This window comes from Enterococcus sp. DIV1059_2, from assembly GCF_051713685.1.
Taxonomy (GTDB): domain Bacteria; phylum Bacillota; class Bacilli; order Lactobacillales; family Enterococcaceae; genus Enterococcus_D; species Enterococcus_D casseliflavus.
Genome location: NZ_JBIOQK010000002.1, coordinates 1 through 55,552, shown reverse-complemented (window position 1 = coordinate 55,552; position 55,552 = coordinate 1). Strand labels below are relative to the sequence as shown.

Genomic DNA, 55,552 nt, shown 5'->3' with positions numbered 1-55,552 from the left:
GATAGGAAGTCGACGTGCCAGAAGTAATGGAATTGAAACAAAATCTCAGTCCCTTTACGAGAAGGCAGAAATTTTGAATATTCGCAGAGAATCTATTAAGACGAATAATACACTTAAACAAAAAGCAATGATTGATAACTTACCTGTCTCTTTAAAAGGAAATGCACATAAGGAATCGATTACCTATGAAAGTACGACCCATAAACTTATTGGAGTTGTACAAAGAGTATATAACTCTGTAAATTTCAGCTATGGGGCGACCCAAATCCAATTAAAACAAGATATGGAAGAAGAAATAATGGAAATTCTAGCTGAAAGAAAAAGATTAGATTATCGCAGTTATTCTTCTAATATTCATCATTGTCTAGATTACCACCCAATAAGTAATGACATGGAAAGTTTTTTACAGTCAAAAGGAAAAACCATTAAAGGAGTTTCCAAATCTATCTACGAAGAATCATTCTTAGTAGCATTTAACTATGGCTCCTTGTTTTTGAATAGCTTGAGGTCTTTAGATGGTTTAAGTACAAGAAACGACTTTGGCTTTTTAGCTGTTATCGTTCCTGTAAATTATAAAGAAAAGCCTATTCAATGGATTCTAAGGCCAAAGATTTATGCTATCAACTAATAGCAAAGCATCAAACCTGAATTTTATATCCCAATACAAACGGGAATTTAATTAAAACACTAATGAAGGAGAGTAAAGAAATGAATGGATTACTAATGATTACAGGAAGAATTACAAAAGACATCGTTTTAAATAAGAGAGGTAATGGGGACAACCAATTTGATGTCGTCGATAATTCGATTGCTTATCGACTAAGCGGGAAAAGAAACGGTGAATCGGTATCTGATTTTTATGATTTCTCCGCAACGAACGGTCATGCACAAACATTATCTAAGTATTGCAAAAAGGGTAGCTTGGTTCAATTAATCGGGGAACCTCAAACAAGCTCTTGGGAAGATTCACAAACAAAAGAAAAACGTTCTCGAAAAATCTTGAAAGTTAATCAAGTTGTGCTACTCGAAAGTGCTAGTGGAAACAATCAAAATAATAATAGCAGCAACAATCAATCAGGGCGATTCCAGTCCTCAAATCAACAAAATCAAAATGGCAGCTACCAACAAAATAATCAGAATCAGAACAATGGTGGATTTAATCAAAACACTGGATTTGGTCAAACCCAGAATCAACAATCTAATGCAGGCTTCCCTAATAACAATCCTGGAGGTTTTGGTGGATTCGGGAATAATCTTGGGCAGCCGGACTTTTCTCGGTCAAATGATGGTTTTGGAAATTCAGTTAATATTGCCGATGATGACCTTCCATTTTAATAGAAATAGATAGAGGGGCTAGCCCCCTCTCTTTTTAGGAGAACTATTATGAAAACTAATGTCACTGTGGAGCAAGTAAAAGAAGAAGTCCACGCTTCATTAATGCAACACCTATTTCATTTCTACTATACGTTATTGCCATACACTACAAAAGATAATATTGCTGAAATGATTGTTGACGAGATGGAAAAAGCAAGAAAAACTTTCGTTAATGAAACAAACACAGAGCATTCTTCACTATTGAATGTACTAACTGCTATAAAGGAAAAAATAGAGAACACTATTCCAAAAACAGTCGACGAGGAGATTGAAACAGATGACCTGCTAAAGTCCTTGCGAACTGTAATGGACTTCATAGAAAAGGAGAATGAGAATGCCTAGTGCTAAAATGCTTCAAATTATCAAAAAAGCAAACAAGGAGTTTTCTAGGTCCCATACTGATATCGCCGAAAAAGGAATGAGACACACCGTTCATTATTCTACTGGCAGTAAAATGATTGATTTGGCTGTTTCGTCAAATAACGGTGGTATTCCTGAAGGGAAAATTATTGAAATTTATGGTCCTGAATCTGCGGGTAAGTCAACCTTTTCTATCATTGCTATTGCTACACGTCAAAGAATCGAAAGAGAACGAGCCGAACATGAAGAAGGGTACGAACCAAAGTCGTGTATTTTTGTCGATGCCGAAGGTGGGTTCGATAAAGAACTAGCTGCCCAATATGGAGTGGATTTAACAGAATTGGTTTATATTGACCCGGATACAGCAGAACACGCCATAGATATTCTTGATGGGTTAATTCGTACCGGGGATGTTGCACTAGCTGTTGTTGATTCAGTTCCAGCTTTGACGCCATCAAAGGTAGAAGAAAGTTCAATGAGCCAGCAAACAATGGGGTTAGTAGCTCGATTAATGTCTCAAGCTTGTACGAAATTAAATGGAAGTATTCGGCAATACGGAACTTCGATTATTTTTATTAATCAGATTCGTGAAAAAGTTGGTGTTATGTACGGAAATCCAGAAACAACACCTGGTGGTAGAGCTTTGAAATTTTACTCTTGGTTGAGAATTAAGATTACTCGTGGAGAAGACATCAAAAACGGTGATGAGGTTATTGGTCATCAAATGAAGGTACAGATGGTTAAGAATAAGTCTGATGCACCTAAAAAAGTTGCGACTACGGATTTATACTATACGGTTGGATATTCAGTAGAAAAAGAAATAATTGACCTGTGCAAACTTGCCGGTATTATTCAAGGGACTTCTTGGTTATCTGTTATCGACCCCGAAACTGGTGAAGTATTCAATGTAAATGGCATCGACTTGAAATTTAACGGTAAAGCCAAAATGATTGCTGCTCTTCAAGAAAATCCTGATATTTTTAACTTCTTACAAAATCTCCTGGATAACTTTACTATTGAGGCTGAAGAAGAGGAGATAAGTCCTGATGACGACTATGCTAGAGAAGAATGAACGTCATGTTGATGCTAAATTCAAACAATTGATTGCTAAGATTTTAAATGAAGGCCACTTGGACGAAAATCCTCGGACCGTGTGGGCTTCTGACAAAACCTCTGCAAATAGTATTTTTATCACTCAGGAAATAATTACTTTTGATACAGACAAAGGAGAGGTTCCAATTACCTCTCTACGTCCTATCGCATTCAAGAGTTCTAACGAAGAACTTTTATGGATATACCAAGACCAGACTTCTGACTTATCTGTACTAGAAGCCCGAGGTGTTAATTGGTGGGAGAATTGGAAGATGGCTGACGGAACTATTGGCCAACGGTATGGTGCGACTATCAATCGGTATGAAATGGTTGATAAATTATTACAAGGTTTAAAAGAGAATCCTTTTGGTAGAAGACACATTATGAATATGTGGCAAGAAAAAGACCTATCAGAACCTGGAGCTTTAAGTCCATGTGCTTACGAAACATTGTGGTCAGTTCGAAGAGAAGAAGGGGAGCTGGTTCTCGACTGCACACTTATTCAAAGAAGTTCTGATTACCTTGTAGCAGGTCACATAAATGCGCTCCAATATCATTCATTACAGTTAGCTTTTGCAAAGCACCTGTCTTATAAAGTTGGTAAATTTACTCAGTTCATACAAAATGTTCACATTTACGAACGGCATTTGGATAATGCTCAGATACTATTGGGACGTCAGGGACAACAGAGTGAACCCAGATTTTATCTGGACGTTCCAGATGGTACAGATTTTTACAAGATTCAAGCGTCGGACTTCAAGTTGGAAAACTATGAGCCCGTCAAACCAAATTTAAAATTCGAATTAGCAGAATAGGGGAAAGAATATAATTATGAAAAAAACAATGAAAACTATCGTATTAATGACATCTGGATTAATTCTGGGATTTTTATTAACAGGCTGCTCTGAAGGTGCAGAACCGGTTCAAAATAAAGTAGATTCTTCAAAAATTGAGAAAGTCTTCAAAAGTGAGAATGCAGAAAAAAGTAAGAAAAAGGGTGCAAGCTATTCATCATTTCCTCTTGCTTATTATGATATTGAATCTAAAGTGACTTCAGAAAGCAATCCGTATTTTGTAATCGGATATTTGGATGGCAAAGAGGAAAAATCTATAACAATTGAGTACCGTGATTCGGTTAACCTTTATGAACATATTTTAACTGACCCAAATGCTGAAGCCAAAATGTTAGTTAAAGAAAAAGATGATTCCTATTCCGTCCATGTATATCGCCAACCGTATGCTCGATATATTGAAGGTACAGTATCTGGAGAAGTAACTGACAAGACGACTCAAGAAGGGACTAAAGAGTAATGAGAAAGAAAGCCTTTAAATATTTCACATTATTTTTAGCGTTTTTAACTTTCACTACTGTCTTCATAGTTTCAACTGAGAGCGTGGTAGAGGCTCGGAGTTCTTCACACTCCTCCTCCCATTCTTCTTCTCGTTCTTCTTCAAGAAGCAGCTCAAAAAGCTCTGTAGGAAGTCGCTCACGTAGTTCTGTATCAAGTAGAAGCCGAAGTTCCATTACCAGTCGTTCTAGGGCTTCAACCTCTTCTAAGAGCGCTTCTAGAAATAGTATGAATTCACGAAATTCTTCAAAGAGCAGCCATTCATCTAGTAAAAATAGTCCCGCCACAAGAACTCATCCCAATAGTTCATCAACAGTAAGAAGTTCAAAGAATAGTATGTCTTCTAGAAAAACAATATCAAACAGTAACAAAGGATTTTCAAGCAGTAAAAGCCAGGTATCGAGAAAGTCTTCTTCTTACTCGTCAGCTGCTCGTTCCCTTTCTTCATATTCTAATATTTATATTTATGACAGAAGCTTATTAAATCGATATGAAAGTGTAAACCATTATTATTATAATCCTTATCTCTATCATAGTGTTTACCATTCTGTGGTTCCTGAATATATTTTCCAAAGCACCTTAACCGCAGAACAAATAGCTGCAGCTGATGACACAGAAGTCGATATTTCCGCCGTACAAAATCCAGAGGTTGATACATACTGGATTACCATCAAAATAAAAGATGAAGAAAAAAGAATTTTAGTTACAAAAAATCAATATGAAAAAATCTCTGCTCATGACAAAATCGAATTGATTAACAATAAGATTTATCTAAATGGAGATTTATTGGAGGATTAATAATGTCCGGTTTCATTCAGTACATCTTTGATTGGTTTAAAAAAGACAAAGAAGAAATTAAGCGTGATAGGAGAAAAGAATCAAAGTATGAGAACCCTTATGAAAAAGAGCTTTCAGATGTTTTAGTGAAAATGAGCGCCTATCATACTAAATATATTGAGTACGCTACAATAACTGAAGAGAATGCTTCAATTGTTGACAATATTTCGAGATTCTTTCATGTCGCAGACAAAGACTTGTCTTATGAGAAGAAGATGGATGTATATAGAGAGATGTATATCTATATTGAACAATGGGAAGACTTTTTCTCTATGCTCAAAGAAGAGGAACTCAATATTCATTACTGTGATGATGGCTACTTCTTCACTATCAACGAAGGGTTTACGCCTCTGTATATCAAGTTATTAGCCATTAGATTTGATGTAACAGAAGAAACGGTAAAAGAGGTTTCTGATGATTTCATCACACTTGATGTGGCCTACAATAAGATGCTTAACTACTCAATAAGTAATGGCTTAAAAGAATCCAATAAAGCTTCTAGTTATAGTAGTTTTTAGGAGGGGGTACCCCCATCGTGGTGGATGTATTTAAAAAGGAAGGGTGATGGCATGTTTGATATAACCATTAACTTAGATTGTTTAAATGAAGCCAGAAGTAGAAACTTCAATGCAGAAACATTCATGGATGGCGACGACATCTTAACGGGAACAATGGTTCATAAAGATTCTAATAGAAAATTTGAATTTGGTATCTATGCAAGAAGCTTTGCTTCATCTGGAGTTGACCAAAGAGCCTTGTCCTTTGAATCATACGTTTCTGAAAAAGACGATGACGGTGAAGTTTACCCTCAAAACGCATGGGATGTAAATCCGCTGGAAATGATGAATTTCTCAAATGAAGAAATCATCAGTCGACTAATCGCCACCGTGACAGATGAAATTAATGAAGCTTATGGATTTATAATTTCATAAATTTGAGTGAAAAAGCCTCCTATGGTATGCTTAATATACAATTCTAGGAGGCTTTTTTATGTCATTGATGCAGGTATTTATATTTATACTATTGATAGTTTTACTCGTTTATTTATCAATCAAAATTGCGTTTATAAGACCAGGGAAATATTATATTCCTCAACTTATCGGAGCAATATTCATGACATTAATGACTATTTTAGTTATGATAAATGAAGTCTTTATACGGTTTACAACATCATCTTTTCTAACCATATCTTTTTATATCGGTTTTGCTTTCTACGTATACGGTTTTCTTATGAGTGCAAATTATAGAAGAAAAATGTTGATTTCTATCCGATTGAGTGAATTTGAAGAAAAAAAGCTCGATTCTCAACAAATCAAGTTCCTGGAACAAACTTTTAAACAAAAAATTCGAATAGAAAGATGGAATAAATTTCTTCGAAAGAATTAATTGTCAACTCGGAAGTTTAATGAGAAGGATAAGAATTTAGATTAGATTGAGATAGAACAATTTTAGAATTTTAGGAATTGACTTACATAAATAATCCCTCAACCCGTTGGTGGTTGGGGGTTTTTCTTCGTGAGAAAAGTTTAATAATTTTCAGGCTAGACTCAGACTCTTTAACGGGTTTATCATGCTTCTCGTAGATAGACGAGGGAGAGAAAAAAATGATGAATAAAGTGAAAAGCAATCTAGTCGGAACGAAACGTGGAGCATTGTTGGTTATGAGTTTTTCTCATGAGGAAGCAGAAAAAAGTTATTGGAATTGTCGCTGCACGAAATGTAATCAAGATTTTGAGAAAGAAGAAGCCCATTTTGTTTCTGAAGGATTTGCTCAGACTTGTCCATTTTGTAATCCCGATAAATTTACAGGATTTTACGATACTCAAGTAATTGACTTAACAAAGATTGAATTTAGACCTATAGATACGGGTGGTAAACCCATGACTATATCTAAGAAAGCCCCTTATGTAAATTTGCAGGGCAAATCTTTTGGGGAAATTGAGGTTTTAAATGTTACACCGTATTCACATGCCAGAAGTCGTGTTTGGAATTGTTATTGCGGAGCCTGTAAAAGTTATGTTCAGTTAACTACTCGTCATCTTAACGGTTACAACCGTAACTGCGGATGCATCTCTTCCCATAAAATCAAAGAAGAAGTTGAAAAGCCGCAAAATAGCGGATTCGTATACGATATGAGACCAGATGTTTCTTCATTTTATGCATCTAGATATCAAAAAACAAAACAAGAACAAGCTATTGGAACATACTGCAATGGTTTCAAATTATTGGAAGCAACAAATAGAAGGTTTAGAGAAGAAATTGTTTGGCGTGTTCAAACCCCATCGGGAGGAGAAGATTTCTTAACACGCTATCAAATGAAAAAACTAGCAAAATCAATTGTTGTATAGGAGGAATTGTTATGGACAGTACCTCAGCAATTTTGGATGGACTGAATGACAAACAAAGAGAAGTTGCAACGTTTGTGGATGGCAAAGCTATTGTTTTAGCTGGTGCAGGTTCTGGGAAGACGCATACTTTGACCAGAAGAATTGCCTACTTGATTCACTTAGGTGTTCCTGCCTGGCAAATCACTGCAGTAAGTTTTACTAAGAAAGCAAGCAGGGAAATAAAAGACCGGGTGTTAGACGTTATTGGGTCCCCGGCCCTAGATGTAAAAATAGGTACATTTCATAGTTTATGTATGCGAATATTACTGTCAAATCAGCAAGTACTTTATCGTCATGGTCTTTTAAATCAGGAGACTATGACGATTTTGACTGAAGATGATTCTTCAGCAAAGATTAAAGATTTCTGCTTTATGTTTGGAATTACAGATGATGACAGTATTAAAGCTTGTCAGAGTAAGTTAAATTATTGGGCTAATAATAATATTTCTCCTGATGATTTAAAAAATTCTCCAGAAGAAAACAAGGATTATATACTGGCTTATCAAGAGTATATCATGTACAAGTACAATGCTGGATACGTCGATTATAACGATATGCTTTCTCTAACGTTGAAATTATTGAAAACCGATGAAGAAGTATTACATACGTGGTCTAGAAGAATTAAATACTTTTTAGTAGATGAATGTCAGGATTTAAATAATGTACAGTTTGAATTGATGTTTTATTTAACCAGTCATTTTGAAAACTATATGTTAATTGGCGATGATTTACAAAGCTTATATAAGTTCCGTGGAGCAAACGTCAATAATATGATTGATATAAAAAATATTGAGCCTGAGATACAAACATTGTTATTAGAACGTAATTATCGAAGCACTCAAACAATTGTGCAGGCCAGTAACTCCTTAGTATCCCATAATATTAACCAACTTGAGAAGGTCGCTTACTCTGAAAGAGAGAAAGGCCACCCGATTTATGCATATGTCTCCCCAGATGAAACTAAAGAAGCAGATTTTATATGTGAAGCCATACAAGGATTCGTTGCAAGTGGACAATACTCCTATAAAGACTTCTCTATAATCTACAGAGCTGGGTGGCTATCTCGCCAGATTGAGTTGGCCTTAACAAGTTTGGGAATACCTTTTGATGTTCAAAATGGAACTTCTTTTTATGACCGGAAGGAAGTTAAGGATATTGCTGCTTACTTGAGAATTATTCAAAACCCTACCGATGATATTGCACTAGCTAGAATTGTTAATGTACCTAAACGAGGAGTTGGTGAAGGAACACTGGATAAGATTAAGATGTATGCATTAGAAAATGAGTTATCTTTATACGCTACCATGCGGCATTTAAATGATATCAAAGGTATAAGAAAGACAACTAAGGAAGCTATTGCGAGTTTGTTGGATACTATCCAGGAATGCAGAGAATTTATTTTTGCATCGCCGAATCAATCGGTTCACTATCTTGTAAACATGATAATAAGAAAAACCAATTTCTTAGACCAATTTGACCCGAGTAAGGTAGAAGATGAGACAAGAATCGATAACCTTGCTGAGATTTCAAAAATCGCTTTGAGCTTCGACGTTGAATTGCAACGACAAATGGATTCTGACGATTTTGACAAGTTGGAATACAAAGATTCTTTAACAAGATTTATCGCTGGCACAGCTTTATTTGAGGTAGATGGCGATACTAATTCTGATGATGACTCTGAAGACAACAAAGTAAGGCTTACCACTGTTCACTCGTCTAAGGGCTTAGAGTGGCCTATAGTTTTTGTAGTTGGACTTGAAGAAGGAGTTTTTCCGTCTAGAAGGAGTGAAACAGAAGAAGATATCGAAGAAGAACGTCGAGGAATGTATGTAGCGATGACAAGAGCAAAAGATATTTTGTTTGTTTCATACAATCAGAATCGATACTTTAGCGGAAACGTACTCACTGAGCAAAAACCGAGTCGATTTCTATCAGAATTACCTAAAAGTCATTTAAAAATATTAGGGTGGAAAGCAGGGGTAGCAACGAATGAACAAAGTTCAGCAAGAACAATCCACACCAATTGAGATTCAGGAGTTTGATTTGTATTCCAGAGAACAGATGGATATCCTTCAGAAAATGGTCACTTTGTATTCACCGATGCAGATGTGTCTGGAATCATACAAAATAAATATGTTTATGATACTAGTTGGAGAAATTGCAGATAGTATCTACGCCGCTGAAGTCCAAAAAGAAGAAAACCCAGATGCATTACTTCTCGATGAAGATATTGTTTTCTATCTTGATTTATGGGCAATTATTAAAAGCAAAAATTTATCACTGGTTCAACTAATTTTTGAGAATGATATTGAGAACGACGAGAAAGCTATCTCTGAAGTACAAAAATATATTTCTATGCAAGCAAAAGCAATGGGAAAATGGATTATCGAAAAATAATTTAAATAATTTTCGAATTAGGGGTTTACTTTCCTATTGTGCGAGATTTAAGTATTAATAGAGATAAGAAGTACTTAAATGTTGGGAGCTAAAGAAATGGACTATCTATTTGCAAACAGAAGAAGTGGGAAGACAATGGAATCAATCAAGCGTTCAAATGAAACTGGCGCCAGAATTGTCTGTCAAAGTCAACCTCAAGTCAGAATGATTATGGAAACTGCACGAAGAATGGGTGTTGATATTCCTGAACCAATAATTGCTTCAAGAGTTAGAGAAGAGGCTGTAAGAGGTAGGTTAGTTGGAAGAAACGGCATGTATATTGTTGATAATCTAACTAATTTTATTGAAGACATGCTCGGCGGAGAAGTAATCTTGGCCACAGATACACCCAATACGAATGCTACTATAACTTTACAATAAAAAAGTTACAGTAACTTTAATGCAAATTAGTTCTTTCAAACCCTGCATCTAAGGGATTTCATTTCTAAACCCTTTAGTTTCGACCAAAAACTGAATTTTTTTACAACTCTTTTTTATTCTTTAGCTACCTTGATAGGCTGAAAATGTAGGGGTTTGATTCCCCTATAGCTAGTTATCATATTTTATATGATATTTACTAGGTTGTTTCTAGTGTACGCACAATCACAATTTTCATTTACTTCCGTCAAGAGAGTTTTTCTTTCTTGGCGGCCTCTCCGATGTAGTTTTTAATGAGGTTTTTTTCTCCTTAGAGAGCAGCACTCACATTTTTTTCCTCATAGGTAAAAATGAAGGTTCGATTCCTTCCTACATCATCGTCGGAAGATGCAAATGGTTAGCAGCCCCAGACAGGGTGTGAGATTCATCTGTCAGCATGCAATAAAAATCTCTAAGTGGTTCGACTCCACAATCCGGCATTGAGTCTGATGATAAAGGACTCATGACTTTACTTTCTTGCTTTGGATTCTTTCACGATAATTCAAAGAAAGGACATATGATTCTTAAGTATATTGGTAGTCTAATTGGTAAGGCGTCTCTAGGCGGTAGGTACTTATATGGCAAGACCGATGCTGAGAGGGATGAATGAAGAGTAAGTGGTTCGAAACCATTGAAAGACATCCGTTCGCTAATAGCGTTCTTGAAGGTTCGAGTCCTTCTCAATATATTAAAAACGGCGGAGTAGCTGAGTGGTTTAGCTCTATGTTCATGATAAGGATGTAGGTATGTGGGTTCAATTCCCACCTCTAGCCATTGAAATCGAGCATGAAAAATCGTTTAAGTTTTGTCTTGCTCGTTTCATTAATTTTTCCTCCTTAGCTCAGTTGGTAGTAGCGCATGACTGTTAATCATGATGTCGCAGGTTCGAGTCCTGCAGGAGGAGTTGTTGTTTTGGATGAACAACAAGCAATAGAATTATCATAAAATATGGAAATTCTCAATCGTATCATTGTGGCGGAACTTAGATAGACGCATTGGTTGGATTCATTTGAATCGGTCCAAGTAACGAAAACTAAACAGGAATGTTATATGAGTGGGGCAGTACCACTCCAATGATATTGGCTCACGGATGGCCTTAAATTCCGGTTCTTGTGGCGGAAAATGTAGACGTATAAGTAGCCAATGCTAAAAACGTAGGGTATTGGAGCTTATTTGAGGGATAGATAGGTGACGACTCGTTCCCGACTGCAAGGTGAAAATCCTTGCCAAGAACAAAATGCCTATGATGGTTCTAGATACCGAAAAAAACTAGAAAGAAACTCTACGGTGCTACGTCTGGCAATGTAGTAAGTGTGCTGTATGTGTACACCACCATGTTTCGGTCATTGTGGCGGAAGTAGAAGACGCTTGGTTGTATCAATATTGTTAGGGGCGACCAAATAAAGGAACTAGCCACTCTTTTGTGGTATTGATACGTGAGTGGGGCAGTGCCACTCCAATGACATAGACGAGGATACTATTCTTTATGAGTCCTTTTGTATGATAAAGATACATAAGATAAACTCACTGTTTTTCCAGCAGGAGAATAGATGGAATATCAGAGTCGAAAAAAACAAAACTGGATGTTCGTATAATTCAAAAACATCTTCTTAGCTCGTTGTTGGGACTTGAGAAACCCCAATAGCAAAACTCAACTTTGAATTACAATAAAGTCAGTATAGTTATAGGGGCGCTGAATGCGAAATTATAGTTATAACCCTTTTGGGTGAAGTTGATATATTTTTTAGGGTTTGAATCCCTTTTGCCTCTTATTCTCATTTTCGGAGCATAGCTCAACAGGACAGAGCATTCGCCTTCTAAGCGAACGGTTGTGGGTTCGACTCCCGCTGTTCCGGTTTTCTATTTGAAAACTAAATAATTCCAAACCTAGTGCAGAAAGACTGAACATCTTGCTAGGATGGCATGTTGTAATTCTAAATAGATGTATCGGCGTGATAATGTCGATATGTTTAGGAATCGTTCCTGGTAACAGGGAAATGTCTACTGATAAAAGTCAGTATTAGTTGTGTGCTATTGCTAAACTATCCAGAGATAAAGTGAGAGCCTTTCGGGTGAGACAATAGACGCTACTTTGAGTAGAAAAATCTTAGTTAGGATATGTCTGATAAACATATTAAACCTAAGAAACATCAACCGATTCACTTCTGACGTAAATCCTAGAAATAGGCCTATAACGAAAGAACTCTGCACGAGTAGCTTAATCGTCGGCTCAAGTAGAAGAGTATATCTACTCCAATAAAGGAAGATAAATCCTATTAAAGCTGAATGTTCAAGTGAAAGTTGTTGGTTGTAATGCCAGACCGCACGTTTATTTATGCAAGAATAAGTTACTAGGTAGCTCCTGGTGATTCAGCATTCTTGAGTGTGTGACTGAATGTCTCGCAAATAGTGGAAGCAAGGAAGAAAAGCCTGGAATTATTTAGTTTTGAGGTAGAAAAAAATTAGGAGAGATAGAATGAAAATTATTTCGCATAGTTCACATTATGAGATTTACCCAGATGATGTAAAAACATCTGATTTATTACCCCCACAAACCTATATTGTAAGATTCAACAAGATGTCAGGATTCTTTTTGGAAAAAGGAACTGATTTAAAGAATCAAGAAGAAAAAATCTATGGTCCACATTTATCAAAAGTTGATAAAGTGCTTGGAACTTACAGTATGTTTGAACGAAGTCTTGGCATCATTGCCAGCGGCGACAAAGGAATAGGTAAATCATTATTTATTCAGCTGCTTTCTGAACGTACTATCGCCCAAGGAATTCCGGTAATCATTGTTAAAACTGCTTACTTTGGCATTGCAGACTTTTTAGATTCTATTGAACAAGAAGTATTAGTATTGTTTGATGAGTTTGAGAAAGTTTTTGATGAAGATGACGATAATTGTGAAAGCCAGGGGGCATTGTTAGGATTGTTCGATGGCATGTCGCAACAAAAAAGGCTTTATGCCCTTACAGTAAACAACCTAAATAAAATGAGCGAATTCATGTTAAATCGTCCAGGTAGATTCCATTATCATTTTAGGTTTGACTATCCTGATGCTTCTGAAGTTACTGAGTATTTGGAAGATAAATTGAGTACAAAGTATCACGAAGCCATCAATGATGTAGTTATCTTTTCTTCCAAAATAGGACTAAATTATGACTGTTTACGTGCTATTGCATTTGAACTTAACTTAGGTACACCTTTCAAAGAAGCTATCAAAGATTTGAACATCATGAATTTTACCAATGAAAGATATGATGTAACATTTGAGTTAAGTGACGGAACCTTTGAACGCTTCGATGATAAAATTGTCGATTTGTTTACAGATTCTGAGGAGCTAACTTATTATTTATCACGAAATCGTGGCAGAATTTCTGTAGCTTTTAATCCTAAGAAATTGGTAGTGGACCCTATAACAGGAATCTTTAGTGCCGATTCATCCAATTTTATCTCTTCTGAATTTATCCCAGAGAGAGAATATGATGAAAATGACAATCTTATTGTTTCTAAAGAACCTGCTGTGACCCTTGATAAAATTTTTATTAAAAAAGATAAAAGCGCCTCTTTAGCATATGCAGTTTAAGCAGGCAATGTGGTATAGGTGATGAGCCTATTAAAATATGGAAGAATTTCTTCTAGTTGTTAATTGGAAATCGACGGGTATACCTTGTAACAACATTGATGTCACTAGTTTAAAAAAGAAGCTGCTTGAGCTATAGGCAAAGTAGATAGCAGCAAAAACCATTTGGGTGGTAAAAGCCTAAATTACTGCCCCCAAAAATATGAGTTTTGTATTTCTCATACAGCTAAATGTAGATGGTTCATTAGCTGAAATAAGGACCGGGTTTTCTTTACGCTAGTTAAAAGAGGACGAAGGTGGTAGGAGATTATTCTCTGAAAGGGGGTTCAAGTCCCCCCTGGTCCATTTATCCGGACCTTTAGCTCAGTTGGTCAGAGCAGACGGCTCATAACCGTCCGGTCGTAGGTTCGAGTCCTACAAGGTCCATAACTTGCAATAATTATAAGAATCGAGGCGTTTCAGATGGATAAAATTGAAAAACTAATGCTTTCTGGGTGGGACGTTTTGCTGGAATGCAAAGGTTCTACTCGTGAGTTCTCAATGAGTTATGAAGCACATGCTACTAATGTAGAAATACCTTTCACACTTCATGCTGTAGCCGATTCAATTGAGGACATTGGTTCAAAATTAACGAGTCAGCTTTCGGATTATAACAAGATTGTCTCTTGAATGATGAAGTAAAAAAAGTAACATTACCTGAAAGTTTAGACATTCTCTCTTTCTTTTTCGTTATGAACTCTGGATTTTTTTAAATTATCAGTTTTATGTAAGAGCTTAATGACATCCTAACAACATGGAGGTACAGAAATGCTAGTAAAGATAAAACAATTTTTTTGCTCTCATGATTTCGTTTCGAGCGGGATTCGAGGGAATGGACTTAATAAGTATGTTGACCATCGATGTACGAAATGTGGGCAAAATAGTAAAGAATATGTGTGAGGACAGCTTAGCTGTTCTTTTTTTTAGGAGGATAAATTATGGACTTTAATGTTGGAGATAATATAGAAGTATTTACAACACAATTATATGGAATTAAAGTATATGCTCGGATAATTAGAAAAGAAGAGTCATTTCTATATTTTTGCTTCGTAACTACATTGCCAGACTTATCAAAAGTCATTAGTAATGAAGTATATAAAATTGAGATTTCTAAATTAGAAGACCCTTCAGCTTTTATTTACCATAGAGAATCAAAGATACCTTTCAATTTGTATCCTGAAGACTATGGTCATGAGATTTCTTACAAATTACAAAAGAAGATTTCTAAAACAATAATCAGAAAAATCACTGTTAAGCTTTGGCTTATGAAATATTTCCCAAAAAGAACTTTTGTCTATGTAACTTTTAAAAATTATGGCTATCCAGAACGCTATATCAGACAGATACTAGATGAAGTGAAAGAAGCATTATCTGCCTCTCATTTTACTGTAGATTATAACGAGTCTGTAGGCTCTTTATCTATAGGGTATCTCAGAATAAGCATACACCATGATGGTTCCCCATTATCTATTCCTAGAAAACTGCAAAGAAAGTTATTGCGCTCAAATAAGAAATTAAAACATCGTATAGACAATTAACTTAATTAGGGTTTATGTAAAGAGGAAATAATACAAAGGGCGTGTTCAAATGTTAAAGTTAATAGCAGCAATGGATGAGGGTAGAGGGATTGGTCTAAACAATAAGTTATTGTATAAGAGCAAGTTGGATATGAATCGTTTCAAAACGCTGACTGAAAAAGGAATAGTCGTTTATGGATTTAATACTTTTTCCTCCCTCCCTAATGGCCCGCTTTCATCGAGACGAAACATTCTTTGGTCTGAACGAACAAACGAATTACCCTATTCTCAAGTTGAGATAATGAATACCAAAGAAATTCTTAGTTTATCAGAAAATGAAGATGTATGGGTGATAGGAGGAGAGAATACATATTTAGAATTTATCGACTTTGCTGATGAAATTGAATTAACTATTTTCGAAGGGCAAAAAAAAGCAGATACATTCTTTCCCGGTTTTGAACTATTTTTTGAAGAAACAACATCAGAGAAGTTTGAAGATGAAACGGTTAACGGAACTTTTATTAATTATAAAAAAATGGAGTTTTAGGGGTTTACATCTTATTATGTAGTGCTTATTTTATGAGTGTAGAAATACCTCGTTTCTACGCCTCCTTTCAATTTTCATTTTTATCCTTCTTAGTATTTGATATAACCTCTCTCATGTCAAACCTCCCTCTCCTTATTCTATAAACCTCCTATCTATTTTATTAATCTCATGTGCATTTCTTCTGATTCAATACTAAGACAATCAATAGCATCTAAGGGTGCTATTTTTTGTTGCTTTTTTAGAAGATGTAGTACAGAATAAATAGAGGGACTACGCCCTGAAATTGACCAAAAAACAAAGAGAGTGGGTAACATTGTATGGCAACTATTGAAGAAATGAAACAAGAAGCAAAGCTACGAATGATTCGCCTAAACTTACAACCAGCTGTATTAGAAAAATTTGAAGAAGGAACATTGTATATAACAAGTGCTCTAGGGGCAGTTAGAGAACTAAGTCCTGAATCGGATTATTCTGAACTGGTAGAAAAATTGAAAAAAGGGAATAAATTACCTTACCATCTCTTAGAAGACATCGATTCTGTATCTATTTTATTTGTATCAAATGAAAGCGCTGATTGGCCATTAGAGGAAGAGTATGCTAAGCAGCATAACTATATGGCATACGTATCTGAATTTGAGTATCCAATTTTTGCGGAATCAGGATTTATTAGTATCATTTCAGGACCAACAGGAATCAAACGTGTAGGGTAATAACCTGGACTTAATAAATAAAACAGAGCCTCTAATCTTAGAGGCTTTTTTGGAGGGAATAATGACTAACAGTTTATCGGATTTTACCTATTCAGTTTATCTGAAGCATCGTTTTAAAAAGCAATATTGTTCAGAATTTGATGATTTCGGATGTGTTGCGAAAACAACAAATGATATTGATAAAGCATGTATGCTAGAACTGGGCTCCAATGCGTTGTTCAAAATGCAAGATGCCTTTATGTTCAGCCGTTGGAAAGTTGTTGTAACTCGTCAATCATTGGCCCGATAATATTGAATACGCTTCAAATAAACATTGATTTCATCTCAGAGTTATAAGAAAATAGACAAAAGAGCTCTAGAATAATGAAGAAAAGATGTTTATGGAGGTGTATAGAATGGTAAAAAAGCAATATATTCTACGTACTGTAGATAGCGATTCTGAAAATACAGTTTTAGGTTTTTGGAAAATAGAGACTTTGTCTGATGAGGATAGTTTACAGTTAGATTCAATAAGGAAAAAGTATTTTCACCGGGATGCAAATGTCGCTTTTCAAAGAGTGGAAAGTTTGGGATTCACTATAATCTCTGATACTCTATCAATTCCAAACGGCAGTAACAATTTATACTTTATTGGAAATCCAATAAGTGAAAAAATGGAAGCGGCTATTTTTGGCCCGATTATTATTTGTAAAGACCTCATTGAGGAGAACACTATCACTGTTGAAGGCTTCAGCGATATGGAAATACAAGAACTTCTATTTGGCAAACTTTGGTCTGATGTAATCACTCCTGCTCAAGAGACTGTTCAAAATGTAATGGAGCAACAAATATTGACCGACGTGTTGAGGAATCCTCCGACAAATTTTGGTCGAGTTACTCAGGTAACAGGTAATGAATCGATAACTATCAATTATTACCCTGATTATAACGAAATGAGCAGGTATATAATGGATTTACTATCTAGCTTTAAGGGTATTGATGAGCGGGACCAATTAATCAATCATTTCAATGAATGGTTAACCAATTTTATGTGGAATACTGCAGAGGACGAAAGAAATAAAGACTTGGTATTAAGAATATTTTTCGTCCCAGAAGAAATTATTGAAGAACAATATGCTGATGAACATCTGGACGATTTTATGGTTTATGAGGTTGTAAATGGTACTCTTCGAAAAGATAATACGAAGTTTATACAAGGAAGCCTTGCAAAAAGTGGTTTCTATATTAATTCAAATAAAACTTGAAGAAGCTTAAGGGCTTCTTTTTTTTGAGGTGAAATGATGGAAAGACAAGAAATGAACGAACAAACAGAATTACTAATTCACAAAGCTGACATTTCAGCTCGTATACCATGGTTTAATACATTAACGGATGTTCCTAAAGAATTGAGCTTGAAGAATTGGAATCTAGCAACAAACTATCCAATTGACAACCATAAAACAGAGAATTACGAATGTTTTTTGCAAGGATTAACAAATGAATATGGGGTGCGATGCCATTCCCACAGAAATCCAAACAACTTACTTGATGATTATCTTCACTCGCAAATAGAATTTGACTTCAATTTGATAGTTTCTGACATGTTTTTTATATTTGAAGCAAAAGAGTATCTTCTATTAACTAGGGAGAAAAACGAATAAAAGATAGAGAATGTATCGTCATGATACGTATGCTGTCGACTGTTCGCATTCGTGTTCGTTTATAAATCTCTTTTAGACTGAAAAATTTATCTATTCTCTAAAGATATAATCAAAAAAATTTTTTACTGTTATATAATTAGTTAGAAACATTAATATTTCAATGTTTAAATTTAAAATAGAGGTTTTTTATTTTGTTTTTAACACAAATTGGCCATCTTTCTTCTTGACTAAATATGCGAACAAATGTTCTAATAAGAGTATGAATTTCGCATCTTTAGTGAGGAGGATGGTCATGAACTATGAAATGAATCCGAAATTCATTTATGATAAAGAACCTTCGCGCGATATATTATGTATCGACTGTAAATCTTTTTATGCCAGCGTAGAATGTGTTGCTAGAGGTCTAAATCCTCTAAAAGCCAAGCTAGTAGTAATGTCTTATCCGAATGACACACCCGAAGAAATGGGGAGTGGACTAATATTGGCTAGTTCCCCTGAGGCAAAAAAGGCCTATGGGATATCAAACGTTTCACGGGCCAGAGATTTACCTTTTCCATATCCGAAAGATTTAGTAATCGCTGCACCAAGAATGCAGGTATACATGGATATGAACAAGAAGATAAATAATATTTACAAAGAGTTTGCTGACGAAAGCAATCACGCAGTTTACAGTGTAGATGAAAGTTTCGTCGATGTAACTGATTGCTTGAAATTATTTGGAGCTAAAGATGCAGTGGAGATGGCTAAAATCATTCAAACTGAAGTATACAAACAAACAGGAATCTATACTACAGTTGGAATTGGTGATAACCCGTTACTTGCAAAATTAGCATTGGATAATGAGTCAAAGCACAACCGAAACATGAAGGCAGAATGGCGTTATGAAGATGTTCAGAATAAACTTTGGGCTATCGACAACTTGACTGATTTTTGGGGAATCGGAAAAAGAACAGCTATCCGCTTGAAACGAATGGGAATAGAAACTATTTATGATTTGGCTCACGCAGATTATTATAGATTGAAATCACAGTTCGGTGTATTGGGTACTCAGCTATATGCGCATGCATGGGGTATAGATAGGACGTTTATAGGACAGGCTTACACACAAAAGTCTAAGAGTATAGGCAATTCGCAAGTATTAAATAAAGATTATACCAGCAAAAAAGAGCTTGAAGTAGTAATCAAGGAGATGGGCGACCAAGTGGCCACACGTCTAAGGAGAGCTGGAGCAAAGGCTCAAGTCATTTCTTTATGGATAGGATTTTCTTTGGGATATACAGATTCTTCTGGCAAACGTGGCTTCCATCAACAATTGAGTATCCCTGCTACAAATTCTAGCAAAGAACTATCAGAGTATCTGCTTCAGATATTTGACAAACACTATAAATATCAAGATGTAAGAAACATCGGTGTTAACTGCTCTAAATTAGTATTTACAACATCGCTGCAGCTAAATCTCTTTGAAGACCCAGACGACCAACTGAAGGAAAGAAAAGTAGATTATATTGTAGATACTATCCGTCGAAAATACGGATTTAAGAGCATTGTCCATGCGCACTCGCTTATGGCCGGAGCCCGAGCTATTACCAGGAGTTCCTTGGTTGGAGGGCACGCAGGTGGGCTATCTGGAATAGAAGGTGGACCAAGTGGTTCGAAGAACTAAAAAAGAATTTTCAGAATACAACCAATACCATGACCGACCTTTTCCGCTCAAATGGGGCACTGCTTATGCGATGGACGAGCTGGTTAAAGGTATAAAAGAAAACGAGAAAAATGCTACAAAATCAATCAAATCATTCGACCAAATGACAAGAGAAGAAATTGACGATGTTCTATCAGAAGCTTTTTTAAAAAATAAAAAAGTGTCTATCCAGCTAAATACTAGGGATAACATGGGTAGGCTTTTGGAAAGTATAGAAGGTGGATTTTATGGAGAAGCCTACGAAGATTACTTTGTTTGTGAGGACAGAAAATTTAAATGGGAGGACATACGACATATACATATCTTGGACCAAGACAAATGGTTCGAGGTCAGCGTCTTTGATTTATCAACAAAAAAGCCGCTAAGCAAGAAGATTAATAAGCCTGAAGTCGAGCTAATCAAGGATGAAACCTATCAAGATTTCTATGAGGAATAAACTCTGAAATGATATATGTCGTATCAAACTATTCAAATTAATCATGTTTTAACAATACGTATGCAGGAGAAGCCGTTATAGCTTTCCTGTATACTTTTTTATTTTGTTGATATCGTTGATATACTCTTATGGTATTATTATGATTAGATGGAGAAAATGAAAGAGCGGGAGTGAAACAATGAACCAGTTTAAGGGGTTATTTAAGTTCTTTGGTTTTGCAAGGATAATTGTAATCGTATTACTCTTTGCAATATCAGTGGTTAAGGACAAAAGTGACAGGGAAGAAATGCGTTACTATAATGCTATAAATGGTTCAGTTACTGAAGAAAGCAGCAGTGATGAGCAAGTCACCGTAATAGTAACTGTAGATGAAACAGAAGAGTCTGAAGAACCACTTAGTAAAGAAGCTGCAGATGAAGTACTTAATGAGTATATTCAAAATTGGAATGACCAGGCAAATACTCTTGAAGGACCTTTGCATATGGAATTTGATAGAATTGAATTAAATACTAAATATAATACACCATCAATAAGATTTTATGCTTCGGGGCAATACTTGAATAAATTGAAGGAACTACAAAAACATTATGTTTCTAGGATAAACTCCCTTTCTAAGACGTCAGGCTCTAATTCAGAATGGCGCTCTGCTTTAATTAATGAAACCTTCTACGGTGGAAATACAACTAGTAAAGTTTATGACTACGCTCTTGAATTTGTAGATTTTGTAAATATTAATATTTCAGAGTTAGATAAAGTTGCTGAAGCCTATGGAAATTCCAGTCATTTTGATTATGAATTATTCGTTTCAGAAGAAGAAAATAGTGGAGAGTTTATAAGCGTAAACTTCTACGATGGATATAGACATCTTATCATATCAGGAGTCTCTATCTAGGTATATTTATCTAGAAATTGAATTTAGAAAGAATTCTTGATATAATGATGTTGATGAATAAAAGAAAGGGGTGAGAGATATGAGCAAACTAACGCTTGCTTTTCGAAAACTTAGATTACAGTATGCACAAGTAAAAGCTTTGAAAAACGATGCTAATTATGCACGCTATAAAGAGCAACGAGAAGTTTTGTTGCTACTATTAAAATCTCCATCTCTGCTTGTCTCTACTGAACGTAAAGACTACAGCAAAAACCGATTATATAAGTATACCAATGTCTTACTTGGATACTCACAAAACAAAGAAGACTATCAAATGCTTTTAAATGAGGTTAATCGATGAATGATAATATGAAGCTTTTCATGCGTAAAATGGAGAAGTTTAATGAGCAATTAGCGAATGAGGATATCTCTGCATCAGTTATACTAATTGGCGGCCAAGCAGGCCGCTTTTTATTAGAAGATTTTCGAATGACATATGATGTTGATTTTATGGTTCAGGCTATTAATGATGCTAGCAAAGCATCCACTTTTCGTGAGCTAATGTTTCAAAACGATATTGAGGATGTTACTGTGGTAGAAGTTCCGCCACTAGAGGAAATCGAGTTTCAAGATTCTATTGAATTTTCAAACTTAACCATCTACATCCCGACTATTGAATACTTCGCCATCACAAAACTATTCAGCAACCGTCCTAAAGATGAGTATGATTTAGTAAACATTGGTATCATCGATGCATGCGACCCAGAAAAGCTCAATGAGATGATTCATCTTTACAAAGGGGATGTGTTGAATGTAAATGACCCTAATGCAAATTTCAACACGTTAAAAGACTTTCTTAAGAGTCGTGGAATTGAATAATCTAAATTTTAATATAAACAACTAATAGACCAATATGGTCTATTTTTTTTAGGAGGAAATATTATGAAAAGAAATGGTATTAGGTTAAAAGGACATATTGGAACGTTTTATATTATTAAAGAAACGGAAGAATATGGAAGAAAAATTTATTTGCTGGAAAGTGAGATTTATGGAGACGATGCTAATCATGTTGTTGTAGACCAAGAGTGTAAAATATTGTATTCTAATGAATATAATGGTTTCTCAGATTATGAAGATGCTCTTGATAGCTTCTTATACCACCTCAAGCAAAAAGAGGGGGAGGAAGGAAAGAGAAGTGAATTCTGGGGGATTAGAAATGTTGACTGAGGTGGAATATGGGATTCAATTATAGAAAAAGTATTCGTGTTGGTAAAAAGAGCCGTATCAATTTAAGTAAATCAGGTGTAGGATTTAGTTTTGCAGCTGGATTATTACGATTAACAAAAACAGCTAAAGGCAGCAACCGTATGACGATGCACATTCCAGGCACTGGAATCAGTTATTCTAAAACTGTTGGTAAAAAGAAAAAATAAAAAAAGGAGTTTTCGTATGTTTGCAGGTATAGTAATCGTTTGGTGTTTAGGTATAGCTTATTGTTCTTCCGTTATAGGAATTAAACCAACATTTTGGGGGCAGATTAGAGGTATGCCTGGTGGAGCTGATGCCGTACCGCTAAGTATTACTAATGCTATAGTCATGTTAGTAATGAACTTTGCTGGAGCGTGGGTAATTTCAGATATTGGAGAAAGGCTATTAGCCCTTAATATTCCGGTTATCTCAACTGCTGGCGGATTCTTTTCAGCTTTGAGTTTCTTCTATTTTGGTATTCCAATGATGTATCTGCTTTTTGTCATAGTTGTTTCTTTTGTTAAAGGAAAGCTTTCATAGTATAAAGACCCAATGATAATTGACTTGGTCCCAAAATAAATACCCATATTGAATGATAATTTAAAATATTCATCTATAAAATGCTTGCAGATTCCCAAAAGGGTCTTTGCAAGTATTTTTTATTTAGAGCAGAACTATTTTAAGCTCATAAACTAGCCGAGAAAATAGTTGATATATAAGCGGTGTTATTATACTATTTATATGCTAGTAAAAAATAAATATAAGAGGAGGAATAGAGTGAAAAAGAAATTATTTACATTATTATTAGGATTTAGTTTTGTTGTATTGTTAGTTGGTTGTAATAGTAAAGATAAGACAGAGAATAAAACAGATGGCCCAGTTAACGGAGGACCAGCAAATGTCCAGTCTGATGGTGTAACTTCAAATCAGATTCCGCTATCAGAATTCATTGAAAGCTATACTTACTTCGTAAAAGTAGGCGCTATTGATAAATCATCGGAAATCGAGGAAATCTATAAATTTGAGGATGGTACAGTTGTTGCAGCAACGCCATACGATTATGAAAACCCAGTTACGCTTGGGGACTATTCTAAAATGAGTGATAAAGAAATTCAAGAATGGTTCGACAAAGTAGCAAAAGAAGATTATAAAGGAAGAATGGAAAGGAACGTCAGCCAAAAAGGCTACGATTTAGACGAGATTGAACCTGATGAAGATTTCTTCACCGCCGAAGACAAAGCAGCAGCCATTGCAGAGTATGATGCTAACATTGATAAATTGAATAAAATTGGCGGACTTAGAGAATACCCTTACACCTTTAATCTTATTACTGATTCAAGTGGTAACATGGTTGAAAATGAGGAAATCATCTATGAGGAAGATGTTCTTCAAACTTACCTTACTCTAGATAAAGAGAGAAACTCGTACCTTAAGCCAGCCATTCTAGAAACAAGAATGTTTTATGAGGAAATGCGCGACCCAACAAGTGGGGAAATATATGACTCTACCTTTAGTGGATTTGATGGTTCAAACCTGGGTTTAATTGTTACTAGAACAGAAGAACCATTATTTGTTCATTTTGATGACTTAGTTCCAGAATCAGACCTTTTTAAAATTGATGCTATTCATATCGAAGATGAAACTGACTTTTAGAAATCCGTCAATAATTATTACATGAAAAATTACTGGATAACAAAGGTTAAAATCATATCTGGGCAATAAAAAAATGTTAGACATATTAGCAATATTATGCAATACTATAAGTAATTAACACGTCGAGACAGCAGGCTGGGACTTTGTGAAATTCACAAATGCTCCCAGCCTGTTGGAGTTTAGAGAACTTTGTATAATCTATGTTATGTAAACTAGAAAAAAACCATTTAAAAGGTCGAAATACTTTGTGAAAAAAACTGAAGGGCATTTTACGACTTATTGGTACAAAGAAAGGAACGACTACACTATGAATTTAGACATTTCTAAGTTTGAAGGAATCATTGAAATCCTTCAAAGAGATGCTGGGCATAAGCTTATGGTTAGCAGCCAGTTTAACAATTTATTCGTGCGCTCAGATACAGAGATTGAATCCGATTTTATGCTGCGCCTAAGCAATAAAGAATTCCTTACAGTTGCAAGACTCAGCTTCGTAAATAAGAGACAAGGATACGGAACACAAGTATTTGAATGGTTGAAAAAGTTTGCCAAAGAAAATGAGTATGAGAACATTATATTTGAATCAGTATTAACAGCCGAGATGAAAGCATTCCTTGAAAAAAAAGGCTTTGAACGTCTATCTCCCGATAGCTATAATTGGGTTTTACCCCTAAGAAAATAGGTTCTCAGAGGGCATTTTAAAGGCCAGGTATGGATTAACGGTTTGCCAAATTTTCTAAAACGCCTTAGAATCACCCTGTATTTTCTCGGAAAATGGCCATGAGCGTTGATATATCAACGTTTTTCGCTGTTTTTAAGAAAGTAAAAACATTTTTTCTTCTATTATATAGTCTTTTTTTTGAAACTTTCACTCCCACAACCCTGCTCTCCATTTTTTTACCCCTATGTCTACTGCTCTACTCTATTCTATTTTATATCATTCTGGTATACTCTACTCTACTTGCCTATTTATACTACTCTATTATAGAAAGTTGGAACTAACATGGATAAAGAAATTTTAAAACCAATACGCTTCCCTGTTTTTGAAGGTCACTCTTATCTAGTTACCTACTCTAACGAGGATGCCGAGAAATTTGGGATGTATGTTAAGGCAATTGATGTTAATGACGCCATTAGACAAGTTGCAGTGCTAGTCCCTGGTTCAATAAAGATTATCGATGCAAAATTAGACACCCCTCCTCCTTCATTTTCTATTAACTAAGGGATTGACTCCTCTATTGAACGAATATATATATTGTTCATAAGGAGGAATGAATATGATACTAGATAATGAAATAAGAGACAGGCTACTTCGTTCTCAGTATGTTACCAGAGAACAACCAGAGACTAGGAGCACGTATTGGACTCCAGCTACTGAAGATGTTACATCAATTTCTGACCTAACGGCCGGTTTAGAAAGGCTTAATTTTGATTTCCTTACAGAAAGTCCGTTTTCTCAAGATTATTGGATGCCATCGGCCCCTGAGATTGTTAATGAGTTAGGAAATTCATCACTTACGATGACCGCTGAAGAAATCAGATTTGAGAGTACTGCACCTGGTTATATTGTTAATAACCCTAATATATATTCTTCATCAACTTCTGGACGCCCTATTAGTTGGAATCAAAATACCCTTCGTATAGACGATGAAAGTAAGATAAATATTTTTAAGAATGATGATGATAAATTCACTCTAGACATCAATGGTGGTTATGGCAATGTTCGAATAATACTTTCTGAAGAAAGTATAGAGAAAGTTGTCAAATCATACCGAAAAATAAGACCATTAAACAAGAGAATCCATAATTCAACGCTGGACCTTGTTAAGCCAGTGGTTTAGGAGGATTATATTAATGATTTTATTTAATTTTTTATTGAATTTATTATTCATATTTTTACCTATAGTTATACTTTTCTGGACCCTAATTCAAAAACACAATTTTGAAGAAATGAGGAAAGACTTTAAGCAATCATATGGAAATAAAGTATTTGGGTACGATTCATATGGTAAACCTTACACTCTTTTCCAAACAAACAGTCCTCGTATACAGACTATTAAATTTGTGTTATTACTATCACCTTGCCTTTTAGGCATGATGTATTGTACACGCATGCTGTTCTTAAATCCATCTGATGTACTTGATTTAATCTTACTTCTTTCATATTTGGGACTCAGTTTGTGCCTGTATATATTTTTTATGATAACAGACAGAGAAACTATCATTACCGCCTCCCAACGTAATATGAGAAGATTATCCGTTGTTTATGAGTTTAATATATATTTGCTATTACTCGAAACCAGCATTTTAGTTGCGGTCAACAGTGAATGGCTGTTAAAAGGAGTGTTCAAATGACCCCTATTATAAACTCATTGCTACTAATTTCTCTTTTCCTTTGGGCTGAGTTATTGGACCGTCATATCTCTAGAATAAGAAAAGAGCTAATATTTTCAAAGATTCAACGAACGACTTTGACAAAAGGAATATTTAACCTTTCAGATGGTAGGAAACAACAATGTGTTCTCAATATTAACATTTACCTGGGATTATTTGCCCTTTGTTTATATCTGGGAGTATACTTGAGTACACTATTTAGTTTTCAACCAGAAATAACTCCAGGTACTTTAATTGTCGTAGGTATATTATTGTACGTTGAGTTAGTAGCATTATTCTTTACTTGGTACTTCTTTCCTAGAATCAATATAGATAATCCTCGGTATCTATGGAAAGTTATTAAATCTATTCGAAGCTATCAAATTGCTATAGCTATACTGATGGTCTTAGACTTCATATCTGCATTCATCTAGCATTCCCCTAGCTGCGTGTTTTAAATTTAAGATATTAAATAGTTACTGTAACTTTTTTCTAGGGTAAAATTGCCCCTTGTTTTGGACGTGATTTATCGTTAATGTATGCGTGAGATAAATAACCATTCCTAATTGAAAGGACGTGCCTCACCTATTAGCCACTAAACCGTTAAGCAAGGAGATGAAATGATGTATACCCTTTTCCCCGTTCTACTTGAACTGATATTACTAATTTTAGTATTATGCGGTTCTAAAGGGCTTTTTTCGGTCTTAGCCGCCGGCTATTCATCTAGGATTAAAATGCGTACCTACTTTGTTAAAGGATTTTTCCAAAGTTTGGCCATCGTCATTATGCTAATCCCTGTTAATATACTGGTTGCTAGATTCAACGAGCCCTACTATGCTTCTGCTGAGCACTACTCTATCACTGAGGTAACATTACAGTATTAAGGCGGCCATCGAGCCGTCTTTTTTTTGTATATTCCTTTATTTTGGGACTAGACACTGCTATTAGTCGAGACTATCCTATCGAAGAAGAAAGGAGCTGGGCAATGGCAATCTATGAATTCAAAAAGAGTTTAGAATTCGGTAAAAAAGGCGAAGATTTCATTTGGATGTATCTTCAGAAGCAGACTAACGTGTGTAAGTTATGGGACGTCCGAAACAATGAATTTTATCAAAAAATAGATATAGATTTTATTTCGGAGTCTGAAAATGGTACTAAAAATTATATTGAGGTTAAGACTGATTCATATACGTCGGGAAACATTTATTATGAAGTATTATCTTCAGCAAATTCCGATGGATGTATGTATAAGACGAAGGCTGATACGCTCTATTATTATTATCCAAACATGTCTAAACTGTACATATTTGACTTGAATAAGTTTCGAGACTTTGTTGAATCTTGTCTAGATTGGTTTGACTTCAAAGGATATAAGAAGTCTGTTAAAAACTATTCAGGCAATGGAATGTCAACATATGAATCGATTGGATATGCTATACCATTGTCTCTCTTTCACATGATGGAACCAAAATGGATGGAAATAATCACTTTTTGATTTATCTATTTTTATTTATGTTTTTATTTAAAATTTTATTTAATAAATGGAGGATTCTTTTATGACAACTGAAGCAACCAAGAACAATTCAATGGCGATTACTGCACAAGGAAGACTAGGAAAAACCTTTACCCGAGTTTATCAAAATGAGGAGGTTTCTACCATTACCCTGAACAATACCATGATTAGTCGAGGGTTTGAAATTGCAAGAGGATGGGAAGATAAAGACATCAATATCCCTAAAAGAGCTACCGCAAGTTCAGCAGGATATGATTTTGAAGCAGCTGAAACAGTACTTATTCCCAATGACGGAAAATCACACTTTGTTCCAACTGGGATTAAATCTTATATGAATGGAAATGAATTTCTTATTTTAGCTAATCGTTCTTCTCAAGGTATCAAAAATAAATTATATCTACCTAATGGGATTGGAGTTATTGATAGCGACTACTACAATAATCCAGACAATGATGGACATATTATGTTTGCATTTATTAACGGAAATGACACTCCATACGAAATAAAAAAAGGAGACCGAATTGGCCAAGGAATATTTTCACACTACTTAACAACTGATAATGATGATGCTTCAGGAACAAGAACCGGAGGATTTGGTTCGAGTGGGAAATAATCAAGGAAAAAAATTTATAGTCATAGTATGGGCTTTACTAACTGCTATTTTAGTGGTTAAAACATTTTTACCACCCTCTCGCCCGCTCTTTTATGGAGACACTATCATTATTAAGGATGGGGATAGAGAAACTTCTATCCCTGTTTCTCAATCTATAAGATTTGAGATTTTAAAGGAGGAAAAAGAATGAAAATCATAGCTCTAGAAGGATTAGATAAGTCAGGTAAACATTCAATTAGTAATTATCTTTTTGATTCACTATGCAATCAAGGATTTAAAGTTGCTTTGGGAGAATTTCATAATTACAAATCCCCTACAGGAAAACTCATAAAAGAATGGCTTTATGGAGAATTTGATGCTGACCAGGCAACAATCGAGCTTGTTATGCTATCAAACAAGATGGCTGAACAAAGAACAATCAAGGATTTCGAACTGGAAGGTTTTGACTTTCTTATTTTAGATAGATATACCGGTTCTCAAGAAGCCTACGTAGATGCTTACACTAATCTATCAGCGAAGAATGGAACAATTGATACTGTTCCAAAGGATATCGTTAAAAGCGTTCAGAAACACTTCAGAATGCCTGATTTTACAATTTATTTAGCTGTTTCCCCAGAAATATCAATGAATAGAAAAGGTAAGCACGGTGACAATGACCGTTACGAATCTGATTTAGAACTATTAACAGAAGTACAAAACTTCTACGAAAATAGATTTGCTAAAGACCCTAGTTGGTATAGGATTCCAGCAGAAGAAAGACTTGAAACAGTGGAAACTTTTGCTTCTGATGTTATCTGCGAAATTCAGCGTAGTATGCAAAAATCAAATGATGAAGGAGTCGCATGATGAAAAGTCGAGGATTACTTTTAGATGAATTAGGCCAGTGCTGCTGGATGAAATATGATGACTTTTTAACAGCTAATCGATTAAATCCTCATCAACTATTTTTTTGTGCACTAACCGATGACGTTGGTATATGTTTTGATATTGAGTCAAATAGACAAAATCTAATGTCAGTTATTGATTTAACCCCTGATTATTTGCCTTTTCTAAAAGGACCAGTATTTCTGCTAGGAATGGATGAACATATAGAAAGTGGCGAGTTGGAGCCGAAGGATTTATCTTTTCAATCCTTGGCCCCACTATGTAATACAATATCTAAGTTTTGGCATCAACGGGTTGATATGAATATTATACTAGATATCGCTGAGGGGCTACGCCCACCATTGGTCTTGATATAAAAAGAAAAGGAAGGTGCGGAATGCAAGTCAATGTTTCCGAATCCCAAACAAAAACACAAATACGTTCTCTCGTAAATTGCTCAAGGGCTGCTTTTGAGGAATACCGCATTCGAACAATTTCAGAAATCAGACAATGCATCCTTAATCAGGGTATGACTCCTTCTGACGCAGGATACATGCTTTCTCGCTTGGATGAACTGTACACATTAGTTCATCTTGATTTTATTGAACTGGAAAGTGAAAAAGAACGTATCGACAGTATCATAAGACAATGCGAACGTTCTAAGACTGAAGGTAGAAACGAAATTGATAGAAAAAAGAATGCTACTGTTTACCTCGAAAATTATCCTGTGCCAAATACTAACGAAACAGTAGATATGTATGAATCTTGGCGTGAAGTGTATTATCGCTATAATCATTTAAAACATTGTCTATCTATTCTCGAGAATAAACAAGACCGTATGATTACTCTATCAGGATATATGAAAATTGACGCTTCATTTACGAGAAACTAAAAAGACCTACCCTTTGGACAAGTCTTTTCAGAATACTATAATATTTTTGTTTCGACCAAAAAACAAAATATACTGGAAGCATTTATGGTACTTCCGGATAACAACCTTATTGTACTACATCGGTAAATTCAAATGCAATGAATTTGCAACTATTTTTTTCAACTTTTTAAATACAAGGAGAGTTGCTATATGAAAGAAATCCTACCTCCTCCCCCACCTCCAAAAATCTGTACTCAAGATATTTTCATGAAATGTGAAAATAATTCTCTATGCCAATTTTGCAAAGGTTGCTCACTTTATAAGAATAAATCAGAGGAAAAACAACGCAAAGATTATGCAAAACAAGAGAACAAGAAAAATCGTGTTAACGACGATATCCATAAAGTTCATAGGAAGATGGGGATGGATTTGGAGAAAAAGGTGCAAGACCAATGGAATTCCTCCTTTAATAAAAAGAAGAAGAAAAAAGTAGCAAAACCTTCTTTTGGTTTAGAGGATGATGAAATTGCAGAAGAAACTTCTAAAAAAGAGTCACCCGCTCCCCTTTCCTTTAATCCTTACGTGAAGAAAACCAAATTGAAACAAAATAGCTCTACATATGGCTATTCCAAAAATAATGAGGCTAAACGCCAGGTTAATTCAGGAGCTATGTGGTTCGCCAAGGGCGATATCAAATTGGAACATGCTCTTATGGAAGTTAAAGAGCGAGGGACGGTAAATGGACGTGGTGAGAAGACAATTTCTATTCCCAAAGATTGGTTGGTTAAACAAGAATCAGAAGCTTTGCAAGAACAAAAAGATTTCTGGTATCTTCCATTTGCATACAAAAATGATGACCGGATTTACCTTGTAAAACCTTATGAGCAAGAAATCTCTATGATTCAGGATTTACGCAAACTCGAAGAAGAAAAAGAAGTGCTACTAAAAGAGATAGAAAGGCTGAAACAAAGTGGAAGAAAAAACAAGAAAACAACTTTTGATTGAAACCTATGAGGATGTAGTTAAAAGAAAAGGTAAAGTTACAAAATTAGCTATGTATGTGACTCAACCTGGAGGTGGCACACAATTAATTGAAGATACGCTAGAAGATTTTAAAGATGAAAATGGACTCAACAATTTAGATAAGCGTATTAACTATATTAAATCTAGATATGATGACTCCCTTCGCATGGAAGGTGTAGCAGAAATAGCCATTTTATCTGTAATGATGTTTTAATATCTGTTGATAATAGAAAGAAGGAATCAGAATGTTAATGCCTAATGATGATTATTATAGATGCTCTGAATGTAAGAGTCACCTTTTTGAAAAGCATGCAGTATTTTGTTTAAGCAAAAAGAGTGTTGTATCAGAAGTACCAAATTCAGTTGAAGTGATTGAAGAACGTATTCAATATAAGTGTTCTAAATGCGGTCAATTTGCAGCAGAAAAAGAATTTAGTTAATAGATAAAATGTCCATTGATAAATCAATGGGCTTTTTTTATGGAAAGGATGATGTCAGTGAGAGCTTCTATTAGCCATACATCTTCTTTTACTAATAGAATTGCAAAAAGAACTGTACCTAGGAAGAACCCTTTATATAAAAAACCTAGTTTACCCCTTCTGTCTTCAGAAAAAACAAATTACAAGCATTCAAATAAACATAAGCTTTACTCAGACCTTGAGCTTAGAACGATAGAAAAATATATTTTAGATATCGAACTGGCCATGGGTCATTTCGCAATTTACCAAGATAGCAAGGAGCTACAAGATTCAGTAAGCAATCTAAAAAGCTGTACCATGCAATTAAGAAAATACTTAACCGATGATACAGCTTGTATGTCAGATAAATCATTAAAAGAAAATCGTATGTACAAAGAAGAAATAGGGCAAAAAATTGAAAATTATTATTCCTGAGTCTCTTTTTTCGGAAATACTTTCGCTTCAAACCAATTGTGTCGACATGAACGTTTCATACACTTAAAGGAAATTGTTTGTGCCCATTCATCTCTATAAATTGTTGTATATCCACATTCAGGACATTGTCCTTCAACGTATCTATCCTTATAGCTTTTTCCTTTTGTTTTGTACCCTCTTGAAAAGTTCTTATAAACTGGAGGAGTTTTCTCCTGATTAATATTCGTCTCACTCATAACCTACACCTCGTAGTAAGTATTGATACTATTAGTATCTAAGGTTATTTTAGAACGATTTAATACGCACTATAGCCCTCTAAATGACAAGGAATAGATTTATTATTAACGTTTTTTTAATTCTGCTGTCAACCCATCTTTAACGTAATATTTGTAATCTTTGTTGTTATATTTTCGTAACTTTGTTACAGACTTTTCTATTGTTAGAACTTATTATCTCTTTGTAAATCAAACAAGGAGGCATATTAAATATGTTGAAACTTAAATCCCTATTCAAGAAATACTTAGCAGTCACTCTGGTGTTGGTAGTCGTAGCTACTAGCGGAATCTTTTTGTTACAAAATTATCACGCTGCACTTGCGGAGACTGCTCGAGCAGAAACAAAACTAGAAGTAGCATCTAAAGCTATAGTATTAAAAGATAGCGAAATTACAGCCATCAATAAAAAAATCGATTACCTTTCTAAGCAGATTGATGAAAAAGATTCTAGTATCAAGAAAATAGAAAATCAAAAGAAACAGATAGAAGATTCAAATAAAAAAATCGAGAGTACATTGCAAACTATCGAAGAGCAACTAGCAAATACTAAAGAATTATTATCACAAAAGGACTCGGAGATTACTGAACTAAAAAAGTAAAACGCAACAAAGAATTAGCGAAGCAAAATGCTTCTTCTGCAGGAAATTCTTCTGTTGCTGCCTCCACCCCTACCTCCACTACTTCTGGTATATCTACAAACGCTTCTTTTACACATTATTTCCCAGCTAACAATGCATTACAAGGCGGCACTGTAACTGCTACAGGACTTGATTTGTGGACAACAACAATTACTGGTGGGTACCGTTACTACGATGGTTATGTTGTGGTAGCTGCTCCTCCTGCATACCCTTTTTACACCTTACTCGAAATCAACTATAACGGGCAAATACTTCAAGGGATAGTCCTTGATAGAGGTGGTGCTATTCAAGGAAGTCACTTCGATATATGTGTTTCTGACGAATCTACTGCCTATAGTTTAGGTGTAGGCTCTGGAACTATCAAAGTAATTGGTTCATTAAAATAAAACTAAGAAAGCCGGATAGGCTTTCTTTTGATTTCAGGAGGGAAAACTATGATTGTAAGAGCATCTGTAGTAGACGGGAATGTTGATGTAGTTAAAGTCGAAAACTTTGACTTAGAATTAGAAGTGCTTTATGCCTTACTGTTAGATGATTTAAAGTCAGAGAACATGAAAAATGATATTCTGGATTTTGAAAAATCATTGGCTACTTTTAATTCTGATGGTTATTTTGTCTCTTCAGATGGAAAAACCACTTTAAATTTTTCAAAAGAGGTTCCATTTGCTGAATATCATTCAAGTCACCTCTATACAACAGATATTTTTATAAAACCTACAAAAGACAAGCCATAATCAACATTAGATTTGGCTTGTTTTGTTGTATAATGGTACTTGTTTACTGAAAGGAGAAACCTTATGGAGATGGGTACAATAAAAAAGCTATTTTCTGATATATTTACGGAGGATGATATCACTCCATTTCATTTAGACGATAAATCGAACATCGATAATTCTATAATTGATTTAATAGATGAGTTAATTCTTGAAGGAATTGAAGAGAAATATTTATTTGTTGCGAGAAAGAATTACCCTAACGTAATTTATATAAATGGTTATCGGATTTTCTCATTCCCCCCTATTGTTTTACCTGGTATGATTTCCAAAGCAAAAATTGATAAGTTCATTGAAACTTTAGATAATAAGATAAGCGAAGGTGATTACCTGAATTATTTATTTACTGTTGAACTAGCTAATCCAAGCTTATTAAAATTTGCCTTAGAAGCAGTATATTCGCAGATTCCTGATGAAAAGGTCTTTGAAGTTATGGAAGAGTTTTACACAAACGTTGATTATATAGCACCTTTTATTACTGCAGAAATGTGGAAACGAATGATTGACAACCAGCCTGTAGGTAAAAAAGAAGAGTTTTATAAAGAGCTATGTAATTACTTCGGTTATGAAACCCTTCCAGAAAAAATTACTATTTATAGAGGTGTGGGTAGCGAATCTACTCCGCTAACTGCTACATACAGCTGGACAGTCAGTGGGAAAGAAGTATTAAAATTCTTTTTACATTCTCCGGATGCATCCTGGTATGAAGCCACTGTATATAGCAAAGATATCATTCACTTTTATAATGGCCGGGGAGAGGCTGAAGTATGGATAAGCCCCGATTCAGTCCATGATATAAAAGAGAATAAGCAATACGATACTGTCTTTGTACAAGATGCACTTAGCCATCGCAACTTATCAGAATTGTTCTCATTTATTAGGACTAATATTATTGATTCTTCTGCAAATATTCCGACTCATTTAGGAATAGAAAGAATGAATAGCACTAACATGTACCATTCAAACAAACATCTTACTAATGTGATGTTTAGTTCAACGTTATTGAGTCATGCATTGGAACTAGATACACAAGAAATATTAATCAGTCTATTGGCGGCTGCTGTCCATGATTTCAATCGTAGAACTGATTTTGATGCACCGAATCATGGGTATGAAAGTGCAAAAAATTGGGTAGAGGCCCTATGTATTGGTGTTAGTTATGATGACGGACTATATCCCGAAGAGTGGGCAGAAGTTGCTGATGAGCTTTCCAGCTGGTTTGATTTGGGTTTTCAAACATCAAGCCTAGCAAAAGAATATCAACTAACTGGAATGGATGCACATCTATTATTTACTATAGTAAGAATCCATGATTTAGATGACTATGAAGCATATTCGTTTATTGAAAAAGAATTAGACAGTTTCGAACACCAACGTGCGATAAAGCTACTCAATATTTTAAAAGATGCCGATGCAATAGATAGGTTAAGAATTAGTGATTTAGATGTGTCATTCCTCCGGTTAGACGAATCAAAGAAAATAATTAAACCTTTTTTTGACTTTCAGGAAAACATAACTGTGTACTAGACAAAATCCCTCCTTATGCTTGTAATTAACTATACAACAAAGGAGGGATTTACTTTGATTTCTGAAGAACTAAAAAATGACATCACTTTCGAACTAAATTTGCTTACAGAGGATAATATTAAAGAAACTTTAAGCAGAATTCATCGACTTACTGAACTTTATGCCAAGATTGTAGAATTCCCCAAATTAGAAGAAGTGGCTAAAGAGACTGGTGTGACTAACTCGATTATTGATTTTTCTCATCAGCTAACTGAGAACCTTGATAAGATATTTACGTTTGAAGCGCAAAATTTAAACGTAAAATAAGTAAAACTTCTTTATTTATTTCTAGTTTTGCATATATAATACATAAAGCAAAGTAGATAGAAGGATGAGAGGCTATGTCTGAAGTAAATACAGATACACTTGGTGGTTGGGATAATATCACTCAACTACTCAAAGAATTGGATTCAGAAGATTTAGCTGAACTTGATTTCATAATCGACGAGGCACATAAAGGTAAAGTGATGAACTATGGAGTACTTCATACATCTTTGATTTTTATCATGAAAAGTATCGGCCTTGAAACTAAATATCTTCATGATAATGAACTAGGTAGTTACTTCGAAGTGAAAATTAATGAGGAATGGGGGCAAGATGGTACCTTTTTAAGGCGAGAAACTATAAAGAATCTTATTCCTTATTTCTTGGAAGAAACTACTACGCCCTCTTCTTTTGAGAGCAAAACAGAAGAGTTATATCACCAACTTTTTAGTAGGTGCCAAACGGAGGCATCTGCTGGCAGATTACAGTATTTGATTCTTTCAAACGACCCCATCTTCAGTCAATATTCTGCTGAAGAAATCAACACAGTCTTAAATCTATTAATTGAACAGAACTTTTATATTAGAATCTCTGAAGACCAATCCAGGAACATACTTATAACATGGTAGCTCTAGCGCTTGCTAGAGCTATTTTTTTTGGGGCTTTACAATCCTACTAGTTGATATTAAGTATGAAGCTGAAGATAAATCATCCTTAACATCAAAAAAGAATGGAGATGCATTAGATTGGTAAAAGCCTATCAAGACAGATTCACCAATTCCTATGATTTGAAGATAACAGAGGATTACTTGATTTTAACATTCTCTAGAGATGATGTTGACCCTATCGACATTGCTGTGTTCTCAAAATCAGATATTAGAAAAAGAGTAAGTGTGCTTCAAAATGAAAATCAGCCTGAATTGGACTTTAGTTTGACTTATAAGGATTTAAAAATGTTTTCTTTCCCAAATGAAGCCCACGGAACTTTAGATATCACTCTTTCCTACGGTAAAGATAAAGATATTCTTATGGTAATTAATCCTGTATTAACACTATCAGAATGTGAATTATCTTTGAATGATTACGTTAATGGCGTGTTTGGCAAACGAAAAATAGCAAGAAACAAAATTTAGATACAAAGGAGCTGATAACTTTGGCTTACGCATTAAAAAGTTTCAAATCATTAAATGCCTTGAGAATTACTCTAAACGGAAAAAACTCATCACAATCATATGCCAAGTTCATGAATTTTCTCGAAACTCATCAGCATCATCAGGAAGACGACTTTACCTACTATATCCCCCTTTCACTCTTTAATGAATGGATGGAAAATTTTTCCTTTGTAACCACCATGGTTGAAACCGAAAACTCGATACGGGGCATTGAAGAACCCATCAACCTAGAGTTCCCTATAGTTAACAAACATATAGACACAATGAAGTTGACACCTTTCGCTTTTCAGAAAGTTGGTATCAGCTATTTAGTGTCTAATAAAGTTGGTATTATTGGCGACGAAATGGGACTCGGGAAAACCCTACAAGCTTTGGGCGCTGCGTACTACTTAAAGAATGAGAATATTTTAAATAAGATTATAGTTATTTGTCCTTCTGCGGTGAAATACCAATGGGCCGAAGAAGTAGAAAAATTTACTGATATGTCAGCAGTCGTGCTCGATGGTAATAAAACAAAAAGAGAAAAGATTCTTGAGGTATGGAGCAAAGATTCAACTAACTTTCTACTAGCTAACTATGAGTTAGTCCGTAATGATATTGAAGCTTTTGAATCTCTTCCTTTTGACTGTATTATTCTCGACGAGGCTCATCGTATGAAAAACAGAACCTCGAAAACTTTTCAAGCAGTAGCTAGATTACAACCAGAATACCGTTTTGCTTTGACTGGAACCCCTATGCAAAATAAACCAGAAGAAGCATTTGCTTTGATGAGTTGGATAGCTCCTGATGTGTTTGGAGGAATCACAAAATTTAGAGAAAAACATGTAGTGGTTGGTGAAAAATTTGGTAAACGCTTCGTCGATTTAGGTTATAAGAATCTTGATGAGATTCGTGAAAAAATGGCACCATTCATACTTCGTCGTTTGAAAAAAGATGTTGCAGATGAATTACCAACTATCGTTCATTCGACTTCTTATAGTGAAATGAACGCACCTCAAAAAGCCGTCTATACAGCTATTGAGACTGATAAAGCGGCTATACAGAAAACCATAAAGGAAATATACGAAACTTCGGCTAAGGCGCAGTCAGACCCTAATTTCAGGACTCCTGAAGAAGAGTTGCTGTCAGGCTTTAGGTATATGCAAATAGCTGTTTCTGACCACCCACATTTACTCCTTCAAGGTAAATCTAAAATGGCCAAAAAGTATCTTCCGCTTTTGAAAAAATGCAAAACTTCTCCTAAAATGGAAGAACTTTTTGAAACACTTAAACCACTGATTGAAAACGGGCATAAGGTAGTTATGTTTTCTACTTATACAACAATGCTGAAAATTATATATGACCGATTTTATACTCAGTTTGACCAAGAACCATATGTTATTGCAGGTCACATCGATGCCAAGCAAAGACAAGCACAAATAAAAAGATTTAGAGAATACGACGACCGGCAAATTATGTTATGCTCTGATGCTGCTAATTATGGCATCAATCTACAGTTCGCAGATGTCCTTATTAACTATGATTTACCTTGGAATCCAGCTGTGATTGAACAAAGATATGGTCGTATCCATCGCATAGGCTCAACATATGAGCAGGTAACAATGATTGATATGGTTACTAAAGATACTATTGACGAGAAAATTCTCAAAACATTAGAAACTAAACGTGATTTAAATTCCGGATTGATTGAAAAAACTGAAGAAGAAATTCGCATTATGATTAAACAGCTTGAGGAGATTGCGTGATGATTACTAATTTAGAAATAATCCAACTTGTTTGCTCCCTCCTGCTTCTTTTCGTCTTTTACTGGATTGTTGTAGCAATCGTGATGTCGGGTAAAAGAGAAAAGTTTAATAAGAGTATATATGAAAAGGAAGATGAAGAATGACTCCACTCTTGATTGTAATAACAGTAACTGTTTCTTTATGGGTAATCCTTGGTTTTTATTATTTCCACAAATTGAACAAAGAAGCCTCGTCTATCAAGAAGTCTATTCTTGAAGACAAGGCTAAAGAAATACTGCATGGAAAAACAGAAGGATGGGAATTTATGTTAAGTGGTGTAAGGACAGCGGCAGAAAACAAACCACTAATTAAATTTATCAATGAAAAGGACTCAAGACCATTCAGATTTTATACCCTAACCGCACTAAAAACTATTCTTGTGTCACCGTTCCTTCTAATCGCTGACGTTGTCTATCTCTTCTCAGAAAATCGTCCCAATACATGACCAAATCGTCTGGGATTGCTTTGTATAGTTTATCAACCGTGTCTGAAATATAATTGAAATCTGCTGGATACATTCTGCGTTTGCAATCGACACAATAAACAACATCGTTACCAGCTTTGGTATATTCAAAGAATTTCAAAATACCTGCACAATATGGACAGTTACGGCCTTGGTCTAGGAAGTTTAATGCTTCCCTGTACCCACCCTCGCCTATTATTGTCCATTCCTTTGCATCTTTTAAGACATTTTGGTAAAGCTCGATGTCTTTGCTGACCTGATTTAAAATCGTATCTTCATCATCGTACCAATTTTTTTTCTTAATAACCACCCAATCAAATCCTTTCTAAATAAATGAGGTGATACTATGGATATCGAACAACTATCTTTTTTTGATACTAACCCCTTGGAAGAAAATAAATCAACCCCTACTCCGAGTCGTCGAGAGCAACTAAGGGCTATCCGGGCCACAAAAAAGGTCGAAGAAGAAAAATATGACATTGATTTATCAGCCTATAAAGTTAACGAAGATATCGGAAAAATTTATACTAAATTCGATTGGGTTGATGGTTTTGACTTATTTCATAATAAAAGTCTTGGTGGCATGTCGATAGAGTATATGAAACAAGAGTATATGAAGAGGCAAGAATTACGAGAGTCAAAAGAGGATATACGCTTCTTCCCTTCTTCGCTTGGTAGATGTAAACGGATGATTACATACCAAATGCTTCATTACCGTGCAACACCAAAAACCGGTACTAATCTAAGCGTCCTTGAAAACGGGACGAGCTTCCATGACCGAATGGAAAAAGTTTGTAATGATATGGGTATTCTAGTAGCTCCTGAGCTATCAATAAAGAATGATGACCTCTGTATATCGGGTAGAACAGATGCAGTTGTATGGAACTTCTTGGACCCGTTGGAACATCCGATTCAAGGAGAAACTAGTACCGAAGAAGAGAAAATTGTCTTAAATAATTCAAAAGGAGAGACAGTATACGTTGGTCCTCAAGAGCGGGTTCTCTTAATTGAATTTAAATCTATCAAGGACAAGTCTTTCCATTCGTTAGGAAAATCTAAACCCAAGAAGGAACATGAAATGCAACTTCAACTTTATTTCTTTTTAACGGGTATAGAAAAAGGAATAATCTATTACGAAAACAAAAACACACAAGATACTAAAGAATATATAATAGAAAAGGATGATGCCAAAATTGCAGAAGTCCTTAAAGAAATACAAATTGTATTGGACCTAGCTAGGAAGCATGAACTTGCCCAAAGGGAATATACCCCAAACGATATTCATTGTCGTTACTGTGATTATAGAGAACACTGCTATCCTAATAGTCAGCCTTTTCGATTCGAAGATTTATTCACCCTACCTGAGGAAGATGACAATTAGAATATAACATTAAAAAAGAAGCCTCTAAAATGAGACTTCTTTTTTACTATACATAACTTTCTTTTAAGAGATACGCTAACTCTGCTTGAACTAAATCTACAGATTTTCGTCTTCTAGTGTATATGGTATTTATATGTAAGCACATCATATCTGCTATTGTACCATCACTGAGCTTGTCCCAATAATGCATCTTCAAGATGTTCCTATCAAATACAGACAATGCTTTAAATGCTTCATGACAGTGACCATTCGTCCATCTGATTGTTAAGGTATCATCATTCAGCATATCTTTATAGTATTGGTCTTCAAAAACTGTAAAGTCATCTTCAATAGCAATGTTTTCTATTAAATCTGTAAGACGGTCATTTTCAACCCCTAAAATATCTTCTGAAAATAATGTTTTCTGTATGTAAGTGAACACGTCGTTATGAAATGAATTAGATATATAAGTATCAAAATTAACTCTTACTGATTTCTTCTTATAACTATGTACTTTCTCAATGAACATCAGAACTAAATCGTCTTTGATTTGGCGCCTGTCTAGTTTATTCATCATTTCATGTTGCAGGTAATCTGTAAAAGCATAGATGCTATCGTAAATGCTCTCATTCATTAGATTATATTTCAAGCGTTCAATCACTTCGTTGTCTGTAGCAAATAATTGGAACAGTCTACGGGTAGGCTTATCTTTTAAATCCAATTTTCCATAAACCAATAACGAGTAATAATTCCCTAAGAATTTTCCTAACCGTTTTTCGTATCTATAGCCGTATTCTACAAGTACCTTTTCTAATGCTTCGCTATCTCCGTTTTTTGCCTGCAGGACCAAACTGTCGATTGTCTGACACATGAGTCATCACCCTTCTTAAATCAACTTTTTTCTTTAGTTGCCTTTTTCTTGTTTGTTTTTTTCTTTGCCCTTTTCTTCTTTTCTTTGGTATGTAATCCACCTTCTAAAAATATTTGACTACATGACCAGGCGATTCCGAGGGCATCAGCAATATCATTATGTTTTTTAAAGTTAGAAAGATAGTCTTGAAAATACAACTGAAGGACATAGAAACATTCAAACTTAGAATAAGCATTTTTCTTTTTGTAAGAATCTTTTGGGTCATAAGGTAATATGCCTGATTCTTTTACCCAGTATTTTCTCCATGCAGCAGGAATTTGTAGATAACAAGGCAAGTTGAACTTTCCAGCTAAGGTCAATACGATACCAGATACACGAGCCAGTTTCTTAAGTGTATCTGCATTATTTGACATAAATTGGTCTTCAACAGCCATTGCAGTGATGTCAAAATTCATTAGTATAGTTTCAATTTGGGCATATAAATCATAGAAGAAGTCGGGGCTATCTGCCTTGCCCTTTAAATCACCAACATAATATACTGTTTTATTTTCATCAACTACAGCTAAACCTGTGTTCGTGGTTGATGGGTCAATTCCTAGAAATAAAATAAGCTTCACCTCTTTCATTGAGAAAATAACCATTAGAAAAGTTAGAGTAAAGAGAGCAAATCATTTTCATTTAGTTTCAAAAAAAGCCCCAGAGAATGGGTTTCTCTGAGGCTAGGATATTTAAGCTTTTAATCAATTAATTCGCAAAGGGTATATGCTACTTTTGATAACTTTCCTTTGACAAATGTTTGTAGTTTTTCGTCTAATTCTGCTACGTTAATTACTTCTTGTTTTCTTGCTTGATAGATACTACTACGTTCATCTGCAATCACTTTATTCAGAGTCGCAACAATACTTTCTTCAGCTCCCAAGAATACTTTGGATGATTCTGCAATTGATTCAGAGAGCTCTTCTTGCGCAGTTGTTAACTCACTCATTCGAATATTGAGAATTTCTCTAATTAGTTTATCTTCTAAATACCCTGAGCTAATTAAGTGTTCTCCAGTGAGCTGATTTTTCTTAGGAGTTTCATTATAAGTCATCTTTCCAGATGCCTCATCAATAGTGATTACTAACGAATCTTCTTCCTCAGTTTCATCAACTACTTCCAAATTGAATAGCTCATCTTCTTCAGAATATTCTTCTGGAACAAGCTCTTCATCTTCGGTGTATTCATCATTCGCATTTTTATGAAATAAATTAACAATATTCTCTACAACTTCACCATATTCATTATCTTCGATACCTTTCATAGAAAGCTCAGTAAAATAATTCTCTTTGATATCTCCAAGCTTGCTTTCATCACTTTTTACAACAGATTCGATAGATTGGTTAAAATCAATTGTTTTCGATTGCTCAATTTCAGTGGCTGCTACCGATTGTTTTAGACGAGCTGCAAAGTCAGCTAAATCACTTGTTTTTATATCCATCATGCTTCCTCCTGCGCTTGAGCCATTGCTTTTTTAAGACGTGCTCTACGTCGTTTAAGCTTTTTAAGGTCATCCATCGACTCTACTGGTCGTTTCTTTTTTTGTTGTTTTTTAATATGTTCAGAAATTTGTTTGTTGATTTTGGCTGATTCTTCGGTTTCTTCGAAGTAATAAGCTTCGAAACTTACTGAACCATCCTCTTTAATACCTGAACTATACTGCTTACAACCTTCAACATAGCCATTATCACGAAGATAATATGCCACTGTTTCTTGAAGCAAACGTAAGTAAATTTGATGATGGGCCTCTTTTTCGGATAAGGCATGATAACGCTGTGGATTCGAGTCAACTAGTTGATTTACTATTTCTTTTTTAAACTCATCTGATAGTTCATTTGTAGCTAAAATGATATCTACTCCATTTGCCGGAATTAAAATCGTCCGAATGGTTAAGTTTTGAACTGTTTGCTCCGAAATAAACATCGGAATTGCCTGTTCATCTAATACTGCATTTTCCATTTCTCGTGATAGTGACACTTCTGATTTATTAACCTCTACCTCTGATAACATATGTATTCTCCTTTATTCAGCAGTTACGACAATATCCTCTTTCGAGTTATCCGTAACTGATTCTTGTTTACTATTATGTGCTGTTTCTTTGGTTTCCTTAATCCATGTTACGTCACCGTAATCGTTTATTTCCCCGACCAGGATACCTTTTTTGGTTTTAATTTTAAGCATTTATATCACCCGTTTCCTTTGACTCAATAAGTTTGTTCCTCGGAACCTCCTTAATCCAAGAAATGTCTCCGAACTCAGTTGGTTTAAATTTTGAGGTTCTCATTAAGGTTGCTCGACTAATGGTTTGGGTGCTAAAGCATTTTCCCAAGCCTGCTGTTCTGTCATACTCAGCAATCTGGCGTAAGATGTAAGGTGGGTCAATGGCACTTCTCCAATTAAACTAATCATTGGAAGACCACCTTCGTCCATTCTTAAAACGATACCCGATTCTACTGCGATTTTTTCTTTAGTTTCTGACATGTGATTTCTCCTTTTATTCAAAATTAATATTGTCGCATTCAGATAAGAATGGACATGTTTGACACATAAAACTTTGTCTAGGATAAGGCTTTATCGTTTGGATTCCTTTAACAAATGACTCAACAACTCTGAGCATTCGTTTATACTCCTTAGACGTTCTAACCAAAGGTATTTGTAAGGACTGATTTACGTAATGTGCTGTAAATTGGTCCGGATATTCTTTGAATGTTTTTACAAAAGCATAGTGCATGAATGTGGAATATAAGTCGTGATTTAAGAAGAATTCATTTGGTTTTTTCTTCGACATATTAAAATCTACGATTTCGACTAAGCGTCGCTCTTTATCTGGAGAAAGGACTTCTCGAATTAATCCAAAAGTACCCTTTATACATACCCCATCAATAATGATTTCATAAGGATGATTAACCGCTAGTATTGCTTGTTCGATGCCTGCATTAGAAGCATAAAACTTTTGAAGAGTCTCATATCCTCTATGGACGTATTGCTCTTTTTCCGCCTTTGCTCTTTGTGCCGCTTCTTTAGGGTCACGATTGAAAATGTCTTTTTCTTCCGTTCCGTTAGCTTCGTTCCATAACGAAAGATATTTTGAATACAATTGTTTTAAAGTTGGCGTACTCCCTTTTTGTAAAAGGGTATAAAAGTAAAAGATTGTTTTTTGAATGCACTCGTTATATATTTCAGGTTTCGATGACATCACGAGTTTATTTGAGCCCTTTAACTTTGCTTGATACTGTAAATGGTGTTTCATTGGGCAGTCCATATACACAAAGATTTCATCGACTGAAAATGTTAAATCATTTGCAACGCCTGACATTCATATCTATCTCCCTTTTGTACATTTACTCTTCGAAAGAGCGTTCCATTCTCATTTGTTTTGATTTACAGACAGGACACTCGACAGCTTCGTCTGACAAATTGTCTTCACTGTAATCAAAAAAGCAATCATCCATAGACATTTCATATTCACAATTCAGACAAATTAACCATAGGTTTTCCATTTCATTGTCTTCATTGAAATAATCATCGTTCATTTTGGAATCATTTGATTAATATACTGAAATCAAATGGGCACACATCCTTTCTTGTGTCAGTATGCACTTTTTTTCTATACGCATATAACAAGGATTTTTTACAGAAAAGTCAACCCGCTAAATTTATATTTTAGGTCTTTACTTATCGATTGAAGAAAATTAATCAATACATGAGAGCAGAGGGGATACTCCCTAGTCTCGGATAAAAATGAAAGATTGAAAGGAAGAAAAAAAATGTTAGATGAACAAACCAAAGAGAGCACTATTGCTCTAGATGTATTTAATCAGGAAAAAAAATATTCGTTTTTCCATGCAATTAGTCAGATTCAAGCTGGGACTCCGCAAGAAATTGTTGATTTTAAAAAATCAAACTCTAAAGATGCCGACTATCCGTACCTTTCAGGTGATGCGATTATTTACATGTTAAACAAATATTTTGCCTATAGCTGGAGCTTTCAAATTATCCGAACTGAAATCATCCCTGGACAAGCATTAAAACCAAGAGACGGTGGCGAACCAATTCAGCAAAATGCTCATGTACAAAGCTTGGGCCGATTGACTATACCTGGATTGGGGGTTAGGGAACAATGGGGTTCTGCATCAATTAATGGTAGTACAGACCTTCAGCAATCTACTTTTAAGAGTGCATCTACTGACGCTTTAAAAAAATGTGCATCTATGTTTGGAGTTGGTTTGGATGTGTCTAATAAATACAAACGTGCGTATGCCGGCTTCTCCTTTACTGCTCATGACACCTTTGGACCAGAATATGATGAACACATCATCGCTTCAATCATGGATTCTAGAGAGCAGTCAGCGAATATAGCCAAGCAAAAAGCTCGCAATGCTGCTCAAGAAAGACAACAAAGCCCACAACAGAACGTTGCTTCACAAAGTAATTCAACACAGCAACAACCGAATCAACAACAAATTCAGCCACAGCAAGGAAACTTGACTGAATCATGGTCGACTGCTCCACAACCTAATGTAAATGAGCCAATCAATACCCCTGAACAGCTGCAAAATGCTTCTCAGGAGCCCGTAAACAATCAGACTCCTAATCATGCACCATCAGAGCAAGGAACCACAGAACAGCAGCCACAGCCGCATCCCGCTCCTGCAAATCTAAAAATTACTAACGATGAGTACATGGCATTAAAAGAAGTAATGAAAGAAGCAGGACTAGTAACAATTAACGATTTAGTTCCATATATTCAAATGGCTCTGAACAACGAATTTGCTGGCTACAGTGATTTATCTAGTGAGAATGTTGAGTTAGTCATTGTGGAAATAATGAAAATTTTAGGATAAAAACCAGGAGGAATACCCCATGTCTAAAGTTGATACCAATGATGTATTTTATGTCAGCGAAATGTTTCTAAAAGACATAAAAAAAATCGAAAAGAAGAAAGATGGCAGGTTTGATGTCACTGATGATTATTTATTGGCATTACGAAAAGATGTCACCTTTCTATTGTCTGGAGATACGAAAGTTGATGATTTACTTTCTGCTTTTAAAAAAGCAATGAGTTTACCTGATATACAAAAACTTGTCTACTCCCCTTCAGACGTTCTCACAGAATTGCGTATCCCATTTAAACATGGGGTACCTGATTTTGACCCAGAGGAAGATTTACTTTACTTTGGAAAGTTCTATTACCACCCCCTCTTACAAGTCTCCGGAGCAAAGACTAGATATGTCATGAAGGAGAACCACGAAATAGTAGAAGTTGAGAGTGAACCCTTTTATCTAGAGTTAAAACCTAGATTTACTATGACCGATTTAATACAATGGTTCATTGTCAAAACAAATAATTCACATCCGAATCTAAAAGGATTCAGAACTCAATTCCATTCTATGCTTCCTATTTACGGTCTAGATATGCTCCTCTATATGATTGAAGCTGCATGCACACCAAATGATAATGGCCGCAATTATTTCCCGAAAGCCCCTAGGTTTTTAGAAGAAGACACTTATATAGAAGAAGCCAAGCGTCTTTATTATCAAAGAATACAAATGCTAAAGGAGTCTGATATTTATGGAATCATCCCTAGAAGTGGCCGCTACTGTCACTGATACAAATGAAAATGATAAGAACCAACCAGCTCCTTTAAGCGACTTTGTCGTCTATGAATATGGACACAAGCAGGCAACACCGGGAGGAAAAACTTGGTTCACTAGAAACTATTTTCTACAAGAAAACGATAGTTTCGAATTTAGAAAGTTTTACGAAAACTCTGGGATTTATCGTTCCGCTTTTGCTTATCAACGCCAAGTTACAGATAACGAAACGGTTTACGAATCTCAAGTAATGGGCAACTTTTATATGGATTTTGATAATGAGGAAAATATTGAACTCGCACGTAAAGATGCTCTACAAGCTATCTATCTAATGAGCCAAAACTACAGATATAACCTTCCTATTGAAGCTTTTCGTATCTACTTTTCTGGGAAAAAGGGATTCCACGTAATTATTCCTTGGCAATATTTTGGATTCAAACCTGACTACAATCTTGATGAAGTATTTCGAATGATGGCCAAGGATTTAAGAGAATTTTGTGCTTACGGAAGTCTTGATATGTCTGTTTATGAAAGAAGACGTGTCTTAAGAATGGAAAACAGCATACACGAAGGTACTGGGCTCCATAAGATACCTTTAACTTATGAGCAGCTCAGAGACTTTACCGAGGAAGAAATCAGAGAGCAGGCAACAAATAACTTCAAGTTTAAATATCCAAAGCCCTACCTAGTAAAACAAGCTGAGAAAATTTATCTAGAGAAGTTTAAAGAAGTAGTTGCTGCAAAGTCTATTGTTTACTCCGGTGTTAGAAAACCTCTTGACTACACCCCGTCACATATTCAAGAACTGTTAGACTTGGGCCCTGTATCTGGCTATAGGAACAACTCCATGGCTGTTCTTGCATCGTTCTTCAATAATCAGGGATATTCTGTTGACCAAATAATTGAGGAAATTACTAAATGGGCTGCCCCTGCTCTATCTGGACCAGACCCTATTCGTAAAAGTGAAATCAAAGCTACAGTAAATAGTATTGTACGAAGAGGATGGAATTACGGAGTAGAAAAAATAAAGGAACTTATTCCAACTTTGAGTGACAATTATGAACCGGAAAAATAAGTTTTAAAGAAGGAGAAAACATGAGCACACAGATTTTCTTAACAAAAGTTTTATGCAAGGGGGAAAAACTAGATGAATACAGCAAATGATACCTTTTTCGGTAATCAGTCTACCACCCTTTCTGACCTGTTGGTTGAAGATAGCTTTGCCGATAACAGTTTTGATTTTACACAAACTGCTGAAGTAGACCCTATGGGAGTGCCTTATTTTGAATTGAACTCTTCCGTTAGTGCGCCTACACCAATAATTAACGAAGACATTGGGGAACCAGCATTGTTCAAAAAAATGGAAAAAATTATTGAAGCCGTTGATGCCTATAGCTGGGCTCGAGGAGAAATGGGCGGCTTAGATTGGGGATTTCCTCAATACAACGAAGCCTTTGAAGGATTAAATACCGGCGTTACATTATTTGCTGGCGGTTCAAACGTCGGTAAATCTGGTATGTTGGCGGAAATTGGTTGGAAAGTAGCTAAAGCTAATAGCTTTATCGACGAAAATCATCCTAAAAAAGCCTTCGTTTTATATTTTTCTCTAGATGATAGTTGTAATGAATTGATTCCTCGTGTCATTGCAATTGACCAACGTATCAAAATTAATGCTGTTCGTTTCCCTAAGAAATATAGCCATATCGGAGAACTGATGGATAAAAGAGCTCAAGGAATACAAGCGCTTAAAGATTCCGTCGCACACTTTGCTATGATAGACGCTAACGAAGGACAGTCCATTGAGCATATTGAAAAAACAATGATGGAATACAAAGATATGTTAGAAACACACTTCCCAGAGGAATACACATTAGTGGCTATTATTGATAACTTTCATGATATCTCCGTCGATAAAAAGGGATATACAGAAGAGAATGCTCGCATTGACCATATTGCTGGAGAACTAACAAATCTCGCAACTCGCTTTGATTCTCCCATTATTTGCTCTGCTGAGTTTAGAAAAATAAACGTATTTAAACGCCCACAACTTGATGATATCAAATCTTCAGGTAAAGCAGTATATGAAGCAAAAGCCATATTATTATGCCATAACGATGTCGGCGTTAAAGGCGAACAGGCACAAGTTTATTGGGAAGTTGAAGAACAAGGCGAAATTGTGAAAATGCCGATTTTCGAAACCCAAATCGCAAAAAATAAGTTTTCAAGCTTTAAAGGTCGTGTTCTTTTTCGTTTTACTCCTGAGATTTCTTCTTTTGACGAATTACCAAAAGAGGAAGCCAGAAAATATATACAATTAATTGCGAGTTAGAGCCTAACAATCCCTTTTAAATTGAGTATTCATATAAGATTTGAGAAGGAGATATTTAATGAATGGACATAATTTAACAATCGAGGACCTTTCAAAAAGTATACGTGAAGCTACTATAATCACGCATGATGGAAAGACATACATCAATCCAAGAAAAACACATGGTTGGAAAGAAATTCTTTTAGACCATTTCAGTCAAGCCCCTACCTACTCCCATAATCAATTTAAAGATGAATATGGTGTCGATGTTTCTAAGGCAACCACAGTGGGAGCAATAAGAAAATCTATTGGCAACAAACTTACTCTCTTTGGTATTAGTACAAAGCCAATTGGATTATATCAGGATGCGAAGAAAAGAATACGAGAGCTATTTTTCAATAATGAAGAATCTTATTTCGATAATTTTACTTCAGCTTTTTATTCGTATATGAATCCTGATTATTCCGAAGTCATTAGAGTTTATGTTAATGGTCGATATTACTATATAATTTTAGGGAAGTGAAAAAATGGAAAACGGAAACGAAATTATCTTCCAATTAACTATTGCAGATGCAATAGCCACCGGACAAGATAAATACCCTGATATGGAACCCGAGTTGGTCGAGTCCCTAATTAGGAAAAACATCAGTAAAATTAAAAATGGTTTGTCATCTGGCCTTTTTTGGGATGAAGTCCTTTGCTATTGTTTTGAGGAAATCGTCAAATAGTATTTGGCATAAAAATACTCTAGCCTTCAGTTTAATCTGGGGGCTATTTTAGTGAGGAGCTGAATAACTTTGCCATACAATATATTACCGATGATTATCCGAACGATAACTTACGCTGCTACACAGTCAGTAATGAACGCTTTTTTAAACGAGCCATTAAGGGATTTGAGATATAAAAAAAGAAAGATGCCCAAAGGTGTAGGTAAAAATAATACACTCAAAAATGTTATTGTATCCGACTCCATGCCGTGGGATAATAGCTTGAACAAAAAAGAGTATTTATATCAAAGAGAAAAAAAGAATTATTTGAAAGAGAAAATCAAGGAGATTACAGAATGAATAATGATATTCCGAATATATCAAAACTAGCTCCAGACCGCATAAAGGTAATCGATGAAAATAAAGAAGGCGGAGGATGTTACATCACATTTGACGATAAATCGTTAATGTATTTTGAAGAGGCTGATAAGCGAATGGCCTATAAAATTGCGCAACATTTATTTGATGCTTTAGAATCCGGATACCAAAGTGGTTTGTTGCTAGGATTTTTTAACAAAGAAATGGCCAGAGAAGAATTAATTAATAGAGATTTATTACCATTTTAAGGAGGGGCGTTATGCCCTTCCTTTTTTATTTTGGGAGGAATACAATGGAAAAGAATATTAAAAAAAATACAAAAGCTCTATTACACATTATCAATGACATTTCTTCAATTACGCATAAAAGAGAGATAGATATTTTAAGAGAAGCAATAGAGGTCTCTGCATTGTTTTTTAGTTCAACCATTACACCTCATTATGAAACAAAATTGCCCGGTTTTGAACAAGTTACAAAAAATAGACTGCTGCGTTTAAATAGTATTTTAGAAGCTACTCCTAAAAATATATCTAACTTGTATACGGATTTCCTTAACGAATTGATTAAATCTTTTTCGGATTGTCCTTATGATTACTTAGGAGAATTAATCAATAATCTATCCGGATTTAGTTCAAGGCTTGGGCAGTTTATGACTCCTGGAAACGTTGCAGATTTAATGAATGAAATAAGTATAGCATCCGATTCTGAGGGCGAGGTTAAGACCATCAACGACCCGGCTTGTGGAACTGGTGGTTTAGCAATTAGCATTGGAAAAACTTACTTGAAAAAAAGTATTAATTATCAACCAATTACACAAGTTTTTTGCAGCGACATCGATTTGTTCATGGTTCAATGCACATATGTTCAGCTATGTTTGATGGGTTTTGAAGGTTCAGTCATACATTCCGACACATTAAAGGGAGCTGCTTTTTCAGAAAATGAAATGTGGATATTACCCTACTCCGTTATCGATGGGAAAAAGAAACAAATTGAAAAGGAAAACGAACATCAATTCGAAGAATTAAAGAAGTTTTTATCTGGCTTCCTTAATTATACGGGTTGATTTTTTTATTCTCCTAGATTAGATTGTAAAAAGTCAAAAAGGAGTGCAAAATATGGCTTACTCAATTATGTCTGAAGAGTTAAGATTTAATAAAAAGAATCGAAGGAAAATTAACATCGTTTATGGGAAGGATAACTATACCATAATCATTGCAAAGTTCATCCGATTTATTGAAAAAGATGTTGAAACACTTGATTCCAAAGAGTTGATACATGCGATGCAAATTTTTAATCTCAGTACTGGTCAGTTACCTGTTGGGTTAATTGATGGGAAACATTTCAGCTGGAGAGAATCTTTGTACAGTTTACCGATAAAGGACAAACAGATTATATTGAATCAAAAAGATAATCTGAAATCTAGTTGTATTGTTTTAACTGAAGAGTACAAGCAACTTAATTTAACCAACGGACCTCTTTTAAAGGTTTTAAATGCTTTTGCATTCTTTGATGGTGAGATATTACCCAAAAAAGCTGAAAACTATCATTCTGATATATCTAAAACTTCAATCAAAACAAATTTAAATGGTTTGATTAGACAAATTAATACTATACGAATACTTTCTTTAAAAAGAATTTCAGCTATATATAGAATATACCAAGCAGCAACTAGAAATGACCTATTTAATTCGATGGCCCCATCAAATTTCTCAACACAGTTAGCACTCTATTTGGAAATGGATTCAAATCCTAAGTTATATCACAACTATACTGATTTACCGTTCCAACAAGCACTTGGAATCTTCTTAACAACTCTTTACGAGAACGAAATAAATTTTCGACTTAACCAAGAGCATGAAAATGAATCAGAAGGCGAGTACGCAAAAGCATTTATGACCAAACGAAATATTTCCAAAGAGAAGCAAGCGCTTATGAATAATAATAGCTTTATCGAAAACGGATTTACTTTTCTTGAGCTCGACAATTCTATAGATGGTCTAACTTTTAAACACCTTGAAGAAAAATGGATTGATGTTTATAAACATCTTCCTAGAACTACTAATCCCCCAGTTCTTCGTTTTAGAAAACTGGGTCAACATAACGCTACTGGGATATATTTTAGTTATCATAATTGTATCTGTGTTGATGTTAGAGATACTACCAGTTTAATTCATGAATATGGACATTATCTAGACTATAACTATGGGCAAGGCACAATTTCGTTGTCAGAAGATTTCAGACCAATTATTAAGAACTACAAAGAAGTGCTTCTAAATACCTACGGTTCGACATTGTCTCCTTCAAGAATGAAGTATTATTCCACACCAACAGAAGTATTTGCTAGAGCTTTTGAGATATGGTTTAATCATTATTCTCCATCAGACGAATTCAACAAAAATGCAGAAGTATTTTCAACCGAACCACAATACATGTCTTTTGACCCCTCCAATCGAATATTACTATTTAATTTTTTCAATAAAATTTTCTTTAAAATTTAGGAGTGTATCTATGAAGATTGTCCATTCTACAGACCGAAAAAATATTATATTACTGGAGGACATGAAAGTCTTCCAAATAAATGAATGTGATTGGGTGGCCTCGCCCACACTGATAGAAGCATTGATACTATATCATAACGAGTTTTCTCTTGATGCGGATTTTTGCACTCCAAGAGAAGTAAACCTTGATGTCGAAGGAATGTGGGACTTTTCTTCTATCAAATATTCAGAAGCACTAATCAATGGTACCTTCCCTACAGCAAGTAAACCTCCCGTATTTGGAGATTTATATTATTACGAAGGTGAAGTATATGAATTTGTCCCTTTTAGGAAGGCTTTGGAGAGTAAACCTCCTTCCGTTTATGTAATACAATCAATAGAATAAATAAAAGAGAGAGTAACCATTAAGGCTGCTCTCTCTTTTTTCTATTTCTTGTTCAACAGTGGTTTCATTAGCTGTTTTGTAGCAAATTCTACCAAAGCTGGAGTAATTAAAGCTTTTTCTCCATCAGTCAATGGAGCTTCTAACATTAGTGTATGTAACTGATTAGAAACAAGTTTAATCATTTCTTCTTCTGTAACAACACCATCTTCTTTTGCAGCATTCACGCTCTCAATGGCTTGGTCAATTAAAGGAGCCGCAATTGTTAAAATATCAATTGCAGTATTACCCGTAGTCTCCCCTGCCTTTTTACCTTTGACAAAACGTAAACCGAGTAGAGCAATAAGCCCTGCAAAAACTACTGCTGTTGCAATTACTTCATAATCCATATTTAAATACCCCTTTCGAATTAGACAGCTGCGACATATACACGTTTTTTACTTTGAGAACCTATGTACGAGTACCACGTATAACCGTCAGCTACTACTGTTTGGTCATAATTGAAGGTTGCGCCCTGAGGATAACTACCAACGATTGGAGCATTTTTTGAAGCTGCGCTTCGAATGTTGGCACCGATGGCACTCTTGATTTTGTAACTTCCAGTTTTCTTGGCTGGAGCAACAGTAATCTCTTCAACATCAGCTTTATTCGCAGTAAGCAAATGTCCTGACTGTGTGATTAATCTAGGACATCCTGCCTTTGTATACTTAAGACCAGTAATTGCGAATACAGTTCCTGCTTTATAACTGCCACCGTAAGTAGAATTACCAGTAAACTCTACGTCAGTTAACTTTCTCAACCCTTGGGCTGTTTTCAAGCGAACTTTTTTAGGGTTTACAGTGAAGTACTGTTTGGAAAAATCTTTTGCAGGAGTGCTGTTTGCCTCTGGTTTTTTCACAGGTGTAGGTTCTTTTGTTGGAGCAGGAGCTTTAGCATTATAGCCAAGAGCTGCAGTTGCTGCAACCACTGCTTTGTCCATGTTCTTAAGCAATGATTCTACGTCACCTTTACGGTCAATAAAGCACCATTCAATTAACAACATGCGACCAGTTGTATTGCGATGAACATAAAAATTATTAGTAGCTTTAGCACCACGGTCAGGAATACCTAAAGCATTTGCAATTGCTTTAGAAATCGCAGCTGCATAAGCCTTAGAAACAGCATCGCCTTCCCAATACCAAACTTCGGTCCCAGTTCCGACACCACCAGATGCATTCAAGTGATGGCTGATATTGATATTGCTACCTGACTTCGATACAGCATTCACTTTGGCAGAAATCTTCGCCAAGTTATCGTTGATAGATGTTGAATTCTCTACAGAACAATCAACACCGCCAGTGATACTTAGCCATTTTTTGTTGATTTGTGAAGCAATAATATGTTCCCCATACTTGCCCCAAACGGCACCTGGGTCGGTACCTCCGTGACCTGCATGAGAAGATGTAATTTTGACTGCTGACATGAGTCGTCCTCCTTAAATAAATGTATTTTCACCGGATAGACCGGCTATATTCAATCGTCGCTTGTATTACTACATGGACGCAGAATCCGTAAAAAAATGTTTGAAATAAAATTGTTAGTAGCTCTGAAGGAAAATTAATGAGCTCTGTGTGGTTTGTAAGTTTGTAGTAGAAATAGAAGTACAATCTCTTTGCAATGACTCCCGATAATATGGAATAAAAGATTGATTTATAGTTTGAGGCTTTGGTGATTTTGAAGAAGCTATATGCCCACCAAATAGTCATCGCCATTATTAAACGACTTGCGCCTAATAAAACAAATGTCTGAGTGTGAATCCCCGGAGTGACGAAAACTACTGAAGCAGTCCATATCACTGACAAAGGGATACCGATAGTCGGACCTCCAGCAAAGATACCTATAATGATTGGTAGTGCCGAAAGTCCCAACATATCACTTGAGTTTGAAGGTAGAAACATGACTTCTAGACCCTGAATTAAAAAGATTATTGATGATAGGAAGACCACAAAAAAGATGCTTCCCTTATTTGTTTTTTTCATCTGTATCCTCCTTTTCGCCGATTTCTTTTAAGATTTCGCCTAAAGGATTTTTCTTAATTACTGTGGAATAAATCAGCTTTATAAGATTAATTTCTTTAGAATGCCCCATTGCCGCA

General features: G+C 35.2%; 77 protein-coding genes and 3 tRNA genes (1 of these 80 cut by a window edge). 67 read left to right on the top strand and 13 right to left on the bottom strand.

The features are described from left to right. From IGI72_RS18455 to IGI72_RS18430, 6 genes are all read left to right on the top strand, one after another. Positions 1–628, top strand: the 3' portion of a protein-coding gene (locus IGI72_RS18455; protein ID WP_438755237.1) for a hypothetical protein. It extends 347 nt beyond the left edge of the window; 628 of the gene's 975 nt are visible here — the last part of the coding sequence; the start codon falls outside the window, past its left edge; the stop codon is at positions 626–628. 80 nt (positions 629–708) lie between these two features. Continuing rightward, complete coding sequence (locus IGI72_RS18450) at positions 709–1,335, top strand: single-stranded DNA-binding protein (RefSeq protein ID WP_176462054.1); 627 nt, start codon at positions 709–711, stop codon at positions 1,333–1,335. A 48-nt stretch (positions 1,336–1,383) separates the two neighbouring features. Further along, positions 1,384–1,716, top strand: coding sequence for a hypothetical protein (locus IGI72_RS18445; protein WP_438755235.1), 333 nt, complete (start codon positions 1,384–1,386; stop codon positions 1,714–1,716). Beyond that, positions 1,709–2,806, top strand: a complete 1,098-nt coding sequence (locus tag IGI72_RS18440; protein ID WP_176462055.1) for a recombinase RecA — start codon at positions 1,709–1,711, stop codon at positions 2,804–2,806. Before IGI72_RS18445 ends, IGI72_RS18440 begins: the two co-directional genes overlap by 8 nt. Further along, on the top strand, positions 2,781–3,641 hold the full coding sequence (locus IGI72_RS18435; RefSeq protein ID WP_438755233.1) for a thymidylate synthase: 861 nt from the start codon (positions 2,781–2,783) through the stop codon (positions 3,639–3,641). Before IGI72_RS18440 ends, IGI72_RS18435 begins: the two co-directional genes overlap by 26 nt. A gap of 16 nt (positions 3,642–3,657) precedes the next feature. Next, positions 3,658–4,137: a hypothetical protein gene (locus IGI72_RS18430; RefSeq protein WP_438755231.1), complete on the top strand. Its 480-nt coding sequence runs from the start codon at positions 3,658–3,660 to the stop codon at positions 4,135–4,137. Here IGI72_RS18430 and IGI72_RS18425 read toward each other — a convergent pair. Then, positions 4,127–4,462, bottom strand: a complete 336-nt coding sequence (locus tag IGI72_RS18425) for a hypothetical protein (RefSeq protein WP_438755230.1) — start codon at positions 4,460–4,462, stop codon at positions 4,127–4,129. The two genes, IGI72_RS18430 and IGI72_RS18425, sit on opposite strands and share 11 nt — an antisense overlap. A 49-nt stretch (positions 4,463–4,511) precedes the next feature. Here IGI72_RS18425 and IGI72_RS18420 point away from each other — a divergent pair, with 49 nt between their 5' ends. From IGI72_RS18420 to IGI72_RS18220, 41 genes are all read left to right on the top strand, one after another. Then, complete coding sequence (locus IGI72_RS18420; protein ID WP_139843257.1) at positions 4,512–4,973, top strand: hypothetical protein; 462 nt, start codon at positions 4,512–4,514, stop codon at positions 4,971–4,973. Between the two features lie 2 nt (positions 4,974–4,975). Then, positions 4,976–5,530 carry a hypothetical protein gene (locus IGI72_RS18415; RefSeq protein WP_438755229.1) on the top strand — a complete coding sequence of 185 codons (555 nt, stop codon included), beginning with the start codon at positions 4,976–4,978 and terminating at the stop codon, positions 5,528–5,530. Between the two features lie 51 nt (positions 5,531–5,581). Then, the gene (locus IGI72_RS18410; RefSeq protein ID WP_086373332.1) at positions 5,582–5,944 is read left to right on the top strand and encodes a hypothetical protein; all 363 of its coding nucleotides are present in this window, start codon (positions 5,582–5,584) and stop codon (positions 5,942–5,944) included. Positions 5,945–6,002: 58 nt separating this feature from the next. Further along, positions 6,003–6,398 (top strand): hypothetical protein, encoded by a 396-nt coding sequence (locus IGI72_RS18405; RefSeq protein ID WP_438755228.1) that lies wholly within the window; start codon positions 6,003–6,005, stop codon positions 6,396–6,398. Between the two features lie 218 nt (positions 6,399–6,616). Then, positions 6,617–7,360, top strand: coding sequence for a hypothetical protein (locus IGI72_RS18400; protein WP_438755227.1), 744 nt, complete (start codon positions 6,617–6,619; stop codon positions 7,358–7,360). A gap of 11 nt (positions 7,361–7,371) precedes the next feature. Then, positions 7,372–9,426, top strand: coding sequence for an ATP-dependent helicase (locus IGI72_RS18395; RefSeq protein WP_438755226.1), 2,055 nt, complete (start codon positions 7,372–7,374; stop codon positions 9,424–9,426). Continuing rightward, positions 9,389–9,796, top strand: a complete 408-nt coding sequence (locus IGI72_RS18390; RefSeq protein WP_438755225.1) for a hypothetical protein — start codon at positions 9,389–9,391, stop codon at positions 9,794–9,796. Before IGI72_RS18395 ends, IGI72_RS18390 begins: the two co-directional genes overlap by 38 nt. A gap of 96 nt (positions 9,797–9,892) precedes the next feature. Next, positions 9,893–10,216, top strand: coding sequence for a hypothetical protein (locus tag IGI72_RS18385; RefSeq protein WP_139843258.1), 324 nt, complete (start codon positions 9,893–9,895; stop codon positions 10,214–10,216). 866 nt (positions 10,217–11,082) lie between these two features. Then, a tRNA-Asn gene (locus IGI72_RS18380) sits at positions 11,083–11,156 on the top strand. A gap of 878 nt (positions 11,157–12,034) precedes the next feature. Further along, positions 12,035–12,108: transfer RNA gene (locus tag IGI72_RS18375), tRNA-Arg, on the top strand. Between the two features lie 620 nt (positions 12,109–12,728). Further along, positions 12,729–13,841 carry an AAA family ATPase gene (locus IGI72_RS18370; protein WP_438755224.1) on the top strand — a complete coding sequence of 371 codons (1,113 nt, stop codon included), beginning with the start codon at positions 12,729–12,731 and terminating at the stop codon, positions 13,839–13,841. Between the two features lie 349 nt (positions 13,842–14,190). Further along, positions 14,191–14,264: transfer RNA gene (locus IGI72_RS18365), tRNA-Ile, on the top strand. A gap of 36 nt (positions 14,265–14,300) precedes the next feature. Next, on the top strand, positions 14,301–14,507 hold the full coding sequence (locus tag IGI72_RS18360; RefSeq protein ID WP_086373339.1) for a hypothetical protein: 207 nt from the start codon (positions 14,301–14,303) through the stop codon (positions 14,505–14,507). Positions 14,508–14,815: 308 nt separating this feature from the next. Then, positions 14,816–15,415 (top strand): hypothetical protein, encoded by a 600-nt coding sequence (locus tag IGI72_RS18355; protein WP_438755222.1) that lies wholly within the window; start codon positions 14,816–14,818, stop codon positions 15,413–15,415. A 49-nt stretch (positions 15,416–15,464) separates the two neighbouring features. Then, positions 15,465–15,941, top strand: a complete 477-nt coding sequence (locus tag IGI72_RS18350) for a dihydrofolate reductase (protein ID WP_438755221.1) — start codon at positions 15,465–15,467, stop codon at positions 15,939–15,941. A gap of 317 nt (positions 15,942–16,258) precedes the next feature. Then, entirely contained in the window at positions 16,259–16,651 is a 393-nt protein-coding gene (locus tag IGI72_RS18345; protein ID WP_438755219.1) for a hypothetical protein, read from the top strand. A gap of 61 nt (positions 16,652–16,712) precedes the next feature. Further along, entirely contained in the window at positions 16,713–16,940 is a 228-nt protein-coding gene (locus IGI72_RS18340) for a hypothetical protein (protein ID WP_413155954.1), read from the top strand. 106 nt (positions 16,941–17,046) lie between these two features. Further along, complete coding sequence (locus IGI72_RS18335; protein WP_438755217.1) at positions 17,047–17,895, top strand: hypothetical protein; 849 nt, start codon at positions 17,047–17,049, stop codon at positions 17,893–17,895. A 36-nt stretch (positions 17,896–17,931) separates the two neighbouring features. Continuing rightward, positions 17,932–18,291, top strand: a complete 360-nt coding sequence (locus IGI72_RS18330) for a hypothetical protein (protein ID WP_438755216.1) — start codon at positions 17,932–17,934, stop codon at positions 18,289–18,291. Between the two features lie 292 nt (positions 18,292–18,583). Continuing rightward, the gene (locus IGI72_RS18325; RefSeq protein ID WP_438755214.1) at positions 18,584–19,954 is read left to right on the top strand and encodes a Y-family DNA polymerase; all 1,371 of its coding nucleotides are present in this window, start codon (positions 18,584–18,586) and stop codon (positions 19,952–19,954) included. Then, positions 19,938–20,429 carry a hypothetical protein gene (locus tag IGI72_RS18320; protein WP_413155958.1) on the top strand — a complete coding sequence of 164 codons (492 nt, stop codon included), beginning with the start codon at positions 19,938–19,940 and terminating at the stop codon, positions 20,427–20,429. The genes IGI72_RS18325 and IGI72_RS18320 overlap by 17 nt, the downstream gene beginning before the upstream one ends. Positions 20,430–20,607: 178 nt before the next feature. Continuing rightward, positions 20,608–21,321, top strand: coding sequence for a hypothetical protein (locus IGI72_RS18315; RefSeq protein ID WP_438755212.1), 714 nt, complete (start codon positions 20,608–20,610; stop codon positions 21,319–21,321). Positions 21,322–21,400: 79 nt separating this feature from the next. Continuing rightward, positions 21,401–21,661: a hypothetical protein gene (locus IGI72_RS18310; RefSeq protein WP_413155960.1), complete on the top strand. Its 261-nt coding sequence runs from the start codon at positions 21,401–21,403 to the stop codon at positions 21,659–21,661. Then, positions 21,658–22,179: a DUF6036 family nucleotidyltransferase gene (locus IGI72_RS18305; RefSeq protein ID WP_438755210.1), complete on the top strand. Its 522-nt coding sequence runs from the start codon at positions 21,658–21,660 to the stop codon at positions 22,177–22,179. The genes IGI72_RS18310 and IGI72_RS18305 overlap by 4 nt, the downstream gene beginning before the upstream one ends. Before the next feature lie 63 nt (positions 22,180–22,242). Further along, positions 22,243–22,527, top strand: a complete 285-nt coding sequence (locus IGI72_RS18300; RefSeq protein WP_438755208.1) for a hypothetical protein — start codon at positions 22,243–22,245, stop codon at positions 22,525–22,527. A gap of 8 nt (positions 22,528–22,535) precedes the next feature. Then, positions 22,536–22,733: a DUF4236 domain-containing protein gene (locus IGI72_RS18295; protein ID WP_086373352.1), complete on the top strand. Its 198-nt coding sequence runs from the start codon at positions 22,536–22,538 to the stop codon at positions 22,731–22,733. A gap of 16 nt (positions 22,734–22,749) precedes the next feature. Beyond that, positions 22,750–23,088: a hypothetical protein gene (locus tag IGI72_RS18290; RefSeq protein WP_438755206.1), complete on the top strand. Its 339-nt coding sequence runs from the start codon at positions 22,750–22,752 to the stop codon at positions 23,086–23,088. A gap of 237 nt (positions 23,089–23,325) precedes the next feature. Next, entirely contained in the window at positions 23,326–24,201 is an 876-nt protein-coding gene (locus tag IGI72_RS18285) for a hypothetical protein (protein ID WP_438755204.1), read from the top strand. A 307-nt stretch (positions 24,202–24,508) separates the two neighbouring features. After that, positions 24,509–24,880, top strand: coding sequence for a hypothetical protein (locus IGI72_RS18280; RefSeq protein WP_438755203.1), 372 nt, complete (start codon positions 24,509–24,511; stop codon positions 24,878–24,880). 321 nt (positions 24,881–25,201) lie between these two features. Beyond that, positions 25,202–25,420 carry a hypothetical protein gene (locus tag IGI72_RS18275; RefSeq protein WP_438755201.1) on the top strand — a complete coding sequence of 73 codons (219 nt, stop codon included), beginning with the start codon at positions 25,202–25,204 and terminating at the stop codon, positions 25,418–25,420. Positions 25,421–25,475: 55 nt separating this feature from the next. Further along, positions 25,476–26,039 carry a hypothetical protein gene (locus tag IGI72_RS18270; protein WP_438755199.1) on the top strand — a complete coding sequence of 188 codons (564 nt, stop codon included), beginning with the start codon at positions 25,476–25,478 and terminating at the stop codon, positions 26,037–26,039. 1,517 nt (positions 26,040–27,556) lie between these two features. Continuing rightward, positions 27,557–28,066, top strand: a complete 510-nt coding sequence (locus tag IGI72_RS18265; RefSeq protein ID WP_438755198.1) for a hypothetical protein — start codon at positions 27,557–27,559, stop codon at positions 28,064–28,066. A gap of 181 nt (positions 28,067–28,247) precedes the next feature. Then, the gene (locus IGI72_RS18260) at positions 28,248–28,697 is read left to right on the top strand and encodes a dUTP diphosphatase (RefSeq protein ID WP_438755358.1); all 450 of its coding nucleotides are present in this window, start codon (positions 28,248–28,250) and stop codon (positions 28,695–28,697) included. Next, positions 28,687–28,887 carry a hypothetical protein gene (locus IGI72_RS18255; RefSeq protein WP_086373362.1) on the top strand — a complete coding sequence of 67 codons (201 nt, stop codon included), beginning with the start codon at positions 28,687–28,689 and terminating at the stop codon, positions 28,885–28,887. Before IGI72_RS18260 ends, IGI72_RS18255 begins: the two co-directional genes overlap by 11 nt. Continuing rightward, positions 28,884–29,543: a dTMP kinase gene (locus IGI72_RS18250; RefSeq protein ID WP_438755196.1), complete on the top strand. Its 660-nt coding sequence runs from the start codon at positions 28,884–28,886 to the stop codon at positions 29,541–29,543. The genes IGI72_RS18255 and IGI72_RS18250 overlap by 4 nt, the downstream gene beginning before the upstream one ends. Continuing rightward, a complete protein-coding gene (locus IGI72_RS18245) occupies positions 29,540–29,938 on the top strand; it encodes a hypothetical protein (protein WP_139843259.1) in 399 nt (132 codons plus the stop codon). Before IGI72_RS18250 ends, IGI72_RS18245 begins: the two co-directional genes overlap by 4 nt. A 20-nt stretch (positions 29,939–29,958) precedes the next feature. Then, a complete protein-coding gene (locus tag IGI72_RS18240) occupies positions 29,959–30,453 on the top strand; it encodes a hypothetical protein (protein ID WP_086373365.1) in 495 nt (164 codons plus the stop codon). Positions 30,454–30,642: 189 nt separating this feature from the next. Beyond that, the gene (locus tag IGI72_RS18235; protein ID WP_438755194.1) at positions 30,643–31,437 is read left to right on the top strand and encodes a hypothetical protein; all 795 of its coding nucleotides are present in this window, start codon (positions 30,643–30,645) and stop codon (positions 31,435–31,437) included. Continuing rightward, positions 31,403–31,669, top strand: a complete 267-nt coding sequence (locus IGI72_RS18230) for a hypothetical protein (RefSeq protein ID WP_438755193.1) — start codon at positions 31,403–31,405, stop codon at positions 31,667–31,669. The genes IGI72_RS18235 and IGI72_RS18230 overlap by 35 nt, the downstream gene beginning before the upstream one ends. A 31-nt stretch (positions 31,670–31,700) precedes the next feature. Continuing rightward, complete coding sequence (locus IGI72_RS18225; RefSeq protein WP_086373368.1) at positions 31,701–31,895, top strand: hypothetical protein; 195 nt, start codon at positions 31,701–31,703, stop codon at positions 31,893–31,895. Positions 31,896–31,952: 57 nt separating this feature from the next. Further along, positions 31,953–32,348: a hypothetical protein gene (locus tag IGI72_RS18220; protein WP_438755191.1), complete on the top strand. Its 396-nt coding sequence runs from the start codon at positions 31,953–31,955 to the stop codon at positions 32,346–32,348. Here the strand turns inward: IGI72_RS18220 and IGI72_RS18215 are convergent. Next, on the bottom strand, positions 32,339–32,584 hold the full coding sequence (locus tag IGI72_RS18215) for a hypothetical protein (RefSeq protein ID WP_086373370.1): 246 nt from the start codon (positions 32,582–32,584) through the stop codon (positions 32,339–32,341). The two genes, IGI72_RS18220 and IGI72_RS18215, sit on opposite strands and share 10 nt — an antisense overlap. 251 nt (positions 32,585–32,835) lie before the next feature. Here IGI72_RS18215 and IGI72_RS18210 point away from each other — a divergent pair, with 251 nt between their 5' ends. From IGI72_RS18210 to IGI72_RS18175, 8 genes are all read left to right on the top strand, one after another. Next, positions 32,836–33,222 carry a hypothetical protein gene (locus tag IGI72_RS18210; protein WP_438755189.1) on the top strand — a complete coding sequence of 129 codons (387 nt, stop codon included), beginning with the start codon at positions 32,836–32,838 and terminating at the stop codon, positions 33,220–33,222. A 173-nt stretch (positions 33,223–33,395) separates the two neighbouring features. After that, entirely contained in the window at positions 33,396–33,647 is a 252-nt protein-coding gene (locus IGI72_RS18205) for a hypothetical protein (RefSeq protein WP_139843261.1), read from the top strand. Positions 33,648–33,695: 48 nt separating this feature from the next. Then, complete coding sequence (locus IGI72_RS18200; protein WP_086373372.1) at positions 33,696–33,995, top strand: hypothetical protein; 300 nt, start codon at positions 33,696–33,698, stop codon at positions 33,993–33,995. Positions 33,996–34,058: 63 nt separating this feature from the next. Beyond that, positions 34,059–35,561, top strand: a complete 1,503-nt coding sequence (locus IGI72_RS18195) for a hypothetical protein (protein WP_438755187.1) — start codon at positions 34,059–34,061, stop codon at positions 35,559–35,561. Between the two features lie 54 nt (positions 35,562–35,615). Further along, positions 35,616–35,867, top strand: a complete 252-nt coding sequence (locus IGI72_RS18190) for a hypothetical protein (protein WP_438755185.1) — start codon at positions 35,616–35,618, stop codon at positions 35,865–35,867. Positions 35,868–35,941: 74 nt separating this feature from the next. Further along, complete coding sequence (locus IGI72_RS18185; RefSeq protein WP_438755184.1) at positions 35,942–36,493, top strand: hypothetical protein; 552 nt, start codon at positions 35,942–35,944, stop codon at positions 36,491–36,493. A gap of 117 nt (positions 36,494–36,610) precedes the next feature. After that, positions 36,611–36,997 (top strand): hypothetical protein, encoded by a 387-nt coding sequence (locus IGI72_RS18180; protein WP_086373376.1) that lies wholly within the window; start codon positions 36,611–36,613, stop codon positions 36,995–36,997. 20 nt (positions 36,998–37,017) lie between these two features. Then, positions 37,018–38,781, top strand: a complete 1,764-nt coding sequence (locus tag IGI72_RS18175; RefSeq protein ID WP_438755181.1) for a DEAD/DEAH box helicase — start codon at positions 37,018–37,020, stop codon at positions 38,779–38,781. A gap of 410 nt (positions 38,782–39,191) precedes the next feature. On the opposite strand, the gene IGI72_RS18170 is transcribed toward IGI72_RS18175, so the two are convergent. Next, positions 39,192–39,593, bottom strand: coding sequence for a hypothetical protein (locus IGI72_RS18170; RefSeq protein WP_438755180.1), 402 nt, complete (start codon positions 39,591–39,593; stop codon positions 39,192–39,194). A 36-nt stretch (positions 39,594–39,629) separates the two neighbouring features. Here IGI72_RS18170 and IGI72_RS18165 point away from each other — a divergent pair, with 36 nt between their 5' ends. Continuing rightward, positions 39,630–40,664: a CRISPR-associated protein Cas4 gene (locus IGI72_RS18165; protein WP_438755178.1), complete on the top strand. Its 1,035-nt coding sequence runs from the start codon at positions 39,630–39,632 to the stop codon at positions 40,662–40,664. Positions 40,665–40,710: 46 nt separating this feature from the next. Here IGI72_RS18165 and IGI72_RS18160 read toward each other — a convergent pair whose 3' ends face one another. From IGI72_RS18160 to IGI72_RS18130, 7 genes are all read right to left on the bottom strand, one after another. After that, positions 40,711–41,514 carry a hypothetical protein gene (locus tag IGI72_RS18160; protein ID WP_438755177.1) on the bottom strand — a complete coding sequence of 268 codons (804 nt, stop codon included), beginning with the start codon at positions 41,512–41,514 and terminating at the stop codon, positions 40,711–40,713. Positions 41,515–41,534: 20 nt separating this feature from the next. Continuing rightward, the gene (locus IGI72_RS18155; protein WP_438755175.1) at positions 41,535–42,140 is read right to left on the bottom strand and encodes a crossover junction endodeoxyribonuclease RuvC; all 606 of its coding nucleotides are present in this window, start codon (positions 42,138–42,140) and stop codon (positions 41,535–41,537) included. 110 nt (positions 42,141–42,250) lie between these two features. Next, positions 42,251–42,991, bottom strand: a complete 741-nt coding sequence (locus IGI72_RS18150; RefSeq protein ID WP_438755174.1) for a hypothetical protein — start codon at positions 42,989–42,991, stop codon at positions 42,251–42,253. Further along, positions 42,991–43,560 (bottom strand): hypothetical protein, encoded by a 570-nt coding sequence (locus IGI72_RS18145; protein ID WP_086373383.1) that lies wholly within the window; start codon positions 43,558–43,560, stop codon positions 42,991–42,993. Before IGI72_RS18145 ends, IGI72_RS18150 begins: the two co-directional genes overlap by 1 nt. Positions 43,561–43,572: 12 nt before the next feature. Further along, the gene (locus IGI72_RS18140) at positions 43,573–43,731 is read right to left on the bottom strand and encodes a hypothetical protein (RefSeq protein ID WP_438755172.1); all 159 of its coding nucleotides are present in this window, start codon (positions 43,729–43,731) and stop codon (positions 43,573–43,575) included. Positions 43,732–43,833: 102 nt separating this feature from the next. Continuing rightward, complete coding sequence (locus IGI72_RS18135) at positions 43,834–44,031, bottom strand: hypothetical protein (protein ID WP_086373384.1); 198 nt, start codon at positions 44,029–44,031, stop codon at positions 43,834–43,836. 13 nt (positions 44,032–44,044) lie between these two features. Further along, positions 44,045–44,866: a PD-(D/E)XK nuclease family protein gene (locus tag IGI72_RS18130; protein WP_086373385.1), complete on the bottom strand. Its 822-nt coding sequence runs from the start codon at positions 44,864–44,866 to the stop codon at positions 44,045–44,047. A 451-nt stretch (positions 44,867–45,317) separates the two neighbouring features. On the opposite strand from IGI72_RS18130, the gene IGI72_RS18125 reads away from it, so the two are divergent. From IGI72_RS18125 to IGI72_RS18075, 11 genes are all read left to right on the top strand, one after another. Beyond that, positions 45,318–46,394 (top strand): Rad52/Rad22 family DNA repair protein, encoded by a 1,077-nt coding sequence (locus IGI72_RS18125; protein WP_438755170.1) that lies wholly within the window; start codon positions 45,318–45,320, stop codon positions 46,392–46,394. 19 nt (positions 46,395–46,413) lie between these two features. Then, positions 46,414–47,160, top strand: coding sequence for a hypothetical protein (locus IGI72_RS18120; RefSeq protein WP_438755168.1), 747 nt, complete (start codon positions 46,414–46,416; stop codon positions 47,158–47,160). Further along, entirely contained in the window at positions 47,123–48,220 is a 1,098-nt protein-coding gene (locus IGI72_RS18115) for a primase C-terminal domain-containing protein (RefSeq protein ID WP_086373388.1), read from the top strand. Before IGI72_RS18120 ends, IGI72_RS18115 begins: the two co-directional genes overlap by 38 nt. A gap of 72 nt (positions 48,221–48,292) precedes the next feature. Next, positions 48,293–49,474: a DnaB-like helicase C-terminal domain-containing protein gene (locus tag IGI72_RS18110; RefSeq protein WP_086373389.1), complete on the top strand. Its 1,182-nt coding sequence runs from the start codon at positions 48,293–48,295 to the stop codon at positions 49,472–49,474. Positions 49,475–49,532: 58 nt separating this feature from the next. Further along, positions 49,533–49,976 (top strand): hypothetical protein, encoded by a 444-nt coding sequence (locus IGI72_RS18105; protein ID WP_438755167.1) that lies wholly within the window; start codon positions 49,533–49,535, stop codon positions 49,974–49,976. A 4-nt stretch (positions 49,977–49,980) separates the two neighbouring features. Further along, the gene (locus IGI72_RS18100; RefSeq protein ID WP_438755165.1) at positions 49,981–50,181 is read left to right on the top strand and encodes a hypothetical protein; all 201 of its coding nucleotides are present in this window, start codon (positions 49,981–49,983) and stop codon (positions 50,179–50,181) included. A 69-nt stretch (positions 50,182–50,250) separates the two neighbouring features. Then, the gene (locus IGI72_RS18095; RefSeq protein ID WP_438755163.1) at positions 50,251–50,520 is read left to right on the top strand and encodes a hypothetical protein; all 270 of its coding nucleotides are present in this window, start codon (positions 50,251–50,253) and stop codon (positions 50,518–50,520) included. After that, positions 50,517–50,786, top strand: a complete 270-nt coding sequence (locus IGI72_RS18090; protein ID WP_438755161.1) for a hypothetical protein — start codon at positions 50,517–50,519, stop codon at positions 50,784–50,786. The genes IGI72_RS18095 and IGI72_RS18090 overlap by 4 nt, the downstream gene beginning before the upstream one ends. Positions 50,787–50,830: 44 nt before the next feature. Beyond that, a complete protein-coding gene (locus IGI72_RS18085; protein ID WP_438755160.1) occupies positions 50,831–51,601 on the top strand; it encodes an N-6 DNA methylase in 771 nt (256 codons plus the stop codon). A 52-nt stretch (positions 51,602–51,653) separates the two neighbouring features. Continuing rightward, positions 51,654–53,036, top strand: coding sequence for a hypothetical protein (locus tag IGI72_RS18080; RefSeq protein ID WP_438755158.1), 1,383 nt, complete (start codon positions 51,654–51,656; stop codon positions 53,034–53,036). A 10-nt stretch (positions 53,037–53,046) separates the two neighbouring features. After that, positions 53,047–53,421, top strand: a complete 375-nt coding sequence (locus tag IGI72_RS18075; RefSeq protein WP_438755156.1) for a hypothetical protein — start codon at positions 53,047–53,049, stop codon at positions 53,419–53,421. Positions 53,422–53,462: 41 nt separating this feature from the next. Here the strand turns inward: IGI72_RS18075 and IGI72_RS18070 are convergent, their stop codons facing one another. The 3 genes from IGI72_RS18070 to IGI72_RS18060 are packed head-to-tail and all read right to left on the bottom strand — an operon-like array spanning position 53,463 to position 55,436. Further along, on the bottom strand, positions 53,463–53,807 hold the full coding sequence (locus tag IGI72_RS18070) for a hypothetical protein (RefSeq protein WP_086373398.1): 345 nt from the start codon (positions 53,805–53,807) through the stop codon (positions 53,463–53,465). Positions 53,808–53,827: 20 nt separating this feature from the next. Beyond that, positions 53,828–54,880 (bottom strand): N-acetylmuramoyl-L-alanine amidase, encoded by a 1,053-nt coding sequence (locus IGI72_RS18065; RefSeq protein ID WP_086373399.1) that lies wholly within the window; start codon positions 54,878–54,880, stop codon positions 53,828–53,830. Positions 54,881–54,908: 28 nt separating this feature from the next. Continuing rightward, positions 54,909–55,436, bottom strand: coding sequence for a hypothetical protein (locus IGI72_RS18060; RefSeq protein ID WP_438755153.1), 528 nt, complete (start codon positions 55,434–55,436; stop codon positions 54,909–54,911). Between the last annotated feature and the right edge of the window lie 116 nt (positions 55,437–55,552).

Bases quoted from the DNA above. Each gene is read 5' to 3' on its own strand.
- IGI72_RS18295 (WP_086373352.1), top strand. From the start codon at position 22,536: ATGGGATTCAATTATAGAAAAAGTATTCGTGTTGGTAAAAAGAGCCGT.
- IGI72_RS18250 (WP_438755196.1), top strand. From the start codon at position 28,884: ATGAAAATCATAGCTCTAGAAGGATTAGATAAGTCAGGTAAACATTCA.
- IGI72_RS18130 (WP_086373385.1), bottom strand. From the start codon at position 44,866: ATGTCAGGCGTTGCAAATGATTTAACATTTTCAGTCGATGAAATCTTT.
- IGI72_RS18395 (WP_438755226.1), top strand. From the start codon at position 7,372: ATGGACAGTACCTCAGCAATTTTGGATGGACTGAATGACAAACAAAGA.
- IGI72_RS18240 (WP_086373365.1), top strand. From the start codon at position 29,959: ATGCAAGTCAATGTTTCCGAATCCCAAACAAAAACACAAATACGTTCT.
- IGI72_RS18260 (WP_438755358.1), top strand. From the start codon at position 28,248: ATGATTAGTCGAGGGTTTGAAATTGCAAGAGGATGGGAAGATAAAGAC.
- IGI72_RS18070 (WP_086373398.1), bottom strand. From the start codon at position 53,807: ATGGATTATGAAGTAATTGCAACAGCAGTAGTTTTTGCAGGGCTTATT.
- IGI72_RS18090 (WP_438755161.1), top strand. From the start codon at position 50,517: ATGAATAATGATATTCCGAATATATCAAAACTAGCTCCAGACCGCATA.
- IGI72_RS18385 (WP_139843258.1), top strand. From the start codon at position 9,893: ATGGACTATCTATTTGCAAACAGAAGAAGTGGGAAGACAATGGAATCA.
- IGI72_RS18200 (WP_086373372.1), top strand. From the start codon at position 33,696: ATGATTGTAAGAGCATCTGTAGTAGACGGGAATGTTGATGTAGTTAAA.
- IGI72_RS18145 (WP_086373383.1), bottom strand. From the start codon at position 43,560: ATGTTATCAGAGGTAGAGGTTAATAAATCAGAAGTGTCACTATCACGA.
- IGI72_RS18150 (WP_438755174.1), bottom strand. From the start codon at position 42,991: ATGGATATAAAAACAAGTGATTTAGCTGACTTTGCAGCTCGTCTAAAA.
- IGI72_RS18195 (WP_438755187.1), top strand. From the start codon at position 34,059: ATGGAGATGGGTACAATAAAAAAGCTATTTTCTGATATATTTACGGAG.
- IGI72_RS18105 (WP_438755167.1), top strand. From the start codon at position 49,533: ATGAATGGACATAATTTAACAATCGAGGACCTTTCAAAAAGTATACGT.
- IGI72_RS18360 (WP_086373339.1), top strand. From the start codon at position 14,301: ATGGATAAAATTGAAAAACTAATGCTTTCTGGGTGGGACGTTTTGCTG.
- IGI72_RS18440 (WP_176462055.1), top strand. From the start codon at position 1,709: ATGCCTAGTGCTAAAATGCTTCAAATTATCAAAAAAGCAAACAAGGAG.
- IGI72_RS18120 (WP_438755168.1), top strand. From the start codon at position 46,414: ATGTCTAAAGTTGATACCAATGATGTATTTTATGTCAGCGAAATGTTT.
- IGI72_RS18390 (WP_438755225.1), top strand. From the start codon at position 9,389: ATGAACAAAGTTCAGCAAGAACAATCCACACCAATTGAGATTCAGGAG.
- IGI72_RS18160 (WP_438755177.1), bottom strand. From the start codon at position 41,514: ATGTGTCAGACAATCGACAGTTTGGTCCTGCAGGCAAAAAACGGAGAT.
- IGI72_RS18450 (WP_176462054.1), top strand. From the start codon at position 709: ATGAATGGATTACTAATGATTACAGGAAGAATTACAAAAGACATCGTT.
- IGI72_RS18075 (WP_438755156.1), top strand. From the start codon at position 53,047: ATGAAGATTGTCCATTCTACAGACCGAAAAAATATTATATTACTGGAG.
- IGI72_RS18340 (WP_413155954.1), top strand. From the start codon at position 16,713: ATGACTAACAGTTTATCGGATTTTACCTATTCAGTTTATCTGAAGCAT.
- IGI72_RS18415 (WP_438755229.1), top strand. From the start codon at position 4,976: ATGTCCGGTTTCATTCAGTACATCTTTGATTGGTTTAAAAAAGACAAA.
- IGI72_RS18300 (WP_438755208.1), top strand. From the start codon at position 22,243: ATGAAAAGAAATGGTATTAGGTTAAAAGGACATATTGGAACGTTTTAT.
- IGI72_RS18165 (WP_438755178.1), top strand. From the start codon at position 39,630: ATGGATATCGAACAACTATCTTTTTTTGATACTAACCCCTTGGAAGAA.
- IGI72_RS18410 (WP_086373332.1), top strand. From the start codon at position 5,582: ATGTTTGATATAACCATTAACTTAGATTGTTTAAATGAAGCCAGAAGT.
- IGI72_RS18265 (WP_438755198.1), top strand. From the start codon at position 27,557: ATGGCAATCTATGAATTCAAAAAGAGTTTAGAATTCGGTAAAAAAGGC.
- IGI72_RS18275 (WP_438755201.1), top strand. From the start codon at position 25,202: ATGGATAAAGAAATTTTAAAACCAATACGCTTCCCTGTTTTTGAAGGT.
- IGI72_RS18140 (WP_438755172.1), bottom strand. From the start codon at position 43,731: ATGCTTAAAATTAAAACCAAAAAAGGTATCCTGGTCGGGGAAATAAAC.
- IGI72_RS18335 (WP_438755217.1), top strand. From the start codon at position 17,047: ATGGTAAAAAAGCAATATATTCTACGTACTGTAGATAGCGATTCTGAA.
- IGI72_RS18400 (WP_438755227.1), top strand. From the start codon at position 6,617: ATGATGAATAAAGTGAAAAGCAATCTAGTCGGAACGAAACGTGGAGCA.
- IGI72_RS18065 (WP_086373399.1), bottom strand. From the start codon at position 54,880: ATGTCAGCAGTCAAAATTACATCTTCTCATGCAGGTCACGGAGGTACC.
- IGI72_RS18080 (WP_438755158.1), top strand. From the start codon at position 51,654: ATGGCTTACTCAATTATGTCTGAAGAGTTAAGATTTAATAAAAAGAAT.
- IGI72_RS18420 (WP_139843257.1), top strand. From the start codon at position 4,512: ATGTCTTCTAGAAAAACAATATCAAACAGTAACAAAGGATTTTCAAGC.
- IGI72_RS18225 (WP_086373368.1), top strand. From the start codon at position 31,701: ATGTTAATGCCTAATGATGATTATTATAGATGCTCTGAATGTAAGAGT.
- IGI72_RS18085 (WP_438755160.1), top strand. From the start codon at position 50,831: ATGGAAAAGAATATTAAAAAAAATACAAAAGCTCTATTACACATTATC.
- IGI72_RS18270 (WP_438755199.1), top strand. From the start codon at position 25,476: ATGATACTAGATAATGAAATAAGAGACAGGCTACTTCGTTCTCAGTAT.
- IGI72_RS18155 (WP_438755175.1), bottom strand. From the start codon at position 42,140: ATGAAAGAGGTGAAGCTTATTTTATTTCTAGGAATTGACCCATCAACC.
- IGI72_RS18115 (WP_086373388.1), top strand. From the start codon at position 47,123: ATGGAATCATCCCTAGAAGTGGCCGCTACTGTCACTGATACAAATGAA.
- IGI72_RS18060 (WP_438755153.1), bottom strand. From the start codon at position 55,436: ATGAAAAAAACAAATAAGGGAAGCATCTTTTTTGTGGTCTTCCTATCA.
- IGI72_RS18235 (WP_438755194.1), top strand. From the start codon at position 30,643: ATGAAAGAAATCCTACCTCCTCCCCCACCTCCAAAAATCTGTACTCAA.
- IGI72_RS18310 (WP_413155960.1), top strand. From the start codon at position 21,401: ATGAGCAAACTAACGCTTGCTTTTCGAAAACTTAGATTACAGTATGCA.
- IGI72_RS18245 (WP_139843259.1), top strand. From the start codon at position 29,540: ATGATGAAAAGTCGAGGATTACTTTTAGATGAATTAGGCCAGTGCTGC.
- IGI72_RS18370 (WP_438755224.1), top strand. From the start codon at position 12,729: ATGAAAATTATTTCGCATAGTTCACATTATGAGATTTACCCAGATGAT.
- IGI72_RS18405 (WP_438755228.1), top strand. From the start codon at position 6,003: ATGTCATTGATGCAGGTATTTATATTTATACTATTGATAGTTTTACTC.
- IGI72_RS18215 (WP_086373370.1), bottom strand. From the start codon at position 32,584: ATGAGTGAGACGAATATTAATCAGGAGAAAACTCCTCCAGTTTATAAG.
- IGI72_RS18305 (WP_438755210.1), top strand. From the start codon at position 21,658: ATGAATGATAATATGAAGCTTTTCATGCGTAAAATGGAGAAGTTTAAT.
- IGI72_RS18430 (WP_438755231.1), top strand. From the start codon at position 3,658: ATGAAAAAAACAATGAAAACTATCGTATTAATGACATCTGGATTAATT.
- IGI72_RS18350 (WP_438755221.1), top strand. From the start codon at position 15,465: ATGTTAAAGTTAATAGCAGCAATGGATGAGGGTAGAGGGATTGGTCTA.
- IGI72_RS18435 (WP_438755233.1), top strand. From the start codon at position 2,781: ATGACGACTATGCTAGAGAAGAATGAACGTCATGTTGATGCTAAATTC.
- IGI72_RS18210 (WP_438755189.1), top strand. From the start codon at position 32,836: ATGTTGAAACTTAAATCCCTATTCAAGAAATACTTAGCAGTCACTCTG.
- IGI72_RS18185 (WP_438755184.1), top strand. From the start codon at position 35,942: ATGTCTGAAGTAAATACAGATACACTTGGTGGTTGGGATAATATCACT.
- IGI72_RS18125 (WP_438755170.1), top strand. From the start codon at position 45,318: ATGTTAGATGAACAAACCAAAGAGAGCACTATTGCTCTAGATGTATTT.
- IGI72_RS18355 (WP_438755222.1), top strand. From the start codon at position 14,816: ATGGACTTTAATGTTGGAGATAATATAGAAGTATTTACAACACAATTA.
- IGI72_RS18315 (WP_438755212.1), top strand. From the start codon at position 20,608: ATGAACCAGTTTAAGGGGTTATTTAAGTTCTTTGGTTTTGCAAGGATA.
- IGI72_RS18445 (WP_438755235.1), top strand. From the start codon at position 1,384: ATGAAAACTAATGTCACTGTGGAGCAAGTAAAAGAAGAAGTCCACGCT.
- IGI72_RS18290 (WP_438755206.1), top strand. From the start codon at position 22,750: ATGTTTGCAGGTATAGTAATCGTTTGGTGTTTAGGTATAGCTTATTGT.
- IGI72_RS18135 (WP_086373384.1), bottom strand. From the start codon at position 44,031: ATGTCAGAAACTAAAGAAAAAATCGCAGTAGAATCGGGTATCGTTTTA.
- IGI72_RS18280 (WP_438755203.1), top strand. From the start codon at position 24,509: ATGAATTTAGACATTTCTAAGTTTGAAGGAATCATTGAAATCCTTCAA.
- IGI72_RS18345 (WP_438755219.1), top strand. From the start codon at position 16,259: ATGGCAACTATTGAAGAAATGAAACAAGAAGCAAAGCTACGAATGATT.
- IGI72_RS18110 (WP_086373389.1), top strand. From the start codon at position 48,293: ATGAATACAGCAAATGATACCTTTTTCGGTAATCAGTCTACCACCCTT.
- IGI72_RS18330 (WP_438755216.1), top strand. From the start codon at position 17,932: ATGGAAAGACAAGAAATGAACGAACAAACAGAATTACTAATTCACAAA.
- IGI72_RS18100 (WP_438755165.1), top strand. From the start codon at position 49,981: ATGGAAAACGGAAACGAAATTATCTTCCAATTAACTATTGCAGATGCA.
- IGI72_RS18325 (WP_438755214.1), top strand. From the start codon at position 18,584: ATGAACTATGAAATGAATCCGAAATTCATTTATGATAAAGAACCTTCG.